This is a genomic window from Psychrobacter halodurans (assembly GCF_017498075.1).
Taxonomy (GTDB): Bacteria; Pseudomonadota; Gammaproteobacteria; order Pseudomonadales; family Moraxellaceae; genus Psychrobacter; species Psychrobacter celer.
Window position 1 is genome coordinate 1 of the sequence record NZ_JAGBKN010000007.1, and the last position, 57,671, is coordinate 57,671.

Genomic DNA, 57,671 nt, shown 5'->3' on the forward strand with positions numbered 1-57,671 from the left:
TAGCCAATTAGCCAATTAGCCAATTAGCCAAGCCCACCCTACCGCGGCTCATTAAGTTTATTCACACTCGCAATAAGCGCCACCATGATCATACCTATCATAATCAAAACGCCTGACATCATATGCGCGGCGTCATAATTGAGCGCTTCGACTTGCTCATATATGGCGATAGACACAACTTTGGTCTCACCAGAGATACTGCCGCCTATCATAAGCACCACGCCAAACTCGCCAATGGTATGAGCAAAGCTGATTAAACTACCCAAAATAATACCAACCTTGGCTTGTGGGAGCGCAACCGTCATCAGACGCCTTAGGCGGCTTGGCTCGAGTAATTGTGCCATCTCCATCACGCTCTTTGGAATACGCAAAAACTGCGCATAAACCGGCTGAATATAAAACGGCAGGGAATAAATAATAGAGCCAATAACTAAGCCCTCAAAGGTAAAAATAAGCGGGCTGATATTGTGCTCATGAAGATAGTGACCGATACCAGCGCTAGGGCTGAGCAAAAGCAGTAAGTAAAACCCAATCACAGTGGGCGGTAAGACCAGCGGCATAGCGATAATGCCCATCAGCACTACCTTTACCCGTGCAATGATACGTCCACGACTGGGCTTGGCTAGCCAATAGGCCACAGGAGTGGCAAAAAACAGTAAACACAAAGTGCTGGCGGTGGCGAGCTTAAGACTGACTAAGAAAGGCGCGAGCATGTCTGACATTAGCGATGAATCTATCATGATGTCATTTCTCATGGCTCATTGTATTCACAAAGGTTTATTGTATCTAAGAGATTGCTATTGCACGGTTAAATACCCTGCTTGTGAGAAGTATCGCTGCCCCTCGGCTGAACGCAAATAGTTCGTAAAATCTATGGTAGCAGGTTTATCACTAATGATAATACCATCTTGCAAAATAGCCGGATAAGACTCAGGCGCTAAGGTAATAAATTGCTCAGGTTTCGCATTGATAGCGATAATTTGTGATTGCGCGACAAAGCCATAATCGACACTGCCTGTATACGCATATTGAAAGGCTTGCCCGATGTTTTCTGCTTGTATTATGCGTTTTTGCTGCACTAAAGGGTCATATAACTTTTGCGCCTGCAAGTAAGACTGTGCCGACGCGCCATAAGGCGCAAGCTCAGGACTGGCGATAGCGATCTTGCTACTGCTGTCGCTTAGCAACATATCACTCAGCGCTTTTGGACTGAATCCATCCAAAGGTTTGTTGACGCTATATAGCGCCAGCTGACCTTGCGTATAGGTAAAAGGTTGATGCGTCGTGCTATCTTTGGGGATCTTATCAGCAAGCTTAGCAGGGAACTCTTGATTGGCTGATAAAAACATATCATAAGGCGCGCCTGCTATTATTTGCGCATACAACTTGCCAGATGAGGCATACGTGACTTCTATATTATCCTTGGACAGCTGATTAGCGATTTGATAGCCATCAATAACCTCAGGCAATACATCCGATAAATTGGCGGCGGCGGCGATACGTAGCGTCTGCAATTGCTTAGATTCATTATCAGTAGAGGTATCTGTAGCACTCTTTGACGTACAAGCACTTAAGGCCAATAGCGCACCACATAAAACGGCTACTTTAACCATTGTTGCTCAGCCATTTAGAGGGCGCATCCTCGTAATACTCTTGCTTCCACACAGGAATATCAGCCTTAATGGCATCGAGTATCCAGCGGCAGGCATCAAACGCGGGATAACGATGGGCAGAGACCACCCCTACCCATACCGCCACATCGCCAATCTCTAATGCGCCGATACGGTGGATGGCAATAGCATGGGTAATCTCAAAACGCTGTTTGGCCGCCTCAATGATAGCGCGGCCTTGGTTTAGCGCCAAATCCTCATAGCCGTAGTAACTCAAGCGCTCAACGCTGGTGGCGTTGTTATGATTGCGCACACGGCCCTCAAAGCAGACAAACGCGCCGCAGCCGTCATTGTCCAACGTGCGTTTCAATCTATCCTCGTCTATGGCGATATCTAACAATGCAAAGCCATCACGCTGTGCAATGGCATAGACCTCATCAACGCTGCGTTTGATGGTCATAGAATGGCTGTGGACGTTGTCTATCATATGTTATCTCTACTCATGGTTTCTACTTACTATCTCTACCCCCTTGCCTAGCCGCCTGCGACTGGGGTGATAAATACCACGCTATCACCATCATTAATCGGATCGGTCCATTTAGCGAAATAATCATTCACCGCCACCCGCAGCTCTTGTTGCGAATGACTAAAGCCATGCTTTTGACTCAAGTGCTCATAGAGCTCGCTTAGTGAAGTTGACGGCTCGACCTTGATGGTTTCTTGTTGACAATTGGCAGCGTCAGCTAGGCTAGCAAAGTAAAGAACTTGTACGCTCATCGCCGCGGCATCGTTGGTTGCTTTAATAGCGCTCATTATATTCTCCGTTCTGTGCAAGCTATTCAGCTTCATTTCACTGCTAATCATTAAAACGAAACTGTATTATCCTAAGCATGACAATACTCTGATTTGCCACCCGTTTTGGTGATTAGGCGCACGTTATCAATGGCGATATCGTGCGATATGGCTTTGGTCATGTCATAAATGGTCAGGCATGCCACGCTTACAGCCGTCAAGGCCTCCATCTCAACGCCCGTCTTGTGCGTGACTTTGACCGTAGCGCTGACAGTTATGCTGTCAAGATTGTCATCATAGTCAAAGCTCAAACCTATCTTATCGAGTGGCAAGGGGTGACATAGCGGTATCAAGTCATGCGTGCGCTTTGCAGCCATAATACCGGCGATATGCGCGGTCTGGGTGATACTGCCCTTTTTGGTCATGCCATCAGCGGCTTTGATCTGCTGATAAACCTCGCTGGGAAATCGCACTTGTCCGGTCGCATGAGCCTCTCGCGTGGTAGCCCGCTTGCCACTGACATCGACCATAGTGATATCACCGTTGCTATCTAGGTGTGATAAGCCGCATTGAGTAGCTCGATTGTCTATTTGGACGTTGTTATTCATTGAGAATTTCTCTGATATTAATAGTCTGACATTGATAGAGTGCTTAGCGAGTGGCAGGCGCGCTCAAAGTCTGTAGGCGTATTAAAGTTGGTCAAATACTGCCAACTGTTTGGAAAGGATACCGCTTGTAAATAAGGTTTGATAAAAGGCATAACTCGCCGCGCGCCATTATCGATATAGGCCTTTAAATCAGGCTCAAGACTTAATGGATAAAGCCCTAACAGCGGATATAAATGACTGTCATCAGTTAAGCAAATCACCTTCTTATCAGCTTCTTGATTTTTGTTTATTTGAGTCGCTACAGACTGCAACTTTTGCCATAACTCTGTAGCAGGTATCAGACTATCACAGCTAATCACCAACAGCCATGATGACTGGTTTTCCGTTAAAGCATCTGATGGCTGAGTCTTTATCACAGTTTGCAGAGCCGACTCGATAGCGACCAATGCACCGCCCGTGTGAATTTGGCTGTTGCTAATCTGACCGTTACTATTTTGGCCAGCGCTATTTTGTCTATCAGCATTCTGGTCATTAATCATATTAGCGCCATAATCAGCAATATGCATAACAGGCGCTTGTGATTCGCTATCCATCAGCTCTGAACCAACATGAAAGCCACGCCCATTATCAGCAACCATAATAGGTATGTCTTTGTTATTACCAGTATGAGCTTGAGCCAAATCCAGCGCATGCCGGACATGATAATCCAGCAGGCACTCCCCTGTTGGTAACATAAGCGCCGCTTTGGCTGTGCCCATTCGTTTGGAAGCACCGCCCGCTAAAATAACAATACCAGCTAAGCTGTCTAAGGGTTTCAAACCATTTATCATAGACGCACTTTACTTATCATCACCTCAGTCATGGCTTGGGTTTTGTGCCATAAAGTGTGGTACAAAGTTGCACGGCCGCGTACGGCTATCAAACTGCTCTTTTAAGATATTCTCCCACCCTGTACGGCAAGCGCCCGAGGAGCCTGGCAAACAAAAAATACCGGTATGATTTGCCATGCCTGCAACGGCGCGCGACTGCATCGTTGACATGCCAATCTCATCTTTTGAAATCAGACGAAACATCTCACCAAAACCATCGATCGATTTATCAAATAAGACTCTCACCGCCTCTGGCATGCTATCTCTGATAAAAAACCCTGTACCGCCCGTGGTAATCACCGCATGCACGTTTGGATCGGCAATCCAGCCGCTAATCACTGCTCGTATCTGATAAATATCATCGCTAATGAGCTTGCGATCTGCTAGATGATGGCCTGCGTCGGTTAAGCTATCTGCTAGGTACTGGCCTGACGTATCTTCTGCCAGCGTCCGACTGTCAGAAACGGTCAATACGGCAATATTAAGTGGGGTAAACTTGGCAGCAGGTTTGCTCATAGGGATTCCTCAAAAGTACAGTTTTTATGATTCAAATATAGCTTTGATGATTAGAGTGCAATAATGCTAACCACCGATAATCGATAAATTATGCATAATGCCGCTATTGGACTCATGCAAATGATGGTGCTCAGGTTTAATCGGCATAAAGCTGTGTAAAGTTTCAACCAAACCTTGCACATCCCCTGTTTGCAGATGCTGACGAATATCGTAGTTGCCTTGATCAAACAGACACAGATGCACCTTACCTTGGCTGCTGACTCTGAGACGGTTACACGTATCACAAAAATGCGCGGCATAAGGGGCAATCATACCGATGCGCCCAACATAGTCTGGATGACTATACTCTACCGCTGGACCATCACTACTACCGCGCACGTGTGGCTGCCAACCATGCTCAGTCAAATAATCGATGATGACATCGGACTGCGCATGCTGAGCAAAAAACAGATCGCTGTTATCACTGGTTTGCATAAATTCAATAAAGCGATAAGTAACGGGTCGGTCTTTGACATAGTCGATGGCGTCCATCAAGTTTTCAAACGCGGTCTCTGCCATCAAAATACTATTTATCTTCAGCTTAATCTCTGTGGTATTTAATAACGTATCCATATCTGACAGCAACTGCGGTAACGTATTAAAGCCTGTCATCTTATGAAAGGTGTCTGCATCAAAGCTGTCCATGCTGATATTCAACTTATTTAATCCAGCCGCTTGCCAATTGGCCAGATGTTTACCCAGCTTATAACCGTTACTGGTCATAGCGACGGTTTCTATGCCTTCGGTTTGTTTAATGGTTTGAATAATCTCGACAACATCGCGGCGAATGGATGGCTCACCGCCGGTGATTCTCACCTTTTTAGTGCCAACTTCGGCAAAACCGCGAATGAGCGTGGCAATCTCAGGCACGCTTAATTCATCATCAGGACGCTTGCCTTGATAGCCATTGGGCAAACAATACTCACAGCGAAAGTTGCAGAAGTCGGTGATAGAGAGGCGCAAATAAGTCAAACGACGCGCAAAGCTGTCCGTTAAAAGCTGATGGCTCTTAGTTAAATGGCTAGCATCAACGTCCGTAGACGCAGCGGTAGGCAAGGCGTGAGTACCATCAGATATCGCAGGCGCGGCTGGCGAATACAGTTGAGCACTGCCGATGCTAAGCTTGTCATCATTCATAATTTACTGCCAATTGCGATTTATACGTCTCATCTATTCGTCTGATGGAGCCAAGGAAAAGGTTGCACAATCACTTCACTACCTGCTGCGACATCACCGCTGTCTTTGTCCAACACGACAAAACAGTTGGCAAGGCTAAGCTGTTTGATTCTATGTGACTGCTGCCTGGCAAAACACTCCACTTCATACTCGCCTGCAGCGTTTTGCCTCAATACGCCGCGCTGAAAATCTTTGCGACCGACTGATTTTTTGATGTCGTTTGCTAGTTTAGCCTTGATATGTATTTGCATCGGCTGCTCAGATACGCGCGCGTCTGATAGTTGCCATAGTGCCGGTAGCACAAACTGTAGCGTACCAACGACTGTCGACAAGGGGTTACCAGGTAAGCCAAAGTACAGTACTGGCTTATCCAAATCTTTAGCAAGCTCCCCAAACACAAAAGGCTTACCAGGCTTCATCGCCACTTTGTAATGGTTAATTTGCCCGAGCTGCTCGATGACGGTAGTCAAAAAATCATAATCACCCACCGACACGCCAGCGGTCGAGATTAGCACATCACAGTCTTGCACGGCTTCATTAATAGCAGCCGTGGTCTTATCCAAATCATCAGGGATAATGCCGTAGTCGCGAATGGTAATCGGCAAACCAGCCAGCAAAGTCTTTAGCGTTGGGGTGTTGGAATTGTATATTTGTGCCAGACTTGTCAGCGCATCACCGACAGCCACCAGCTCATCGCCCGTTGCCAGTAGCCCGACGATAAGCGGCGCAAAGACGCTGACTTGGCTGATACCTAAGCTTGCAAGTAGGCTAATATCAGCAGGGTTTATGCGCTTACCGACTGTCAATACCGCTTCACCTGCCTCTATCTCTTCGCCTTGCCAGCGAATATTGCTATCCACTTTGGCCGCTTGGGTCAGTGTTACCCGATAAGGCTTTGATTTGTCGATTGTGTCTTTTATTTTTGCAAAGTTGGTGTTTTCTTGCATGATGACAGTATCGCAGCTATCAGGCACCACCGCCCCTGTAAAAATCCGTACACCCTGCCCTGTTACAAGCCGATCTGTATAAGCACTGCCCGCTTGTGACTCACCGATGATCTCTATAGTGCTATCTGCCGATAGTTCGCTGCCTTGTGCGATAGCATAACCATCCATCGCCGATAGGTTTTGTCTGGGTATATCAAAAGGCGAGGCAATATCTTGCGCCAGTATCTGATTGCCGCTGTCTTGCAAAGCGCACGTCCTAACAGCTCTTTGCCTTAGAGAAAAATCGTTATTATTGTAATCTTCTACGCGCGCTTTTATCGCTAATTGCAAGGCTTCCATGGTAATCATAAAAGAGTACTCTTCTTTTTTTGACGGCTATTAAATCGCTCAATGAGCAGCTATTTTTCTCGCGTATAAGGTTGACTATAGCTGATATAGCAATCCTAGATTAGCGCAAAAAAAGCACCTAATAAGGTGCTTTTTGTTGTAGTTGTTAAAGGCTTACTATAAAGCCTAGCAAGCAAGTGAGCAAAATGCCTTCTTTAACAGCTTAACATTAATAGCCAACCAGATGACACAGCCAGTTTAACAGCCTAGTTCACCATGAGGCTAGGCTTGCAGCACTGCGCTGAGTAATGAAACCATCTGGCGTCTGGCCATTATCTGCTTGCCAACGCTGAAACGCCCTACGCGTATTGGTGCCTACGATACCGTCAGCACCTTTGGTATCATAACCCATGCTGGTCAGGCGCTGCTGGAGATTGCGTACTTGCACAGTCGATAATGGGCGCTCATAACGCGGCCATGATTTATATAGACCGCCTTGCCCTGCCAGCGCTTTGCCCAACAAGCTGACCCCTAGTGCATAGCTTGATGAGTTGTTATAGACTTTGATCACATCAAAATTGGGACTGAGCAGCAGTGCAGGACCATCTTTGCCAGCCGGTAGCCACAACTCCATCTGGGTATTGGCATCCAAAGACACATCATCGATGGTATCGATACCAAGTGCCGCCCATCTGGCCGCCGACTGTTTGCTGCCAACAACGGCATAATCAAAAGATGCAGGAATCCTCACTTCATAAAAAGGCGCTAAGCCGCGTACCCAACCTGAGTTACTCAGATAATTGGCAGTAGACGCCAATGCATCCCCCGTTGCCCAAGGGTTGCGGTGACCATCACCATCGCCATCTACCCCTTGTTTGAGCCAAGTATCAGGGATGAATTGGGTTTGCCCCATGCCGCCCGCCCAAGAGCCATCCAGCTGTGACCATGACACATCGCCGCGCTGCAACAACGAGGCAAGCGACAACAACTGAGTTTCGGCAAACTCTTGGCGACGACCGTCATAGGCAAGGCTGGCAAGCGAGCTTGGAATGCTACTGTTGCCCGTCACCGCGCCATACGAAGACTCCATCCCCCATATTGCCGCGATGATTTCGGCATTGACGCCATACTGTGACTGTAACTGGGACAAAAACGTCCGCTGCTCTGCAAACTTACGCTTACCTGTGCTGACTCTGCCGTCTGATACTGCCGAATCCACATACTCCCACGGCATTTTAGAAAACTCAGGCTGCCCTGAGTCTAAAGAGATGACTTGCTGATTGAGATACGCCAAATCTAGCAGGCGGCGGATGGTCGGTGCATCATGACCTGACGCCATGGCGCGCATAGAAAAATCCGACTTCCAGTCAGAAAAACTGCCATAGCTTGGTTTTACGACTGGCTGGGGGTTGACAGCAGGCTTGGGGGTCGGCTTGACCTGAATGGTCTGAGTCTGAGTAATCTGCACGTTAGCCTGACGCACAGGTTTGCTAGGGTTTTGCATCGCTTGCTGGCTGGTACAGCCCACCATGACTAGCGCTGGGAAAAGAGCAATATAGTGTTTTTTTAAAATCATAAGAAGTCTCAGGTGTGAATAAGTACTATCGGTAAGCCATACCGTTGCCAAAAATCAGAGTAATAAGCATAGAGTAACTGTATATCGCTCATCAGTCGCTTATCATCTTTTTAGGGCTTGGGATAACTTAACAAATAAAAACCAGCAGCGGTAGAGCAGCAATGCTAGGACGGCTAGGACGTGTTGCACAATCAATCATGGCACTAACAAAGACTAGCGTCCCAATACTGCCCGTGGATCAATAGGGTTGCCATTTAAGCGTACTTGAAACTCTAGACCCACTTGATTGGTTTGGCCACTACTACCCATATTGGCAATACGTTGGCCACGCTGCACCGCGTCCCCTTCTTTAACCAAAAGCTGGCTATTGTGAGCGTAGGCGGTGATATAGTTGTCACTATGACGAATCATGATCAGATTGCCATATTCAGGCAAACCGTTACCTGCATATAGCACTGTCCCTGATTGGCTTGCCAGTACAGGGTCGCCGATATTGCCAGCAAACCACATGCCCATCGTGCCAGCCGCCGCATCAAAGTTACGTGTCACTTGGTTGCGGCTCGGGTACTCATAGCCTGACGTGGCGTTTGCCGTGACTTCATAGACAGGGCTAGTGTTAGTAGGTGTGCTGGTGACAGGCGGGTTGTAAGTAGGCTGTGGCCGTGTCTGAGCAGGCGCGTTATAGCGATTGTTATTGGCAGCATTTGGCTGTCCTTGCCAGAGCTTTAACCATTGGCCGCTATAGATGGTGTATTTACTATCTAAGCCATTGATCGCGCCAATTTGACGATAATTTAGGCGATAACGGGCGGCGATTTGGCTGACGGTATCACCGCGCTGGACCAGATGGTAGTTAGGAACCCCTTGTGCGTTGGTGATAATCTTGGGCGCAGCTTGGTTTGCTGTCTGATAAGTAGGTTTGGTGGCACAGCCTACCATCGTTAGCGCGGCGGCGGCCATGCTACCAATCAACACCGACGTTGCAAGGTGCGATCCTGTGTCAAGCTTTTTCATACAAGGTTCCTATTCTTTCTCTCACTCATCAGTTTTTGTCTTATTGAGTGGTTTGTGTGCCACTCATACGTATTATGCTTTTTGGGTCATCTATCCTATGGTCACAGACCTCAGCTGTCTATGATTTGTGCTATTACTCTTGCCTTTATCGCATCAAGTATTCTCATAAGGCCAAACTCGACAACGTCTCTAACGCAGCTTTTGGCGCATGGTGCAATCGCACAGGCGATAGGCTGATATAGTTTTCGGCCACGGCTTTATCGTCGGTCATCACACCTGCCACCTCACAGGGTTGCTGGTATAAGGGGTTAAGCGCCTGACGATCTGGTAATTGGGTCGTTTCGTCACCTTCCTCATCATGTAGCGCTGATGCGGCGTAGGCATTTTTGCGTTTGCGTAACGACAGCCAATACGCATCTCGCCCGCGCGGATCTACCATGTGATGGACGGGGTGCGCAATCTGAGCATGGCCAAGCGTGGTGATTTTTCGGCCTTTTATCTCAGCACTGCTGTGCACATCAGGAATATTAACGTTTAATACGTGATAGGGCAAACTTTTACACGTCGACAAAATAGCGGTCTCACGAATGAGCTTGGCAATCTCCTCAGCAGCCACCTTATAGTGACTGGCATCCTCTGGCTCTCGTCGTTTGCCTGCCTTTTTTCCTTTGACACCGCCGCCTACCAAAGAAGTGGCAATCGCGGGTATACCAAAAATCTGAGCGGTCAATGCCGCGCCAAAGGTGCCAGAAAACAAGACATCTTGTCCCAAATTGGCGCCTGAATTGATGCCGGTGACGATACAATCAAAGTCCATATTACAGTACAGCTCGTGCAATGCCAGATAAATACAGTCGGCAGGAGAGCCATTGACAGCGACAAACCCCGACGGCAACTGATGAGCATACAGCGGCTTTGAGACACTAAGCGAGCTTGCGCAGCCACTTTGCTCTTCGCTTGGGGCGACGACGACGACCTCACCGATGGCCGATAGTGCCTGAGCCAATGCCAATAGTCCTGGCGCGTGTACGCCATCATCATTGCTAAGTAAAAATCTCATATTTGCTCGTTGTTTTTGTCTTTGACCGTTTGTCTGCTTTTCAGCCTTTTTGTCATAATATTGCTATACTCGGCGCAGCATTGCCTAGATGATAGGCCATCACGAAGATGATAAGCACGTGGTTTCCCTTGGCAAACTGCTTATTTGCTCAGTTTGGCCCCTAATGCTGGGTGCCTTAGCCTACAGAGTAAAGGGCGACAGCGCAAACGGTTGATTGGTAAAATTTATCGCCCAATGACACCTTCTTACTTATACTTATACATCGCGCTAACTCACTACCCATGGTAGACATCATCAGCGCGCCCTGCTGGTATCGTAAGTAAAAGCGCAAAAAAAGCAAAAGGGCAAAAATAAATGGCGATTATACCCCAATCATACACTGACGCACACATAGCAGACCAAACCATAGATGCAATAGATACAAATATGAAGACTCTCAGCCTACAGTACTCAAGGATTTGCCGCTTTAGCAGCATTATCCTGAACTGTTTATGGCAGAGTGTCATACTGCCAGTACAGATTAAATGATAAGCAAAAACTTGCCATTAGGTTACAATAGGCAACAACGCACTACAATACAAACTTATACTTTTAGGCGGACGTAACTTAGCTGACGATGCTGCTGATATGTTGCTGCAAGATGGCTTTGGCTCACAATATATCTACACATAAATCAATATTTTATGTGACTTTTGTTTTTTTACCCATTAACATATGACCATTAAATAAAGATAAGCGAGTGTAATACAGAATGAAAAATCAATCGATATTATCTATAGCTTCTGTGCTAGCGAAGACCGCATCCAAGGTAGGTCTTGCAGGACTGATAACGTCTGTTGCCATGCTGTCTCAAGCCTCCTATGCGGCAAACAATGCTGCGACGACCATTCCTTTAGACATGTCTGGCATCAACATCACCAAGCATGAAATCGCTGTGATGCAAGTACTTTCAGAGATTTGCCCGCCGATGCTAAACGGCAAGCAAAAACAGCGTTTTTATAAGTCTTATAACGTGCAGTTGCACGAGCTGATGCCGTCACTAGAAGACCCCAAAGCGGCGATTCAATACCTATCAACGCAGCAAGACTATCGCCAAATTCTCCAAGGTATCCGTAGCTGGACGATGGGGTTCTCTAAGCAAGACAACCGAGCGCTGTGCGAAGACTTGGCCAATGCTGAATACTAGTACCCCCTCATCACCACTTATGATAAGCATGATAGGACAGACGATTTAAAAAAATAAACAAAAACGTACCACTGTGCTTTTGACGCCAAAATAACATTGATCATCAACGACAATAAAAAACGACACAAGCGGGCGTCCAAAGCGGGACAAAGCGTCAAGATTTTTAATGTTTTTCTGACGAGTGATAGATGACATAAAAGCTTGCTGTATTGCCAGAAGATGGGCCATGCAGCAGGCTTTTTTGCAACCGAAGATCGCGCTGGGTTTGTTTTTTAAGATACCTTATAGATAGGTGAAAATAGCCTGAGTTACGTGATAAACGCGACAAGCGATCATAGACACAAGCAGGGCTTTTTATTTTTGGGGGTGCCTTATTTTTTGCAGTTATCGATTCCCCATCGGTTATCATTTTGCTAAGATAAGGCGTTAATTTTATGTCTGTCGCACCATCGTCACTGCCATCATTAATCCCTTGTTTTTGAATATAATATTTAAGACATACGAAAAAAATGACCGAGGTTTGGGGCGAGTCGCAAGCGGCAGATACATTTGGTTTTATGATGCGGTGTAACGATATATGACAGTAAAGCGTGTAAAAAATCAGCTGGTACAGCTGGTCGTTGGTGTAAGTGTTTCTATGAGTGCGATAATGGCAAATGCCGCCATTCAGCCACCCGAGATGGACAATACCGCCTATGTATTAATGGACTACAACACTGGTGAAATCTTGGCACAAAAAAACGCCAATGAAGCGCTACCGCCAGCATCTTTGACAAAAATGATGACCAGCTACATCATCGAGCAGCGCCTCGCCTCAAGCGACCTAAAAGAAGACGATCAAGTGCTGATGAGCCCAAATGCGTGGTGCCGCGGCAGTAGCAGTCAGTCTTGTATGTATGTACCGGTAAATAAATCTGCGAGCGTTATCGACATGCTACGCGGTATTATTATTCAATCAGGTAATGACGCCTCAAAAGCTATGGCAGAGCATATCGCTGGTAGCGAAGCCTCGTTTGCCATCTTGATGAATGAGCAAGCAGAAAAGCTGGGCATGGAAAACACCCATTTTGTCAACTCGACAGGCATGCCTGACGAAGGCCATAGAGCCTCAGCGCTGGACTTGGCCAAGCTATCGCGCGCCATCATCAAAAACAGCGGCGACTACTATGGCTTGTATGCCGAAAAAGAGTTTACCTACAATGGCATCACACAAGGCAACCGCAATGCCCTACTAGCGACTGACCCCACGGTCGACGGTCTAAAAACAGGCCATACAGACGCTGCAGGCTACTGCTTGGCCGCCTCGAGCAAACGTGAAGGCATGCGTCTGATTTCTGTGATCATGGGCACCGAAAGCCCGCAAGCCCGTGCCGACCAGTCGCGCGAGCTGCTCAATTGGGGTTTTGGGCACTTTACCACCGTCACCAAAGCACCTGCTGGGCAATTTGTCAGTAAGGTACCAGTCTGGTTTGGTGAAACCGACGAAACTGAACTGGTCACAGGTGATAACTTGCAAATACTGACCAGTAAGACGCAAAAAAACAAAATCACCACCGTGGTCGACATCCCCGAAAGCTTAGAAGCTCCCATTAAAAAAGGACAAAACATCGGTAAAATGATGGCGGTCATCGACGGCAAGGCAGTGGCATCTGTGCCTATTATTGCCACCAGTGATATCGAACAATCAGGATTTTTGAGCCGCACTTGGCAGCGTGTGGTTCGCTGGGTACAAAGCTTTTTTTAAGCATTTGGCATAACTTATATACAAAAAAAGACGCTCATCTACCGGAGCGTCTTTTTTTGTTTGCATAAAATCAAGGCTTGTTGTATCAAAGCTTGTGGTAATGGCAAGGTTTATGATATCCAAGCTATCAAGTATGTCTTATCAAAGTCATCTCTCCATATCATGTCCAAACGAGCCAGCGTTTTATCAAATCGCTCAATCCTTTATCACTATACGTCACCATGTGGCAATAGTCGACACCAGCAGCTTTTAACCCATGCTCAAAGCTCTCTAAGCTGCGCACGTGGTGTTTTGGATACCAGTATATCAATAGCGCCCGATGGGTGATATCAGCGTTTTCTATCTGACGAATACGGGTGGCCAATGCCTCAGCCCTCGCAGGATACATGTCTTCTGCAAACATCACTATGTCGATTTTTTTGTGGCATATCTCATCTAGCGCCAGCTGCTCATGCTGATGGCAGATCACCTGCGCGCCTAACCGCTCAAGCTCCTCCACCAAAAATCCCGCTTCGTGATAATAATAGTAAATAATACTTAGCCCTGCCAGCACTTGCTGCTGATGAACTTGCTGCTGGTTGGGTAGTGGAATGGTCAAGACAAACTCTGTACCGACGCCCAGCGCACTATCGACATCGATGCTCGCTCCCATCAGCTGGGCCATTTGTTTGACGACGGGCAAGCCTATCCCTGAGCCTTCGTATTGCCGCGTTTGTGACGAGTCTACCTGAAAAAACGGATTAAAAATATCGTCGATGTGATTGTTATCGATGCCGATGCCCGTGTCTTTGACACTGATCTGCCAGCGATTGCTTTTATCAAAATGCGTGAGCTGCGAGGTAATGGTAACCTGCCCCGCTGAGGTAAACTTAATGGCATTACTTAGCAAAATCGCGAGTATTTGCTGTATCTTTTTTACATCACCTTGTAGGCCATAATCTATATGATGCACTTGGCTAATCAGCTCTAAGCCCTTACGTTTAGCGACAGGCTCAAACTCTGCCAACAGATCAGCGATCAGCTGTAGTGGGTTAAACTCACTAAGATGAATGGTCATCTGACCTTTTTGTATCTGATTCAACTGAATGATATGCTCAAGCGAAGACACCAGCTTGTCACTGCCACTACTGATGATATCGACCGCGTCTTTTTGCTCTCGGCTCAAGGTTTCATAATCTAGCAGTTGTAAGCCGCCGACAATGGCATTTAATGAGGTTTTTAGCTCGTGGGTTATCATGCTCTGAAAATTATGCAGCTGCACATCGAGCGATACATCTTTGCTGTGTAGCTGCTGCTCAAAGGTCGCCACCGCTTCATAGTCTTGTTTGATGTCTTGCAAGCGTTTAAACAGCACAATCAAAGCCTGCTTGATTTGCGCCAGCTCCTGAAAATTAAAATGCTGGGCGATGACGGGCAGTTTTTCAAGCTCAGGCGTCCTAATAATGATGTCGCATACTTCAGTGAGCGCGTCCACATCCCTAACCGGCCAGTTGAGCTTACGTAAGACATACAGCGCCCAGACCACAGCCAGCAAAATCGTAACCAGCCACAATAAAGCATTGCTTTGAAACCAGCTTGCGCGCAGTTTATTGACATCTAAGGTGATATTAATATAACCGACCAGCGTACTATTGGCATTTTTTGTGGTGCTTGAGGACGCCGCTACGCCTGATGACTGGCGCGGTAAACCATCAGCATCAGAGAATGTAGCGGCAATAGTGAGACTGTCTGGTTGCAAGTCATTACTGACGACTGGGTAATTAAAGCTGACCGTATCGGCAAACAGGGCGTTTTTCCAGTCGCCTCTAGATTGATTGGTATCACTGATAGGCTGAGGGGTTGAGTAAAATAAAATACTCTGAATACTTGGCTCATTTTCTAATAAAAAGGCAACTTGCTCCGCTACGATATCTGCCCCTTCTGCTGTCGAGGCGCTGGCGGTCAATACCGCGGCAAGCTGATCTATATGCCGATGCGTTTCTTTGTAATGATAAGTCAGACCATAGACAAAAAACAATATAAACCCTGCCAACACAGCCAGCGTAATGGCCTGTACGACAGAGCGCCAGATAAGCATAGGAATGGTGCGAGAACGAGGGCTGTTCATATCACTCAACGAAGCCAAGACAACTTTTTATTCATACTACAGGTATTTTGCAGAAGTGATAAGACAAACATGCAGATATTTTTGGGCAGGTACCGTCCTACTGGCATCAGAGGTGTCAATTTTATATTGGATTGACTATACACAACGAGGGGAGAATAAAAACAGCGGCGCAGCACTATGCCGCCTTATCATAACAACGATACAGGCGACATCATAAAGTGACTGGTTCGTACCCTCGCCACTGGCAAGTTAGCCATTAGCAAGTTAGCGCGGTTTTTTGTCTTTGGTAGTGAATTTTTTTGCCCGATTGCGCTCACGTTGGCGTAACTGCTGCGCTTTTGCTTTCGTCGGTGTGTCGCTTTTATTGGCATAGGGGTTGTCATTTTGTCGAAAGATGACATTCAGCGGTGTGCCTTCAAGCTTAAAGACTTGACGAAATTGGTTTTCGAGGTAACGCTGATAGCTCTTCGGTAGCGCACTGGTTTGGTTACCGTGAATGACGATGACCGGTGGGTTGTGACCACCGATATGCGCATAACGCAACTTGATACGGCGACCTGCGACGGTCGGTGGTGGGTTGGCTGTCACAGCGTCTTGCAATATCTGCGTCAAGCGATTGGTCGATACCTCAAACATAGATGACTGATAAGCGCGTAAGATCGACGGGTATAAGTTGCCCACGCCGGTACCATGTAGCGCTGAGATCAGGTGCACTTTCACAAAAGGAATAAAGCTAAAGCGGCGATCCATCTCAAGCTTGATATAGTCTTTTTGGTCTTGGCTGAGGCCATCCCATTTGTTTATCGCGACCACCAGCGCCCGACCTGCATCGAGCGCATAGCCTATCATATGCAAGTCTTGATCGACGATGCCTTCTTGCGCATCGATGACAATCACCGTCACATTGGAGTCTTCGATGGCTTGTAGGGTTTTGATAACGGAGAATTTTTCTACTTTTTCATCGATTTTGCCGCGGCGGCGCACGCCTGCGGTGTCGATAAGGACATAATCCTTACCATCCCGTTTATAAGGAATATAAATACTGTCGCGCGTGGTGCCTGGCATATCAAATACCACCACCCTATCTTCGCCAAGCAAACGGTTGACCAAGGTTGATTTGCCGACGTTTGGACGACCGATAATGGCAAGTTTTAAGCCATTTGGTTCGACGACGTTTTCTTGCTCAGGCATGTCAGCGGTCAGCACTTCTAGCAAGTTACCGACACCGCGGCCGTGGCTGGCAGCCATCGGATACGGCTCTCCCAAACCGAGCGCATAAAACTCCGCAGGCGCGGCATCATGGACGCCATCGACTTTGTTGGCGACCACATAGACAGGCTTGCCCAATGTATGCAAAAACTTACCAATCTCAGCATCAGCGCCAATCATTCCAGACCGCGCATCCACTACAAACACGATGATATCTGCCTCATGAATCGCTGTGTGCGATTGCTCAGACATATAGTCATCGATATTGCCACTGCCATCGTCTGCCTCACCGATACCGCCCGTATCGACAACGATAAACGATTTGTTTTCGTAGGTAGCATCACCGTACTGACGGTCACGCGTCAGCCCCGACATATCAGCAACCAATGCCTGCCGACTTTTTGTAAACTGGTTAAATAAGGTGGATTTACCGACGTTTGGACGACCAATTAAGGCGACCACAGGCTTGATACTCATGGGTTACTCTCAGTGAAAGGCACAATGGCAGACCGTACAGCGACTAAAATCATAGTCGCAAATATTGTTGTACGTGACCGCAAATTAATATAAATGATAAAACGACAGCAGATACACTCATCAACCCTATAACATCGACTCTATAGTAAGCAAGCCTACAGTGATGATTATATCTCTCAGACACCATTTTATCGGATCTATCAAATGATGTCGTCTATATGGTAAACCTACCGCATATCGGTCGCATAGAGTACGCGAAAGCCTGCGTTTAAACAAGCAGTTTACAACCAAGCACAAAACGCTGACCTAGCAGCGTGAGTGATAATAGTAGTGATCGTGATGTCAAACCGCAAGTCTAATGGCTGGCTGATAATAATATCACGACTCATCAGCTGCCGCGCGGCACAGCCTATGATACTTAACGCATCAGCTGCCAGATAGCCACTTGACCTGAGGTGCTCTGCGTTAGCAAACGACTTCCTTGTACTTGCAAGTTGGTCAACGCCCCCTTGGTCTGTACACGGCTGATGATTTGACCATTGGCAGGGTTGAACAAATGCACCACTCCTTCTAAATCACCGACCGCGATATAATCACCAATCATCACAGGGTTGGTCAAGTGACGATACGCTAGCTCATCGCTCTCCCAGAGCATCTCGCCATTGCTGCGATCATACGCAACCACTTTACCATCTAGGCTGGTGGCGATGACTTGCTGATTATTGACAGCAAGGGATTTGAGACTGGCAAGCTCATTGACAAATAAAACCTGACGCGAGGCTAAATCAATACCCAATAACTGACCACTATAGCTGATTGCAAACAGCTGGTTTTGATCAACGATAGGCGTGCCATCGACATCGCTCATACGCTCAACTTCGCTACTGCCCGTACCGACACCGACGCGTCTCGACCACTGCGGCAGACCACTATCAACCGTCACCGCATGCAAACGGCCATCCGCGGTCGCCAGCAGCGCAGTCTTGCTGTCTAGTAGGGTTGGCGCGGCGCTACCACGTACACTGATGGCAGGCACTTGAGTGGCAAACTGCCATACGGACTGGCCGGTTTGTAGAGATAAGCCGTGCAAAAACCCATCATTCGCTGACAAAATCACGCGATTATTACTGACCAAAGCCGGCGTCAATACCGACCCTGATAGCTGCTGCTGCCAGCGTTTGGCACCCGTTGTACTATCAAACGCCATCACCTGACCGCCACGTGTGCTAATGATTGCCGTTTGGCTTAAGGCATCTACTGTCACGCCGCCGGTGATTTGATCACCGACATTGACTGACCACAGACGCTCACCTGCATTATCAAACCCTATCAAGTCGCCACCGCGTGAGGCTGTGACCATTTGACCATTGGCATAGCCAACTTGCAGCGCCAAAGGATCTTTTTTGCTGGCTTTTTTATTGCCAACATCTGCGCTAAAGACAGGCTGTAGCACAGTGACCGGCTCTGCAATTTGTACCAAATCGACAGGATCATTGACGACAGGCTTGATACCGCGATTACACCCAATCACTGCAGTGCTCATTACTGCCAGTACGGCCACATGCATGACTGTCTTTTTGATAATATTGGCTGTTGACATGTTGCTCGAGCGAATGGATTGAGTCATCATAGGTTCTCACTACAAAAATTATTATGGATTAGTGGATTGGGCGGTCAGTCTGTGGCTCATCCATCAATGATCTGCTCACAGTGTTGCCTGGTTTTAGTTATCTTGGTGACTGTTATAAAACTTTTAAATAGATAACAGCCACTTATCAACTCTGCTCTCACGATCAGCCCACTGGCCGCCAATCTAGCATATAGAATTCTGTTGGTACTGCCTAGGGTGCTGATAAAACATCAGCGCTATTATTCGTTAATAGCGCCTAATACAATACCACTACTGTGTAACTTCGGCCGGTGCGCCCTCTACCACTGGTGGCGGCTCAGATATCGCAGGCGCTGGTACAGCAGGCTCTTGGATCAGACTGGCTTGCGCCTCGATAGGCTCAGGCATTACCCCCAAGCTCTCCATCTTCAATGCCAATACTGCACGCATTTCTTGACGCTCACGTAACAGCTCCCACGCATTATTGTAAGCGTTGATGGCCAAATCTTTATCGTTTTGTGCCAGATAAATATCGCCTAGCAACTCTTGCTGACTGGCTTCAAATGAGCTTGGCATGTCTTGTTTGGCTTCTGCCAGTGCGCCCTCAGCATCGCCTGCTGCCAGTAGCGTGTTGGCATAACGTAGACGGGTGATGGCGCTTAGGCCAGCGTCGCCCAAGTCAATGGCTAATGCTTGCTTCAGGGTATTTGCTGCGGCGGTAAAGTCATCACTATCCACTTGATGGCGGGCTTTTATCATCAATGCTTGCCACGCATAGACTGACTCGCCGTGGGCGCCAACCAATACGTCGATATCTTTGTCCAGTTGTGTACGGCTTTGTGCCAGCGCTTCTTGCGCCTCAGCTTCCAAATCTGGGTTTTGCGCCGCCAGACTGATTTCTTCATTGAGCCGTTGGATATCCGCGTAGTGATCTGCTGCGACTGTATCGACGCGCGCATGGTTATTTTGCCAGTATGTCCAACCAAAATAAGCGGCCAACGCCAACAAAATTGCAGTGACGATATAGCTGCCATACTGCTTTAACGCGTCCATGGAATTGTCTGGATTTGGCGAATTGGGTGTCAAAGCCATAAAGGGTTACCTAATAAAAGTGTTATAAAAATGCTGAGGCGAAAGCCGATATCACCTGATTAATCTATTAATTGATCGACTAATCAATCGACCCATTCATCACTGGCGCGAAAAATTGTCTGCATTCGATAGCCAGTCTTGCGAGACACTACGCTGCTCGCCTGTCTGCATGTCTTTGATACTCACCAGATTGTCATCGAGCTCTTGCTGAGCAATAATCACCGTGAGCGCAGCCCCTGATTTATCCGCCTTTTTCATTTGCGCTTTTAGGCTGGTGGCACTTGCCATCTTGACTCGGATATCTGGACGCTCATAACGTAGGTTTTGGGCATACTTGATACCTGCGCTATAGACTTCTGGATGAGCGACCACAAAGACATCGCAGGCCGAAACGTCTGCCATCGGCGCGACCGCCTCTAGTAACAATAATAAACGCTCAAGCCCCATGGCAAATCCAACGGCAGGCTCAGATTTGGCAGGTTTACTGCCGTCAGTACCAACAGACTTTAGCTGGCCAACCAAACCATCATAACGCCCACCTGCACAGACGGTAGCTTGGCTACCTAGCTTGTCTGTCACCCATTCAAAGACGGTCTTATTGTAATAATCCAGACCGCGTACCAGATGCGGATTGATCTCAAAATCGATACCAAGCGCGGTCAAGTATGCCTGCACTTGCTCAAAGTGCGCCATGCTCTCCGTACCCAAAAACTCAGCCAGCTTTGGCGCTTCTGCCAATAACGCCTGCGTACTCGCCTCTTTGCTGTCTAAGATACGTAGCGGGTTGGTCGTCAGACGGCGCTTGCTGTCTTCGTCAAGCTGGTCTTGTTTGTCGGTTAGATAAGCGACTAGAGCCTCACGGTAAGCATGGCGCTCGTCGATTTCACCCAAGCTGTTTAGTTGCAAGCGCATCTCGTCTTTGAGACCCAGCGCTTGCCACATCAGATGCGTCATCGCGATCAGCTCAGCATCGGCATCGGGCAGCGCACTACCGAAGCTTTCGACCCCTAATTGATGAAACTGACGATAGCGGCCTTTTTGCGGGCGCTCGTAGCGAAACATGGGGCCGATGTACCATAGTTTAGGCGTATCACCGCGCAGTAGATTGTGCTCGATTACAGCCCTTACCGCGCCTGCGGTGCCCTCTGGGCGCAAGGTCAAAGGAGTGGGCGGCTCAGATTTATCGGCAAAGCTATACATCTCTTTTTCGACGATGTCTGTGGCCCCGCCAATAGCACGGGCAAACAAATCAGTCTGCTCGACGATAGGCAGACGAATATGCTCATAACCGTACCTACCCAGCACATCCGCCAATATCGCTTCTAATTGTAGCCATTTTGCCGATTGGGTAGGCAAAATATCATTAAACCCTTTGATAGCTTTGATCATGGTACGGTCATATCCTTAAATTTATCACAAGTTCTTTTTTATATAATTAACCTAAAAACAGCGACAGCACTACTGGTATCCGTTAGCGCTACTGGTATTTATTTAACGCGAATAATCTCATTTTCGCGCTTTTTTGCCAAGTCTTCAGCATGGGCGCGCACCATACTTTCAATCTCATCGACTAGGTTTTCGGTATTGATCAAATGGCTTTTTTCGCCCATACGGTAGACTAATGACTTTGGCGCAGCACCGACGATACCGATATCGGCTTCTTTGGCCTCCCCTGGGCCATTTACTTTGCAGCCAATCACTGACAGATCCATCGGCTCACGAATATCCTCGAGACGCGACTCTAACGTTGTCATCACTTTGATCACATCAAACTCTTGGCGCGAGCAGCTAGGACAAGCGATAAAATTGACACCGTTTGAGCGGATGTTTAGCGATTTTAAAATATCAAAGCCGATTTTGATTTCTTCTTCAGGCTCTGCCGCTAGGGAGATACGAATAGTATCGCCGATGCCGTCTAGGAGCAGTCCCCCTAATGCAATGGCAGATTTGACCGCGCCGGTGCGATAGACACCAGCTTCGGTCACGCCCAGATGTAGCGGGTTGTCAATTTGGGCTGAGAGCAGACGATACGCCTCTAATGTCAAAAACACATTACTGGCTTTGACTGAGACTTTGTACTGATCAAAATTGAGACGCTCCAAAATATCGATATGGCGCATCGCGGACTCTAGCATCGCCTCGCCCGTCGGCTCTTTATACTTTCGCTGGATGTCTTTTTCTAGCGAGCCTGCGTTGACACCGATACGAATCGGGATATTGTGATGCTTGGCGCAGGCAACCACTTCACGTACTTTAGCATCACTACCGATATTACCTGGGTTGATACGCAAACAATCAGCACCTGCTTCGGCCACTGCCAAAGCAATCTTATGATCAAAATGCACATCGGCGATAAGCGGCACGCTGACCTGTTTACGGATTTCGGCAAAGGCGTTGACCGTATCCATCGTCGGGGTCGAGACGCGCATCAGATCAGCGCCTGCTTCTACGCAGCGCTCGATTTGTGCGACCGTCGCAGCCACATCACAAGTCTCGGTGTTGGTCATGCTTTGCACACTAATCGGTGCATCACCCCCAATCGCGACATCACCGACATATATTTTTTTGGTAAGACGACGGTTAATAGGCGCTGACGTTGACATAGACAAACCCTTTGGTTAAAGCAAAAAAATAAAAATAAACCCTGACAATAATACCTAACGATGCGACGTTATGCTTTTACCCACTTATGGCGCAAGCTCAAAACTGGCTTGCTTATCAGTGGCGTACGCCTCTAATGCCACCGCCTCTTGGTTGAGCATTAAGCTGACATTATCGACATTATCGATCTGTACATTAAATGGCGGCATGCCAGATAACTTATAGCTACCTGTGCTTTGAGCGCCGTTCATCAGATTGCTCCCTGACGCATCAGTAATCACCACCACCGCCTCATCGCTCAACATCACCTCTAGCGTCGCGGTGCTGCTCGCCGCACCTATGTTAAGCGCAGAGCCTGCAGCACCCACGCCTGTCTCGCCATCGATAGCAGCGCCTTGAGCCTGCTCAAGTGCCGAGATGTCTTCGACAGCGTTGGTCGGTGCTTGGGTGTTTTCTTTGCTGGCATTACTGACCATGCGGAATAAAAAAATCGCTAAGATAATAACGCCAATGACCGCGATAATCAGTAACGGATTGAAACGAATACGGTTGTGAGTGTCGCGCTGCAAGGTGCCCATCGGGCGCAGCGGTGTATCAATGTTGTTGACTGAATACGGTTTTAGCTCATTGGGATAGGCGGCATCAAAGCTACTGGCGATTTTTACAGGGTCCAACCCCAAAAACTTGGCATAGTTGATAGCAAAACCACGAGCAAACGCGGCTTGCGGCAAATCTGCAAAATTCTCGTTTTCTAAGGCTTTTAGGTGACGCTTTAAAATAAACAGCTCGGCGGCGGCCTCTTCTAGGCTGACTTGCTTTGTTTTGCGGGCTTGCTGCAACATGGCACCAAATGATCCCTGAGTGTTTGATTGAGTGTTTGATGATGGGGTGGTCATTTCCATGGTGCCTCTGGATTGTTAAGCCAAGTCTTAAGTTGTTTTGCTTCATCACTTAGTGGATAAGCGGATAAAAGCTGCTGTGCCAATTGCTGGCGTGTGGTTATGTTGTTTTGAGCCGCCGCAAGTTTGATGCCTTGTAATAGCAAGCGCGGGCTGATACCTTGCCCTTGTACCAAGATCAATGTCTCGTCATAAAGTTTTTGTGCTTGGGCCACCCGCTGCTGCTCAAGCAACAAATCTACCAATTCGATATGGGCGATGATGCTATTGCGGTTGCCATCTAGCGCGCGCAAAAACGCTTTGGCCGCAGCAGTACGGTCGCCCATCTGTAGGTAGGTACGGCCTAGGTTTTCCAGCGCGCCGATACGACCTTCGTAGCCAAGCGCTGCCCCTGCAATCTCAAACTGCTCAGCCGCCTCTTTATAGCGTTTCATCTGCGACAAATACACGCCATAGTTATTGTGAGCTTGCTCAAAGTCTTTATCAAGCGCGATGGCTTTTTTAAAGTACTGATCGGCTTTTTGCAGATTGATACGGCTGCCCTCTTGCTGCAGCAAAACGCCCATCATATCATAGGCTGGCGCGTAACGGCTATCGGCAGCGAAGGCTTTTTCGAGTTGGCGTTGAGCGGTATCAAGCTCGTTTTTGCGGATATATTGCGCCGCAAGCGAGGTGCGTACGCGCGCAATTTCTTGTTGATCCAAGTTTCGATCATTGCTCGGCCGCGTCGACGTTTGATAAGGGGTATCCCCCAATAAATCATCGGTTGGCGTGCTTTGACACCCCGTCAAAAACAGCCCCACCATCGCCATGCCGAGCAGTAGCCGTTTGGACGTCACTGCCGCCTGTGCCACTACTGGCAACGTGGCTGTCATCCATGGTTTGTCAGTCAAAAAACACACGCTTTGATACTTATTTTGACAAGAATTTTTAGAAGTCATCATAGCCGCCATCATAAAACTGGATTCAATGCGTTCGATAATCGAAGCATCAGTTTAATAGATTTAGCCCCCATAAGTACAATTTAGTTGTGATTAATTGTATGATGAATCACAACTCAGTGTTTTCACGCGCTTTGATGCTTTGCTGCCATGCCGCTGAACGACGAGTACGATCGGCGACCTGCCCGACCAGCTGGCCGCAAGCCGCATCGATATCGTCGCCGCGCGTTTGACGAATGGTACACACAAACCCAGCGTCACTTAAGATATTGCTAAACGCATGGATGCGGTTGTTGCTTGATTTGTCATATGGTGCATGCGGAAACGGATTAAACGGTATCAAATTAATCTTACTTGGCAGGCCATCCAACAACGCCACCAACTGCCGCGCATGCTCATCGCTGTCATTGACGCCATCAAGCATGACATACTCAATGGTGACGTGTTTTTTGTGGCGCGGATTGACATCGTACACGTAGTTTTTTGCCGCGGCGATCAGCTCACTTAACGGGTATTTTTTATTGATAGGCACCAGCTCATCACGCAGCTCATCATTGGGCGCGTGCAAGGATATCGCCAAAGCCACATCAAGATCTTGTGCCAGCTGATACATCTTGGGTACCACGCCTGAGGTCGACAATGTCACGCGGCGTTTTGAGAGGCCATAAGCATGGTCGCTGAGCATAATCTCCATCGAGCCGATCACAGGCTTGTAGTTTAATAAAGGCTCACCCATACCCATCATCACCACGTTGGTTACATGGTTTTCCCAAGCGCTATGATCGACAGCCTCTAAACTGTCATTGTCATCACTCATGTAAGAAGCATTGGCCACCCACAGCTGCCCGATGATCTCAGCCGCCGTCAGATCGCGCTCAAAGCCTTGCTTACCGGTACTACAAAAACTACAGTCGAGCGCGCAGCCGACTTGCGAAGAGATACATAAGGTTTTGCGGCCATTTGATTTATTATCATCCGCCGGAATCAATACCGTCTCCACCAGCGAGCCGCCCGTCACTTCAAACACCCATTTACGCGTACCATCATCACTGTACTGACGATGAATAACCTTAGGCGGAGTCACGCAGGCATTCAGCGACAATTTATCGCGCAGTGACTTGCTCAGATTGGTCATCTGCTCAAAATCTGTCACCCCGTGCTGATATATCCATTTAATCACTTGCGTCGCGCGAAATGGCTTTTCGCCGAGGCTTTTAAAATAGTCAGCCAATTGTGCTTGGGTCATCCCCAAAAGATTGGTCTTGGCCTGCGCTTCATCGACCAGCTTGATGCTGGCTTTGGAGGTGGCAGGGACATGCTGGATCGGAGATTGAACAGTGGACATAATAGGTAACCTTTTTGCATCAGCTAAATTAAGCGTGGCAATTGTTGATATAAGCGATGAGTGTTGCTCTCCATACGCCTTATGGCAAATATGGCCATTAGCAATCCATTATGAGCGCAGCGTCTCTTGTACTTATGCCAATCATACATAGCGACAAGCACAAAAAATGAGTAACTATACTGATAAAGGATTGATAATGCTAGATAAAGACAATAATGAGGCAAATAATAAAAAATTTCAATAACACAAAGACGGCGAAAAAACAGACAAACCAAAATAGCTAAAACGGCTTATACCCATCAGATATAAGCCGTCTTGCGACACAAATTATTCATAACCAACCTCTCGGCTGCTATCAATAACTGGCTGCTCTTAGCGCGTACGTGCACATACTTCATCATCATTAAAGAAGTAGCTGATTTCACGTGCTGCGGACTCAGCTGAATCTGAACCATGAACCGCGTTTTCGTCGATGCTGCTAGCAAAGTCAGCACGGATAGTGCCTTCGGCAGCATCGGCTGGGTTGGTTGCGCCCATGATTTCACGGTGCTTAGCAATGGCGTTTTCGCCTTCTAATACAGAAACGACAACAGGGCCTGAAGTCATGAATGAGACCAAAGCATTATAAAATGGACGCTCGGCATGCTCAGCGTAAAAACCGCCTGCTTTTTTGTCATCAAGATGCAACATTTTTGCAGCAACGATTTTTAAACCCGCTTCTTCAAAACGGCTATAAATAGCGCCGATATTGTTGCCAGCGACGGCATCAGGCTTGATGATAGATAAAGTACGTTCGTTAGCCATAAAAAAACTCCTAATAGGGGGTCAGTTTGGTAAAAGTAAAGGGATAGATGCTTTGTTTTAACGTTGGCCGCCATGTCGACGAAGCGGATAACTCATGATTTATCGATAGCAAAACACGAGCGTCAACATAGGATTGTTGCCTATTATAATGATTGAGGCTATAAATGATAGGGTTAATTTATGACCGCACCTTGCATAAAAGTAAATTTATGATCCGCTAATTATTAATACGGTCATCACATTGACCAAAAAGGACCCCAATGCTCAGCACTGGGGTCCTTTTAATTGATACTACTTGATGAATACTACTTGATTAATACTAAAAGCCAGTTAGTGCTTATAACACCAAGACTTATAGTAAGCACTAAGCATCATACGGATCACGAAGTACGATGGTCTCTTCGCGGTCAGGGCCGGTTGAGATGATATCTACTGGGCAACCAATCAATGCTTCGATACGTTTGATGTATTTTTTGGCGTTTTCTGGTAGGTCGTCATAGTTGGTAATACCAACGGTAGACTCGCTCCAACCTTCCATCGTTTCGTACTTCGGTGTGACAGACTCATAGAACTCTGCGTCGTGCGCGCCAGCACATTCTGTCTCAGGGAGGTTGTAACCCACACCAATTAGCAGTTCTTCAAGACCATCTAAGACGTCAAGCTTGGTCAAGCAGATACCTGACATAGAGTTCAATACCACCGCACGGCGTAATGCCTCGGCATCAAACCAGCCGCAGCGACGCGCGCGGCCAGTGGTCGCGCCAAACTCATGGCCGACTTTGGCTAAGTGGGCACCCACATCATCAAACAACTCTGTTGGGAATGGGCCACTACCAACGCGCGTGGTGTAGGCTTTGGTGATACCAAGTACATAGTCTAGGTACAATGGGCCGATACCCGTACCAGTTGATACGCCGCCTGCTGTGACGCTTGAGCTGGTGACAAAAGGATAGGTACCGTGGTCGATATCAAGTAGCGTACCTTGTGCACCCTCAAACATTAGGTTTTTGCCAGCAAGGCGCAATTGATTGAGGTCTTCGGTCACATCAGTAACCATGCCTTTGATCTCTTCGCGCCACTCTTGGCACAGCTTAAAGGTCTCATCAAAATCGATGGCATCGACTTTATAATACTGTGTCAGTTGGAAGTTGTGATATTCGATTAGGTTACGTAGTTTTTCTTCTAAATCATCGCGGAACAAGTCAGCAAGCTTGATGGCACGGCGCGCCACTTTGTCCTCATATGCAGGACCGATGCCGCGACCTGTGGTACCGATTTTGCCTGTACCGCGTTTAGCTTCGCGTGCTTGGTCAAGTGCCACGTGATATGGCATGATGAGTGGGCAGTTTGGCGAGATACGTAGACGCTCGCGTACTGGTACGTTATTAGCTTCTAGATCTTTTATCTCTTTTAGTAGGGCGTCTGGCGCTAGTACCACACCGTTACCGATGAAGCAGGTGACGCCTTCGCGCAAGATACCCGATGGGATCAAATGTAGGACGGTGGTTTTGCCATCGACAACCAGTGTGTGCCCAGCGTTGTGACCGCCTTGAAAACGAGCGACGGCTGAGGCTTTTTCGGTAAGTAAATCAACGATTTTACCCTTACCTTCATCGCCCCATTGGCTACCCAAAACTACGACATTCTTACCCATGATCAATCCTTACCTTTATGTATTGAGGTGTGTGCAATAACGGTTGCAAAACTAACGTGATGTTAGCAGTGTTTGATGCTTGTGCTCAGCGCGCTTATCATTGCCGCGCCAAACCAAGTATGTTTTATCTTAAAATCTTTATCCAAGCGGCGATGCCACTGTAAATATATCTATAAGTCAGCCAAACTGAATCTAGTTAAGCGAGATGGTTTGTAGTTGCCATTGATTGTCAGCAAAACCTAAACGATGTGTCACGCCATCGGGACGATCGTCCGCGTTTAGTGGCATGGTGACACGGTAGCCCTGCTCGCGTAAGCTGGTGGCCTGCTGGAGCAAGGTTTGTCGCTGCTCAGGGCTTGCTTGAGTGGCGGCTTGATAATCAATCAGCACGATACTCGGCACTTCAAGCTGCGTGTGCGCCAGCAAACGGCTGACATCCATACTAAAGCCTGTGGCTTCGCGTGGCTGGCTGACGGACAGATGGCCACCGCTTTGCATACCATCAAAGCGCCCGCCGCGTACCAGCGGCTGAGTCTCGCTATTGATATAGCCATTAAAGACAATGCCAGTATGATAGTGATAGCCTGATAGCTCAGTCACATCGACACTCACCGGACACTGCCACTGCGTTTTTAGGTGCGTTTTTAGGCGCTGTAGCTCATCGATAGCCGTAGATATCTGTTCATCTTGCTGCGCAGCAGTAGAGAGCTTGGTCAGCAAATTATCGATATCGTGACCAAAACGCGCTAAGGCATAAAAGTCATCGCCCATTGGCAATGCTTGGCAAACGCGTTTGAGCTCTGGTAGGTTTTTATTGGCATACAAATGCATCAATTGCTCAGCGTCGCTGTCAGATAGCGCCGCCATCTCAGCCAAACGCTTAAATATCGCCACATGACCCAAGTCAATATGCAGCGCCGCGCTCATATCTAGTGTATTGACCATCCCAAACAAGACATCAATCAGCTCGATATCGGCTGCCAAATCGGCGCAGCCAAATATCTCAGCGCCTAACTGCAAGGGCGTACGTGAGCCAAACAGTCCTGACGGCAAGGTGTGAATCACATCACCTGCATAGCAGTAACGCGCAATACCGGTACCGCCATGATGCGCATCGATACGCAAAATCTGTGGGGTAATATCGGCACGCAAGCCCATCAAACGACCCGTCAGCTGATCGATGATCTTGAACGTCTGACGTTTCAAGTCTTCTGAAGCGTCACTTAACAGTGATTCAGTAAACTCAATCATCGGCGGGTTGACCAACTGATAGCCATGAGTGATCAGCTGCTGCGTCAATTGGTACCTAAGCACCTCTTGCTTATGCGCGTCTTCAAACAATACATCCACCACGCCATCAGGCAACAGCCAACTGTTGGCCACATCGCTGGCAAAGTGGTTTAGGTAGGGCATGCTATTGGATTTAGCAACGCTATCGGCAGGCTGAGTGGCCGCATTTTTTGTTGCATTTAACTGGGCAGGTTTTGCAGAATCAGAACTGACAGACACAATAAATCCTTGTTTGGCGTATCGCTTACCAAAAAACGCGGTACTGATGCGGTACTAAAAGGTTGTATTTATAAGGGCATTGACATCGTATCGTTGTGTTTTTAACACACAACATCATTGACCCAATTATTTATAAACAAACTAGGTAACCGCAACAGGGTGAGTAATAAGTATAATTTAGGATGATAAGACGAGTATCTTTATGCGCTAATAAACAGAGATAAATAATCAAGGCACTTTATGCTTTAGTTTAGCATAGCAGTCAAGGTTCGCCTAGTGACAATTGGGCACAATTACTATCTAATTATCGTCCATGGCATCATGAGCATCAGCAGATATGGCGACGGCTATCTGCTCGTATTGAACAAATAGCGTCCGTCAAATAGCCGCTATGCGCTTGCATCACTTGATAAAAACGTGCGCGAACTACCCCAGCAAGAACAACGCCATGCAGACAGACTCATGTTACACTAACACATATTTTTATCTCGGAAGCCTTATGTCACCTGATTACCACCCAAACCCAGCCATCAACCAAACCAACGTCTTAGGGACGGCGCTTGCCAGCTGCTGTTTTGACCCGATTACCGGCTATTATCGCAATGGTTTTTGTCATACTGGCAGTCATGATGTCGGCCAGCATACCGTCTGCGCCAAGATGACCAGCGAGTTTTTGAATTTTTCTGCCAGTCGCGGCAACGACTTGATCACGCCCCTGCCTGAGTATGGTTTTGCTGGATTAAAACCTGGCGACTACTGGTGCATCTGTGCGCTGCGCTGGGTCGAGGCCTTGGACTTTGATATCGCCCCGCCGATCAAGCTCGAAGCCTGTCACGAAAGCCTGCTGAGCTTGGTCGATATTGAGACTTTAAAAAGCCACGCGCTTTAATGACGGCGCCGCGTTTTATTTGTGAGATATTTTTTACTTTATCACGGGAGGGGGTATGGACCACAATAACGATCAACTGCTCAAAAAAACCGCACGTATTGAACCTAACTCCGACATCAACCGTCTTTATGCGGATATGAATGATGAGCATTTATATCTCGATAATGATGATAGCTATATCTACGGCGATGCCGATGCCACCAGAGAAGACACCATCGAGACCATGACGGTCTATGACCCTGATTCTGAGCGCTATGAAGATATCGATCTATCCAGTGAAGATGAGGTCGTCAACTGCTACGCCTACTCTCGTAAGACCGGCGAAAACCTCGATAAAGTGGCGCTAAATGATGTCAGTCGGGCGCTGAGTAACAATGGCCAGTTTATCTGGCTGGGTTTGTATGACCCCAGCCTCCAAACCATGGTCAAAGTCAAAGAAGCCTTTGGTCTGCACGAACTTGCTATCGAGGATGCCTTTGCCGACCATCAGCGCGCCAAAGTCGAAAATTACGACAACGACATGGTATTTGTGGTCTTACGTACCGCCAAGCTTGAAGACAACGTCATTCGCTACGGCACCACTGCGATATTTATGGGCAAAAACTACTTAATCACCATTCGCAATGGTCCATCCAACTCCTACGCACCTGTCCGCGAGCACTGCCACCGCCGCCCAGAAAAGCTCAGAATGGGGCCGATATTTGTCTTGCACGCTATTCTCGATTTTATCGTGGATAACTATATGCCGATTACCGATCGTTTGGGACGTTATCTGCGTGAGCAAGAGCGTTACGTGTTTACCTATGAGTTTGATAAGGGCACGCTCAAAAACCTCTACGAGCTCAAGTCACAGCTGGTACACATGCGGGCGATTATCTTACCGGTGCAAGACATCTGTAGTTTTTTTATCAATCACAAAAAAAGCGAGCTGGTCTCTGGGTTTTCGCAAGCGGCCAAGCCCTACTTTCGTGACGTCAATGACCACTTGCTGCACTCGTTAGACGCCATCAACGGCCTCAATGAGATGCTAAGCGTGGTGATGAACACCTATATGGCCATGGTCAATATGGGACAAAACGAGGTGGTACGTAAGCTCGCCGCGTGGGCAGGGATTTTAGCGGTACCAACGGCCATCGCTGGTATCTACGGTATGAACTTTGACTTTATGCCTGAGCTGCACTGGCAGTACTCGTATCTGGTCATCATGGTGATCATCGGCTCACTGTGCGGCTATTTGTATTACAACTTTAAACGCCTCAAATGGCTATAACGGCTATAACGGCTATACGCTAACGTCATTTTTTCGGTCAACAAACACAAAACGCCCCGCACAAAACTCGATACAGATCAGACTTTGGTATTTGGCTCACGCCTACCATGCAGATGAAAAACAGCATCGCTCAAGGTGCTGTTTTTTTATTAATGATTGATAATGATTATTATTTGTAATATTATTCTTAGATATTATTGCCACACTCTTACCCTTATCCTTATTTCGCTACATTATCAGCCAGCACGACAAATACTACGCGCGTAGCATTTGTACGGGGCGGTATTGTCATTTTATATCTATTATTTTGTACCTATTGAGGTTTTTATGCGTTTATCCCGTCTTACCCCGATCGCCGCTTGTACTGCTGCTATCTTGACTTTAACAGCATGCGGCGATGACTCTGATCACACCACGGTCATAGATGGGACGCCGCCACTTATCACCACCGACAGTAACTTTAGCAATGGCTATAGCGCCGTCGCGGCCGTTTTTGTCTCAGGGCAAGTTCAAGACAGCAGCGGCGTCAAATCGCTCACCTACTCTAATAACGGACAACCAGCCCAAGCGCTAACGCTAGATGCCGAAGGTTACTTTGACGATCGTATTTTATTGAGCCTCGGTAGCAACCGCATTGTCCTAGAGGCCACGGATAATGCCGGCAACATCATGCGCAAGGTCAAAACCCTTTATCTAGGCGATACCATCGCGGCCGGTGGCTCGCATACCGCCGCCCTACGTGACGGTCAGCTATATGGCTGGGGCCGCAATAACTATGGTCAAACAGGGCTGGGGCTGACCACAAAACTCACTGACGTGATGGGCCACCCAGTCACGCCGATGCTAATGAGTAGCGCGCCCAAGGATGTGATGTCCATCAGCTTTAATCAAAACCATTCGCTTGCCATCGCACAAAATGGTCAGGTATATAGCTGGGGCGAAGACAAATACGGACAGCTCGGCCGCGGTGATGGTGGTCGTCATGACTGCAGCAAAACAGCAGACTGCCGTTTAGATATCAGCACCATCGAAGGTATCAAAGACGCCGTCATGGTCGCTGCAGGCTATAAGCACAATTTAGTATTGACCAAAGACGGTAGCGTTTGGGCTTTTGGGGCCAATGGCCAAGGTCAACTTGGAGATAATACCAACCGCGATAGCAGTACCCCTGTCAGGGTAGACTTTTCGGCGGCAGAAGCTGGCCATATCGTTCAGGTGGTCGCTAGCGCCAATAGCTCTTATGCATTAGACGATAAAGGTCAAGTCTGGGGTTGGGGCAGCGATGCCTATGCCAACCTTGGCAAGGGAGCCGCCTGTACGCTGGCTAATGACTGCACCAACATAAATGCGACACCCGTACGTATCAACGTACTAGGTAATAGCACGGTGGATAAGACTACGCCAGCCAATGATGACGCCATGCCAAGCACAGAAGCCGCGCTAAGCACAGAAAAAGTCACTCAACTGGCCGCTGGTAGAGATCACATCTTGGCTTTGACCAATAAAGAGGCCGTCTACGGCTGGGGGTTAAATGCCGCAAGCCAACTGGGCTATAACGGTGAAACCTATCAAGGCACCCAAAATGCATGGGCAGATATCATCACTACCCCAACCAAACTGCCTTGGTTCACTGACAAAGACGTGCGCCGTGTCTATGCCAATGGCAATGCCAGCTACGCGCTGATTGACAACGTCGCGACCAATAGCACAGCCACCAACGCTGTAAGTGACAACGCTGCAACGAACAATGGTGTCCTATACGCATGGGGCATGTTTGGCGAAACAAACGGTGCTGGCAAGACCATTTACCATGATTTAGATGAGCCATCCAACAAACTGCCTAGCCTAAAAGATATCGACAATATGGCCATGGGCGCTATGCACCTGATCGCTCATCAAAAACCGCAAACCCAAGACGATGATGCCGTAAATGAGGATGTTGCAAAAGCCGAGCAGTTATTTACATGGGGCTGGAGCTTTGAAGGCTCGCTGGGCAATGCCGACACCGCTCATGTGTGGATGTACAACAACCCGATACCAGTGACACTACCAAGCCAACTATAGTCAATATACTTATAGTCAATATACTTTTAGGTCATACCATGTTTTTATTATCAACACCGGCAGGCAGCACCCGCCCCCTGTCTTTATCCTCTTCGGTCATAAAAAGCACGGCGCTTGGCGTGACGATAGCGCTGCTTAGCGCCTGTGGCGGCTCGGATGACGCAAGCAGCACTCAACCAAACCTTCCAAGTCCGCCGACCACGCCTGATCGTCCCACTGTCGATAGCGACTGGCAGCCAGCAGGTGGCAACGCGACGATCGCCGCCAGTGTCGCACAGCCTTTTTTGCAGATTATGCCAAACCTGCCAAGCAGCGCACTGGGCGGCGTATCGCCTGGGCGTGAGCTGTTTATCACAGAGTGGACACCTGCTGGCGAGGGCCGCGCGCTGTTCGACGGTGTGGGGCCACTGTTTAATGCCAATGCCTGTACCCAGTGCCACAGTGCAGACGGCCGCAAGCCTGTCTATGCCGCCAACGGTCAGCTCACCGATGCGATTTTGTTTCGCTTAGGGGATAAGCAAGGCGCGGCGCACGCTTACTACGGTGAGCAACTGCAGCACCAGAGCATCGACCCCAGTATCGCCACCGAAGGCCGTATGCACTATACCGCCACGGCCAGTCAAAACGGCAAACCTGCTGGTGTGACCTTTGATTTCACTCCCACGGACTCAAACCAGCCGTTAGGACAAACTGCCATCAGTGGCCGCATCTCGCCGCAACTGGTCGGTATGGGCTTGCTGGATCTTATCCCTGAAGCAGATATCATCGCAGCGGCCGACCCTAACGATAGCGACAATGACGGTATCAGCGGCCGCGTCCATTGGGTCGATGACGATCAGCAGCAGCGCGTTGGACGCTTTGGCTGGAAAGCCATCAACATCAGCCTACGCACCCAAAACGCCAATGCCATGTCACAAGATATGGGCTTGACGACCTCGGTGTTTATGGCACCCAACTGCACGGTCAATCAGCCGATTTGCTGGACGGCACCCAATGGCGGTACCCCTGAAGTCTCAGACAGCAGTCTGGATGCGGTGACTGACTTTATGACAGCACTTGCCGTACCTGAGCGGCGAATAGATGACTTGTCGACTTTTAATGCAGGTGCCAAACTGTTTGCCCAAGTGGGCTGTGCCAGCTGTCATACACCCAAACAAAAAACTGGCGACAGTGCGCGCTTCCCGCTTCTATCACAGCAAACCATCTACCCTTATACTGACTTGCTGCTACATGATATGGGCGCGGGGCTAGATGATGGCGTAAAAGAAAAGAACGCAGAGAGCTATGAGTGGCGCACGCCGCCATTATGGGGTATCGGCATCGTGGCCCGCGATCCTCAAGCTCGGTTTTTGCATGATGGGCGTGCCAGCAGCTTGAGCGATGCGATACTATGGCATGGCGGTGAAGCACAAGGCGCAAAAACACGCTTTAGCCAACTCTCTACCACCGAGCAGCAGACGTTGATGGCCTTTTTAAAAGGTATTTAGCCTGCCATAGAGGTCAGACTGTCGGTTATAAAAACCGATATCATGCGACCAACGTATCGATTTTTTTCAAAATATATAACACGCAAAAAAAAGAGGACCACTGCCATAGCCGCCCTCTTTTTTACAAAAGTATCAATAGTCTGTCATCAATACCCAATCATCAACACCACACCCAATCTGTAGATTAAACACGCCATCAATGACAAATCACTTAATCATCGCGGCGCTTAATACTATAGCTTGGCAAATGATGCTCAGGGCTAATGCTTTGATGATCGTCCAGATAGTCCTCAGGGCGACCAAACATTTTGGCCGTCCAAGTCAAGATGACGATCGAAGCGCTAAGCACCATAATGGCAAACGAAATCGTCGCCAATAGCCACAGATGAAAGTTGTCAGAGACGGCCTGTACGTCCACCACTAGATGTCGTGACAAAGCAGTAATGGCGATAAATATCAAAAACTGCACAGGCAGACGATGGGTCTTAAAGTAAATACCAATCATCGCCAGCAGCTCAAGATAAATAAACAACAGTAAGATATCTTTTAGATCTGCTGAGCCCTTTTGAAAAATCACCAAAAACTCTTTACCCGCGGTCCAAACCACCACCACACTGATCAAAAACAAGATAATGTAGTGGCAAATATCGACGAACTCACGGCCGATATACTGCAAGCGCTCATGTATGCCCATCATTGACCCCAGCGAATGTGTATCGTCTGTTTTATGAGTGTGCGATTCGGTTGAGTGTTTTGTATCTTGCTCGCTTAGCGGCTTCATTCGCTGATATCACCACCGCTCAGGCCTGCTGATTTTTCAGCGGCTTCTACTGTCTGGCGAATAAGCGTATTAATCGTCATCGGGCCTACGCCGCCTGGTACGGGCGTATAAGCACTAGCAATGCTCTCAACGCCTGTCAGCTCGATATCGCCAACGCCGCCATTATCTGTTGGGTGGAAACCTGCATCGACCACCACAGCCCCTTTTTTGAGCCACTCAGCTTTAATCAGCTCAGGCACACCCACTGCGCCAACAACGATATCAGCACGCTTGATATGAGCGGCCAAATCTTGTGTTTTTGAGTGACACATCGTCACTGTGCAGTTGGCATTTAATAACATCATCGCCATCGGCTTACCCAAGATAGCACTACGGCCAACGACCACGGCTTCTTTACCTGATAACTCGATATTATGATGCGCCAATAAGTGCATGATACCCTGCGGTGTGCAAGAGCCATACGCAGACTGCTGCATCGCCATACGACCAAAGCCAAGACAAGTCACGCCATCGACGTCTTTTGCCAAGTCAATTTGCTCAAAGCATGCGCGCTCATCGATATGCGCAGGGACGGGGTGCTGTAGCAAAATACCATGGACATCAGGGTCGTTATTGAGCTCATCAATCTTTGCCATCAGCTCTTTGGTAGTCGTAGCACTTGGCATCTCAACGCGTATAGAATCCATACCGACACGCTTACAGGCATTGCCTTTCATACGTACATAGGTCGCAGAGGCAGGGTCATCACCGACCAATATCGTCGCTAGACTTGGGGTGCGTCCCGTCTTAGCTTTGATAGCGTCTACACGCGCACTCAGTTGCTGTTCGATTTGTTTGGCAAGGGCTTTACCATCTAATAAGGTGGCAGACGCTTGGGCAGTAGACATAAGAACTCCAATATAGGGTACGATAAAAAAGTAAAGACAGCGCCCGCAACTACTTGCATGCCTGTCTTATGCTTGGTCAATATAGGATGAATACCGATATTGTACCTGCCTGCGGCAAAAAATCCTAGCGCGATATAAAACTTGCCTACCGACATTGGTAACCGATAAATGTCTCGGCGACTCCCTCTCTCGCATGCACAGATTTAGTCAATCCTTGTTTATCTCACCACAATCCATATCGCCACAGACGCGAGCGCTCACGGCACCAAACACCTGATCGATCGCCTGTACAGTTTGCTTGATTTCGTCTTCTGTCAACGTTGGATGCACAAGAAACATCAGGCTGGTCTCGCCGAGCTGCTTGGCAACTGGCAGTCTCGTCTTAGGACGCAAGCCGGTATTATCAAAGGCTTTTTCACGGTACACTTCCGAGGCAGACCCTGAAAAGCAAGGCACGCCCAGCGCATTTATCTCTGCAATAATCCGATTGCGCGACCAGCCGTCAGGTAGGTTGTCTGACTGCACATAGACATAGAGCTTATAATAGGCGTGGGCCGAATCTGCAAACTGCGCTGATGCTTCTAGTCTTGGCACCGACAGATAGCCTTTTGCTTCCCATTTAGCACAGGCATCTAGTATTGCATGCGCATTAGCGGTACGTTTGGCTGTCCAGTCACTCATACGCTGTAGCTGAATACGCCCAATCACTGCCTGCATCTCAGTCATACGCCAATTGGTACCAAAGCTCTCATGCAGCCAGCGATAGCCAGGCGCATGCTCGGTCTCATAGACCGCAGCATAGCTTTTGCCATGGTCTTTATATGCCCACATTTTTCGCCACAGCTGCTCGTCATTGGTGGTGACCATACCGCCCTCACCGCCTGTGGTCATGATTTTGTCTTGGCAAAAGCTCCACGCACCGATATGCCCGATACTACCCACGCTACGGCCCTTGTAACGCGCACCATGCGCCTGCGCACAGTCCTCTATCACATATAAATTATGCTGATCTGCCAATGCCATGATGCCATCCATATCACAAGGCCAGCCGGCCAAGTGCACACAGACGATGCCTTTGGTCTTATGCGTCAACACTGCCGCGATAGAGTCTGGTGTGATATTTCCAGTCGCCTCATCGACATCAGCAAATACAGGCCTCGCGCCAGCATTGACTACCGATGAGATACTGGCGATAAAAGTACGCGGGGTGACAATCACTTCATCGCCTGCGCCGATATCTAAGGCTTGTAACGCCACGTCCAATGCTAACGTACCATTACCTATCGCAACGGCATACTTACTATCCGCCCACTCAGCAAACTCCGTCTCAAACTGACGACACTCTAGCCCTGTCCAGTAGTTTACCTTGTTGGATAACAGGACTTGACTGACGGCATCGGCCTCGATTTTGGTAAAGCTGGGCCATGGTGAAAACGGAATGTTTAGCATAAGTTCCTCATCAAAGCGTCCCTGTATCGACGCGGTTGCCAGTGAATTTACTCATGGTCGCTTCACCATCAGCACTGATACCATCTTTACGTATGACTTTTTTGATAGTCTTTAATAATATCTTTGTATCCAGCCATAACGACTGATGATCGACATACCAAATATCGAGGGCAAATTTTTCGTCCCAGCCAATGGCATTGCGGCCATTGACCTGCGCGTGACCTGTAATACCTGGGCGCACGTCGTGCCGGCGTGCTTGCTCAGCATTGTATAGCGGTAGATACTCCATCAGTAGCGGCCGCGGGCCGACCAGACTCATATCACCTTTGATAACATTCCACAGCTCAGGCAGCTCATCGAGGCTGCTATTGCGTAACGCCTTGCCAAATGGCGTCAAACGCTCACCATCTTCTAGTGGCTTGCCGTGCAAATCAGCACCATCCTTCATCGACCGAAACTTTATCATCTCAAACGGCTTGCCATGTAGGCCTGGGCGCGTCTGACGGAACAATACTGGCGCTCCCAAGTGTCGCCTGACCTGATAAGCGGTAATGGCATATACCGGAGAGAGCACAATCAGCGCGGTGGTGGCGATGGTAATATCAAACAGTCGTTTTATCATATATTGGCCCGCCTCTGCTGGTCTCTATGATCCACATTGGATAAGTAAAAATCTAGATAGTCATCCCATAGCTGCTGGCGCTCAAAATGTGCTATCGCCCAGCCTCTCGCCTGCGGATAGCGGGTTTTGAAATGTGCGTCATCGGCAGCATAAGCAATGGCCTCGGCGACAGCAGATATGTCTTTGAGCGCAAACTTTCGACCGCTGACCCCATCGTTTACGCTATCTTTGACACCAACGACATCATAAGCAAACGTTGGAATAGCGCAGCTGGCCGCCTCGATAGCGACGTTTCCAAAGCCCTCACGGTGGCTCAAAAACAAGTGTAAATCAGCGCATTGAAACACCTCATGCACATCCATACTGGTGGGCAGATATACGCCTTTATTGTCTTTGACAATAGTCTCAACGACGCTTTCTCCGAGCGTATCCTCAAAGTCGCCTGCAAAGATAAAATGGATGTTTTTTTCTTTTAGTTTCTGAGCGATGGCACCGATATCCGCAAAGCCTTTATCTGTACATACACGCCCGACCACACAGATGACAAAGACATCTATAGGCAGCTGATATTTTTGTCTCAATGCCTTTTTGTGTTCTAGTGAGACGGGCGTCAGGCACTTGACATCTATGCCGCTAAACGAGCCTTGATCGATGACCCGTGCTTTGCTTTTATTGACGAGACCTTCTTTTAGACATACGCTGCGTAAAGACTTTGAGACAAACAGTACCTCGTGTGATAGCGCAAAGCTCAAGACATCAAAACCTTGAAACACGCGTTTTTTTATCCCTGAAAAATTCTCATAAGGACGGCCGACACTAAACGCAATCCTTCTTTTTTGTCGGGTCATCGCGCTTGCTACGCTACCTAGAAGCATCGCTTTTGGGGTAATATAAATAACCACATCAAAACGGTGGGTTAGCATATAAGCACTTAATCGAGCAAGCGCCTTACCATCTTTTAACACACTGGGCTGACGCTGAAAATCCAAATCAACCACCTGACCTATATTGCGTGCGCGCAATGTAGCAAGCTGCTCTGGACTGCCGCCGCAGATCAGCGTGATGTCGATATCTGCCTGATCTCTGAGGTACTCCAGCTGGTCACGGTACAGCAGATTAAATGACACCGCATCGGTCATCACAAAGCATATTTTTGACGTCATTTGTACACCTCAGCATTTGGTTGTTATGGGCATGATGATTGGATAAAACATCCGCTATTAAACCACCATCAATATTTATCAAACTTCATATATCGCAGATACTATCGACCACAGCTTGATGCTGCGCCCTGAGCGCAGTAGACATTGTGAGCTTGTTTCTTTTATTGGCTATTTTTTGTAGCAGCCCCGCTGAATCCAGCAGCTTGACGGTGCTCACTTTGGCAGCCAGCTTGATTGAGCCAGCCAGCTTCGTGGCGCTTAAACGGCGAGGGTTTTTATAGTCACAATATGTCTGAAAGCTGTCTTTGTATGATCTAATGATTTTTGCTAATGACAAGTTCCCCTCTTCTCTATAGTAATAAAGCAAATCCGGCAATACCGCCAATTTTAGGTCTTGACTGGCAATGGCACGGCACCACAAATCATAATCTTCAGATCTGGGATATGCTTCATTGTAGGCATGCCGCTGGTACCAGCTTTTTTTTGCGAGTATGGAGGCATGCACGATGGGATACGCGGCTTCTATTTTTTCAAACCCTGTATATAGGTGCTCCACGTGACGGCAACCATATACCTGATTGTGGTTATCGATAGAGACCACGCCGGTAGACACCAAATCATAATCTGGATTTTTTTCTAAAAAACGCAATTGAATCGCCAGCCTGTCAGGATGCACCAAATCATCAGCATCCATCCGCGCCACGTAGTCATATTGAGCAACAGCGATCAGCTGATTTAGGCGGGCAGGCAGCTTTTTGTTCGCCCCGTCGTAGAGGAATTTTATTCTGTCATCTGACGCAGCAAAGTGCTGAGCAATGGCCAGCGAGCCGTCCGTTGAGCCATCATCTAGCAATATTAGCTCCCACCGCTCATGTGTCTGTGCCAATATGGATTTGATGGCGTCTGCCAAATATGCCTCAGCATTGTAGATGGGGATGCCGATAGAGACGTAAGTTTGGTTTTTCATAACAAAACCTTAAATGTCGGATTAAGAAGATACGGGCTCAAATCACTAAATCGCGAAGTCGTCAATATAAAGTACAGCAAAAACACCACGATGCTCAGCATATAGAGATAAACGTTGTTTATTCGTTTAAAGACCATAGGCACTATCAAAACCAATGCCCACGTAAAATATGCCAATAGCCGCTGTGGCCCTGATGGATTGGTACCCAATATGGCCAAAGGAATGACAAAAACCACGCCTGAAGCATAAAACGTCAACAGCTTTTGAAAAGCCACATCCTTGATTTTGTATATATAGCGCGCCGTTAGAAGCAAAATCATGAGCGCTACATAAAAACCAATAGTCAAAAACCCACCCGCTTCGGTGGAGGCGCTGGCATAACTCTCATACCTATCATTGGTCGAGGAGATATAAGATACCAACAACCCACTGACCAATAACGACCCTATAAACGTGGCAAAGACCTTGTATGTCGGCTTTATTCTTAAATTCACAATAAAATAAAACGGGATAATAAATAACGCAGTGACATGAAACAATGAAGCGATAGCGCACCATAACAAATAAGGTATCAGTCTTTTTTCTAACAAATGAGGAATGGCCAAAGTAAATATCGCCATCGCCATTCCTTGACGTAACCCATTAAAAGAAAATGTATAAACCCCTAAAGTAATAAATAAAAAAACAGAAAACCAGTAGTTCACACTATATTTTTTTATTATCTTGAGATAACAATATACAATGACAAAGCTGGTGATTGTCAGCAGCCAAAAATACTGACTGGTAAAATTCAATATCGCATATTCTAATAGCTGATACCCAATCTCAATATCATCGTTAAACTGAAAATACTCTGCATTTATCTGATGGTTAAAGTTTCTGGTATAGTTTGTCGTGTCTGTGCCGACCTGATCACTACGAAACCCTGCAAATACAGTCAAAACAAATAATGGTAGCCAAAAAGAGGTACGATTTAGAGCGTGCTTCTCCAGCACTATCCAAAACATGACAAAACCAAGCATGAGCAGGTATGGCAGCATTTATTCCTCTTTAGACAATATATATTTCTTTATTATCAATTGGTGTGTATGTATCTTTATACCACGACTATTTTTTATAACCCTAAAACATTGACTATAAATATCTGGTTATAAACCACTTATGAAAAACAAGTCTCATCGATTAGGGTGTTCCATTTTTTCATCACTGCTTTTGCGTCATATTGCCTCACTTCTAAACACCCATTATCGGCAAGCGTTTGCGCCAGATCTGTACGGGTCATCAGTTTTTCTAAAGAGCGTGAAAAGTCACTGATATGATGATTTTCAACTAAAATGCCGGTTTTTTTATTATTGAGGATATTTCGCGGGCCTGTCGGGCAATCAAAGGCCACGATAGCCATTCTAGATTGCATGGCTTCTAACAGCACCATCGGAAAGCACTCTGATAACGAGCTCATGGCATATATACGGCTGTCCAGCATTTTGCTGATGATATCGGGACTAGACGGATAAATTGCGGTGTTTGCCGCTATATCATGATGATCGATCAGCGCCTGCAATGACTGTATATATGTATGCTCGCCATCACCATAAATCTCCAGCCGCCAGTCTGGATACTTACTGGCGATAGTCGACCAGCTAGCAAGCAGGCGCTCAAAGCCTTTGATAGCAACGATACGTCCCGCCGTCATGATGACCTTGCGGCGCTTTGTCAGCTCACAAGGAGAATCATCACTCATAACGACGGGGTTGGGTATGACAACTGAACCATTAAGCGAATGTAGATACGCCTCTTCTTTACTCAAAAAAACATGGGTATCATAAAATTTAGTATAGTATTTTTTTAGCCTGTCTATCGCATTTGTTTTTTGAGAAAAACTAGAGTGATACTCTTTAATACAATGAGTATCAGCCGCGATTAACGGCAAAAAATAATAATCGTAATTGTAGTTTGTCATCACAATCACATCGGGGTTTATATTTTTTATAGCTGCTCTTAATTTAAAAAAATATCGATAGGCCAGCTTTAGGTTCAATGGCGACAGCAAAGAAATCGATTTATCAAACCCACCGGCTAAATCATGCCGCACCAGACGCAAATCGTAGAAGAAATATGGGCTGCGCCCCTCGTTTTCACTGGTAATCAGATGTACTTCATAGCCGTCCTTTATCCAATGATTGATACGATGTGACAGCACCCTTTCGATGCCGCCGCTTTTATATACCTGATCCGCTATAATACAAATCTTTGTCGCATTCATTGGTATCACACCTTGTCATTTGTCATTTGTCATTTGTCATTTGTCATTTGTCATTTGTCATTTGTCATTTGTCATTTGTCATTTGTCATTTGTCATTTGTCATTTGTCATTTTTCTAAACATTATTGGTATTAAAGCGCGTGCTCAGTATTTTTCTTAATACTCTGACGCCGCGACTGCCTATCAGTTTTTTTATTTTGTTTTTTCTGAGGCTGCTCACACTGGCCCACGAGTTACTAAAATGATGAATGGTATAAGTATGGTCGCTGGATTTGTCTTGATGATTGAGATAGTCAAAAGGAGATAAAAAGCGCTGCGGCAAAACCACAATTTCCTCGTCTTGATAATGCAGGACTTGCTCTACGCCATTTTTTGCCAGCCCAATTGCTTCTAATAAGGCGGTCAGCACTTGGACATTGGTGGTGGTATCTAGCTTTCCGTTACTATCGATAAAATGTCTGGCGTGATAGCTGTCTATAAAGTCAGCGATGAAAGTACTGGCTTTGGGCGCAATCATGGTGCTTGTCGCGGCGTAATGGCCTTCTTCAAAACCAAAGGTTAAGACACCCCGCGCCAGCAAGGGATCAAGGTTTTTACAGACCTCAACATCCGTATCTAAATACACCCCGCCATGCTGGTAGAGCGCCAACAACCGCGCATAGTCGCTAACAAACGCGTACTTTTTTGCAGCATAAGCTTCTTTGACATACTGACAGCAGTCGATATCGAAATTATCTTCATTCCATTCGATTATCTGGTAGGTGGGCAGCATCTCTCTCCAGTTGGCAATATAGGCCAACACCGAGTCTGGTTTGGGGGTTTTGCCAAACCAGCAGTAATGAATCACTCTATTGATATGCATCGTCCTAACTCCTTTTAGGCCCGCGTCCGTTATGCCTCAACAAACGCGTAACAGGTGGCTTCCATGGCCGTCTTTAGGGCTTTGTATCGCACTGGGTTGGCAAGGGTGGCGTTTGAGCCTATCTTACCGTTTGCATGGAAGTTGTTGCTGATTTTGCCCGTCGAGCGCTCGACATCCACACGGTTAAACAAATCTGCCAAACCCGCTAATCGGCATGAATCAACAAAACTATCAAAGCCATTGAGATAAATCACCGGCGTACCCAAGGCCAGACAAGGCAACGCACAATGGATACGTGAGGTGATGACCAATTTTGCGCGGGCATATTTGTGCAATAACGTCTCTGCCATGATGAATTTTTGTGCCTCTGAATACGTCTTTGCTGGCAGTTCTTGATGAATGACTTGCGCTTTGGTTAATAGCTCTTTGGTAAATATTTTTTTGAGGTATTGCTGCTTGATGTGCATGTGAAAAACATCACCGCTACGTGTCGATCTGAGCAGGGATTTGACGTCATAAAAAATACGCTGTTTGTTGGGAAACCCATATAATGGATCGACGATATAGATATCCTCACCGCGCTCAGCCTCGCAGGCTTGGTAGCTGTCTAAAGTCAGGGTCAGACATCCTGAAAAGTAAGCCTCGATGCCTTTTTCTTGCAATAAATTCACTGTAAAGTGATCACGGCAGCCGATCGGTTGTTTGCTTTTTAAAAACGCAATACCTTGAGGACTGAGCATATTGCGCGCCGCTGAGTTGTTTACGTGAAAGGAGATAAGTAAAGGGTTTATGTGTGCGGACGGCACCCAGCTGGTGGTATTGTGTGTAAACCAGCCATTCATAATCAGCTTGGCTTCGCTGTCTGTATAGCGAGCCAGCTTTTCTCGATTGATAAAACAGTCTACTTGCGGCAAAAACTGCTTGGCTGCCAGACTTTGGATATAGTCGCCAATATTAAAAGTTCTTTTGTTTTCGGCATACGTCATCAAACCATATTTCATCTCAATAACTCCCTGATTTTTAAATAGCTTTTAAACGTTTTAGGAAAATTGGCAATGATGGCTCTTTTGCCTTTATCCACCTTAGAGTCTGTTTGGGTGATGGTGGCGTCAAGCGCTACTTTGAGGCTATCTTTTAGTCGCTCAGCACTATGTCGTTCGGTATTGTGTTGCTCGGTATTGTGTCGCTCGGTATTATGATTGTGTTCTGCAAACTGATATAAATTATCAGCGCTCAACAGACTCAGCATAGGTACCCAGTCATAACGCACCCCTTCATTAGCAAAACCCTTAGCCCATAGCGCCTCGATATGCGTGTACACACTGCCATCCACCGCAAAACCGAAATGATTGGGGTTGCGACCAAACAACGTCAGCGCAAAAATGGTTCGATAGCACTTTTCGCACTTATTGCAATTTAGGCCGTTGTTTAATTCGGAATAACAAACGCGAAGGTTGACGTTTTTTTCTAACCGCTCGGCGTTTTGGATGATGGACTCCACTTTATCGAGACGGTGCATGTGGTAGCCATCATGTACCACCTGCGTGCCAGCCCACCGCACATTGTTGTCGATATCAGGCATCGAGCCCCAAAACACCTGAAAACCAATGGTATCTGTGGCAGCGATATAAAGTGAGTGATAGCCTTTTTTGTAAGCCAGCGGTGCCACCGCACTAGTCAACGTCAGTCCATGCTGCACCTTACCCCACCAGCCGCCCCCATAGACCAGCTCTTTGACTCGATACGTATAAAAATCTCGGCAATTCATGGCGATATAGTGCTTGTGGTTTTGCTGCAATATCACCTCATTATTGATATTTTGTTTGGCAGTCGCCCATTGCTTGCTATCGTTCAGCGGGATATCAGCCCCTTGTATCAGTATCAGATCCACGTCATCTTGCTGATGATTAAAGTACGAAGCATATGCATCGACGCCGCCACTAAACAATAAAGCGTCTTTTTTACCTGTGTCTCGGTGGTAGGCTGCGGTATTGTCCATTAGCTGATTGACCATAAGGCTAGATGAATGGTTAAGAATCTCTGGAAACTCCTTGATAAAGACGGCCTTGATATCTAAAGCCGCTTGGTAAAACTGACGGTCAAGGGTATTTATCGTAATATCAAACCCTGCCAGCCAAGAGATGGGCAATATATTGGCCAATAATGGAATGATCAAAATGCTCTCTGGCACCTCTGCCACACTACAGTCGTATTCAATAAAAAAAGGCGTTTTAAAATACTTTTTTATGTCGTCTGAGACCTCGTACTCATAGGAGATACGAGTCCCAGCGCCTGTCAGATCGATACTGTTTACGATAAAATTTGACATCATCATATCCTTATAAAAGTAAGCCAAACTTAGGCATGCCTTGCCATTTCTTTAAACTTGAGATTACGAACCACAAGCTCTTGGTACGTGCCGTAATCAATGATTTTTCCTTGCTCCATAAAATAAATCCGATCACACTGCTCTACTGTCTTTAGACGATGGGCAATCATAATGATGGTTTTTTTGCCACTAAACTCATGAATCGCATCCATGACTATTTTTTCTGTGATACCGTCGAGTGCACTGGTGGCTTCGTCAAACACCAACACTGCCGCTTCGTGATAGAGCGCCCGCGCGATACCAATACGCTGACGCTGGCCGCCTGAGAGCTTGACACCGCGCTCGCCCACTTTGGTATCGATGCCCTCTGGCAGCTGCTCGACCAACTCCATAAGATTGGCCAAAATCAGTGCTCTATAGACTTGATCTGTTCTGATATCGGATATGGGAATACCAAACGCCACGTTTTCTGCGATACTGCCTTCACTCAAAAAGATACTTTGTGGCACAAACCCCAATAAATCCTGCCAAGCGCGCTTATTTTTATCGGTGATACGCGTACCATCTATATATAGACAGCCTTGCTGCGGCGTCAGTAGACCAAGCAATATATCGATTAAGGTGGACTTTCCCGAGCCTGAAGAGCCGACCAAACCTATCACGCTATTGACCGGAATGCGCATATTGACACCATTGACTGCTGCGGTGTCTTTGCCGGGATAACTAAACCCAATCTCTGTTAAGGTGATGCTTTTTTTAAGCGATATCGGCGGCGGTACAGGACGTTGGCTGATGGTTTTTTGTTGATAAAAGGCGTGTTCCAAATCCTCTTTTACTGCCTCAAAAGCGGCGATATTGCCTTTGATTTGTGAGATGCTAGAGTAAATTTGCTGCAGTGCTGGCAGTAGCTTAAAGGCGGCCAGCGCATAAATAGCCAAAATCGGTAACACTTCACCTAAGTTGCCAGCATGCAGCTTGATCAGCAGTAGCACCAATGATATCATCGCGCCAAAGGCGATAAGCTCGATAAAATAGCGTGGCACTTGGCTGATGGCGATATTGGTGCCTTGCGCATGTGCAAAGACCTTGCCACTGTCTTGAAAGCTTTTGATAAAATCATGACTACGATCAAGCAATAAGACATCTTTGATACCACCAAAACCCTCATTCATCAGCCGAAAACGCTCAGTCGAAATCCTCGAGAGCCGTTGCCCATTCGCCATCAGTCTTTCGCGCACCAAGCGGTACAACAGCAAATATGCCAGCGAAAAAATAACCAGCCCAAGTATCGCGATTAGCGGGTCATAGATGACGATACTAATAGAGATAAAGACGGCCAACACAATCTTGGCGTTCATCTGCACCAGCGGCTGCATGATACCGATACTGATACGCGCCGCCTCAGTCGATACCTGCTTGGTCAGCTGCGCGCTACTACTGCTAGCATGGAACTGCCAGCTTTGCTGCATATAATAGGTATAGAGCAGATCAGCGATTTCGGTACCGATGCGCGCCCCAAAGATAGACAGCTTCCATATCGTAAACATCGACACCAACGTCGAAAACGTCAACATGACCAGCACCAGCACACCGCTATAAAACAAAAAATCCATAGGGCTATCTAGACCCGACATCTGATACAGCTCAGCAAACACCGCGTTTTTTTCTAGAATGCTTATATCACCGACCAGCGCCATGAACGGCGCTATAGAGGCAATCCCTAACAGCTCTGTGAAAGCCATTATGACCACCAGCACTTGTAAGATATAAAATTGCTTTTTCTGCTTGTCTGTCAGCAGAGAAAACAGCTGTTTAATGACGTTAAACATGATGTACTCAACTACAGGCCATTGTAAAAACGCTCTGATAAAAAATGTTATGTTTGTAAAAATGCCAAAGTAAAAATGCTACGGTAAAAAACACTGCCAACACTAACCAGGCCTAAGACTACCCAGTTATCAGCCAACCTCGTTTAGCAAGGCATTCTCCTCGGTGGGCATCGCCGTACCGCAGCCTTCTTGGTAACCTTCGACAAAACACCTAAACTGGGTCTTGAGCCACGCCACGTCCTGCTGGGTGGCGCGGTCTATACATTCAGACAAGATATTTTCGATATCTGCCAACGGAAAGCTATGCTCCATGGCTTGCATAATCAGAGGATGAAATGTCGGCTCGATATTATCCTCACCGATGATCAGCTCCTCATAGAGCTTCTCTCCTGGCCGCAAACCTGTAAACACAATCTCAATATCGCCCTTGGGGTTGCTGTCATCTTTGAGCTCGCAACCTGTCAGACGAATCATGCGTTTGGCAAGATCAACGATTTTGACCGGTGCACCCATGTCCAGCACAAACACCTCGCCTCCAAACGCCATCGCCCCCGCTTGAATGACCAAGCTGGCCGCCTCTGGAATCGTCATAAAATAGCGTGTGATGTCTGGATGGGTGATGGTAATGGGGCCACCTTGCTCTATTTGTTTGGTAAATAGCGGCACGACAGAGCCTGACGATCCCAAAACATTGCCAAAACGCACCATACTAAAGCAGGTATGGCTGCTACTTTGACTTAGCCCTTGGCAAACCAGCTCCGCCAAGCGTTTGGATGCGCCCATGATGTTGGTCGGTCTTACCGCTTTGTCGGTCGAGATCAGGACAAATGTATCGACGCCCGCTTGTATCGCAGCACGGGCACAGTGGTAGGTGCCTTTGGTATTATTAATCATGCCTTCAAACGGATTGGACTCCACGATAGGCACATGCTTGTAAGCGGCAGCGTGATAAATGGTATTTATATGGTTATTTTTGAATATATCGGTTAATTTTTTTTCGTTACTGACGCTTCCGATCACACTTACAATCGTAATCTGCGCCGTCTCAGCCCCGACTATCTCTAAAGCTCTAAGCTCTTGATCGATGGTATATAGCGCATATTCAGATTGCTCATATAGCACCAAGCAGTTGGGTTTGCTTTTGATGATTTGACGGCATAACTCACTGCCAATCGAACCACCCGCTCCAGTGACTAGGACGTTTTTGCCAGAGATGTTTTTTTGTAGCAGCTCTGCGACCGGCTCGACCGTTTCTCGCTCCAGCACGTCCAATATATCTACAGGCCGTATATGACTGACCGTCACGACTTCATCAGCCAGCTCGCGCAGACTAGGCAAATCTTTGATTTTGACAGAGATACCTGAGAGGCTGTCCATGATTTGTTTTTTTCGTGTACGGCTCGTAGACGGCATGGCCAAAATCACCTGCGCTACCTTCAGGGTCTCAATCAGCCATGGCAGCGCATGCGCCGCGTAGATTTGTTTGCCATGTAGGTACGCCCCTATCAGCTGAGGATCGTCATCGATATATGCCACCACATTGTATTGACGGGAGTCTCTTAGGCTGGCTAATAGCTCGCGGCCTGCCTCTCCTGCCCCATAGATGATTACATTGTCACAACAGCCGTCTGGATGTCGGATTTTCTTGGTACTTTGTACACGCTTTAGTAAGGTACGTATCAGCAGCCTACTATTCCATAACCAAATAAACATCAAAAATAAAAAGATGATAGGCACAGAGCGTGGTATCGCCACTGCTGGGCTAAGATAAATAATGAGCTGATAGACGATAATTAATAATAAAAACAGCTGTAATACGCGGCTCATGAGCGCATCAAAAAACCCTCTAGACGCCCCTCTATAAAAACCAATAAGATACAAACTAGCGACAGGGATAAAGGCATAAAAGAGCTGAGCGGCAATACCGATATGCAAATCTATATATCCATAACGTAACGATAACGCGAGCAGCAAGCAAACATTGGACACCGCAAAGTCGATACCAAATAACAGACTACATTTGGCTGGGCGCGGTAGCGACAACAAATACAGAGCCGCACGTTTTGATCGTCGATCAAAACCATTAGACGCTTGATAAGCATTGTTAGACTCTGTCTTTATAAACATAAGATCCACCTACTTCCGCTGTATTATGTGTCCATGTTATGTGCCTAGCATGATGATAAAACATCGTTATTATCATGATCGTCGTAAAGAGTACGTCAGCGATTATCTCTATCTCCATAGGCATAATGGTAATGATAGCTATATTTATCCATCAAACCTTGCTGCACATCGTTTAATACAATACCGTCTACTTTTACATTGGCTTTGTTCATCTGCTTGATGGCATAGACCAACTGCCCCTCGACCGACTGGTTGAACTTTGTGACGATCAGTACCTTATCTGCCTGCTGCGCTAGTACCATGGCGTCTGAGGCGGCGAGTATCGGCGGCGAATCAATGACAATATAGTCGTACCGCGTCTTTAGCGCCGCCAGTAGCTGGCGAAACGACTCGCCTATCAGCAGTGAGGTAGGATTGGCTGATTGTCGTCCACGCGGTATAAAGTCGATCTGTGCCATACCAGTGGGATGAATGATGCTCTCAATGGTCAAAACAGACGCCGCCTTGTCTATTTGCACGCTTGTCGGCTGCTCATCATTTACAAATACGGTCTCTTTATCTTGTAATAAATAATCAGCAAGCCCATCCTCTGCACTTTTATTAAACATCTTATGCAGCTCCCCTAAGCGCATGTCGCCATCGATGATTAAGACTTTTTTGTCCAGCTGTGCAAATACTTCAGATAAGTTCGCTGTAATAAACGACTTACCAACACCTGGGCTCTCGCCTGTGATCAGTATGACCTGTGCTGGCTGTTCGGTGATGGCGCCTGTCGGCATTCCAAAGATCAAATTGGTCCTTAAGCTTTTGATTGCCTCATAGCTCAAGCTACTGTGATCGACATGGGCGAGCATACGAGCGTGCGCTTTTTTCTTTTTGCTCAATCTGGATAACAAAGGCGAGCGTGGAATGGTTGCAATGACAGGGATGCCCGTGCTGGCTTCTAGGTGCTCTGGGTCTTTGACCACGTTCCTCATCAGGTTTTTGAGTAGCACCATGATGACCCCAAGCATCGTGCCGACCAAGGCGGCAAGCATCATGATCTGTAGTTTGTTTGGAGCAATAGCCTTAAAGGTGCTGGTCGGTGAGTCGATGATACGGGCATAGCCGATTTGACCGGCTTTGACGATTTTGAGCTGCTCATAGTTTTTGAGTAGGGTCAGATAGATTTCTCGGTTGATGGCCGTGTCTTCTGATAGCTTCAAAAACTCTCGCTGTATCTCAGGCAATCCTGCAACGGTATTGCCTATCTCTCGCGTTCGATTGTTGAGCACCTTGAGCTGTTGATTGATTTGGACGACCAAGGGGTGCTGCTCGGTATAATAAGTGGTCAGATCTGCTTTTTTGAGATTAAGCTCATTGAGCTGCTCATCGATGCGGGATTTTTCGTTTAATAATAGCTCCGCTTCTTTGCCCACATCGATGGTGCCATATTTTTTACGAAAATCATTAAATCGCGCCTCGGCAGCCTCTAGCTTTTCTTTTAGTAGCGGTATTTGCGTTTCCATAAATGCTAAGGTTTTTGTGGTCTCTTCAGAGCCGCGAGATTGGTTTTGTGCCACATAAGATTGGACAATTTGATTGAGTATGGTGGTGACCTGCTCTTGGTTACCGCCCACCATCGACAGCTGGAGGATGCCTGTCTTTTGGCCTTTTTCTTCGACCGACAGCGCGCTATTGATGGCATCTGTTGTCGTCTTTAGCGTTTGCTTACGAATCTGAACTGGGTAAGCTGTGGCAGGCAAATCTGTGACCAAAATAGCTATCAGCCCCTCTACACCTTGGAACTGATGCGCCTGACCGATCTGACCCTGAAACTTATCCACGCCATTACTTAGCACAAACCCCGTCTCCGATCGTGTCAAGGTAAAGGCTTGGTTCAGATAGGCAGGCGCTACCTGAAACTGACTGACTTTGACGGCGCCGCTTTCGGTATTGAGCGACACCTCATCAGGAGTATTTACCTGAGTGGCGATACCGTCGCTTTTTAGTTTGTCGAGATGGCCGATATTTGGGTCCGTAAGCCTTATGCGCAAATGCAAAAGTTCAACCACTGGCTCCAATATCATCCGCGAGCGAATCAGCTCCGCCTCGGTTTCCGCCTTACTGACTTCCGTCCCGACGAGCTCTGAGATACTCTCGCCCAGCGCCTCAACTCCTTGGGTATTTTCTTCGATTTGTATCAGCGCATCTGATTTAAAAGTCGGATTGACATAGCGGCTATATAACAGACCAAGTAAAAGCCCAAGCACTGCCATCACCGCAATGATTCGCCAGCCGCGCAGCAATACCAAAGCCAGCGCCATTAAGTCGATGTCGTCGTTGTCTTTTTTGCCCGTAGGCATCGATAGGTCTTTTGAATCTATATTATTCATAACCATTTACTCATCGCTTAATGTTAGTTGGCTCGCGTGTTCTTATTTAAAATATGATAATCAAAATAAGGACACACCCTAATAGCACTCGCTCATCCTTAACGCTTTGATCGCTGTTACTTCCTGCATTTTCTTGTGCCACTGTTTGAGCCCATCGGCGATATCTTGCCGGCTTTTCTCAAACGCTCTATCGTCCTGCTGATAAGGGTCAATGATGTCTTTATCCAGCCAATGACCGACCCGAAAGGTCTTACCGCGGCAATGCGGCCAGCGACTCTCGAGCCACTTGGTTTGGCCAGTCGACATGGTAAAAATCAAATCCGCTTGACTGACCAGCGCAGTGTTGATCTGTTTGGCAACATGAGCGCCGATGTCTATCTGATACGTCGCCATCAATGACACCGCTTTTGGGTCTGCGCCTTGATCGACCAACGCTGATAGCCCAGCAGAGTCGATATACTTTTTAGGGTAGTATTCTGTCAAGATGGCAGCGGCCATCGGACTACGGCAGATATTGCCCACACAAACCACCAGCAAGTTGTCAAACGCTTCCATGACCGACTCCTATATCCCTGAGATTACATTGATGGCCGATGTCGATGGCAAGATGGCACTGATGACACGATTCCAGCGTGCTAGCCCCGTTGGGTCGACATATAAAATATCGTTGGCTTGCATCTCAAAACGACTTGCTAGTGCAAAGCTTGTGATGCTCTGCATATCGACATAATAGATGTTGGTAAATTTACTTTGTGGATTGTCACGTACGATATAGACCTTCGCGGCATTGGCTGTGTTTGGGTTTAGGCCATTTGACTCCCCCAATACATGCGCCAAGCTCAACCCTTGCTCTGGAATGGCGACGGGCTCGAGTTTGCCAAACTCTCCTAACACATAAACCTTGTTGCGGCTTTGGCTGTTGACATGAATCGCGTCACCATCTTTTAGATAGATCTGATTGGCAGATAGCCCCATCTGGTTTAAGGTGCGCATCCCTAGCGGATAGCTTTTACCTTGCCGATGTAAAATGATGTGATTTGCATCGCCCGTCTCGGACACACCGCCTGCCATAGAGATGCCGCCATATAATGAGATGGGCACATCAGCAATCGCAAATTCACCAGATTGCTTGACCGCGCCATCGACAAAAAACTTACTGCCTCGGTAATTGATGATTTTGACCTGCGGATCTGAGTATTTTAGATAACGCTGTAGCTGGCGCTGTAGCGTCGCGGTAAACTGCGGCACACTCAGCCCCGCCGCTTTGATCCTTCCGATTAGTGGAAACTGGATAAACCCTTGTTGATCGACCGTAAGGCTTTCGGTAGAGGCATTAATATCTGGGTAATTGGTGAGTATGATGCTCAGGATATCGCCTTTGGCGATGCCATAGCTGGTAGCACCAGACGTTTTTAATAAATGATACAAATCTGCGCTGGGCGCGAGGGGCTGTTTTGCAGGTAAATTGGCCAGACTCAGTGGTTGAATATAAAATGGTAAACCGTTTTCTGCGACAAATGCGCCAGACTCAGGCAGTTTTCCAGACTGAAGTCCTGAATTTATCGTACAACCAGCAAACGATGCCATTAGTAATAAACCAGCCATGCTGCGTGTTATCACGCGCCTATGTACATAAGAGAAATATTTATAAACCATAACAGTTACTCATATTTATATTGGTGAATCAAACCATCGCATGCTGCCATTACTAATATATTCATAAAAAAGAATGTATTTATTAAATATACACTTAAAATATACGTAACGCAATATTTAAAAACACTCATATAAAAGTATTTATTAGCCCTTATTTATGTCATTAAACCCTTATATTTAAAGGCTTAAAGCAGTTTTTACCCTTATCGCATTCTGACTATAAAGAATTAAAAATATATTTTTCTTTATAGCACCACCATTCTTCGTTTGTTATATATACTTCTATAGACATGGCAAATTCATATTTAGTTTAATAAAACCAAAGGTCCAATATGAATTTTTTAATTTTACTTATGGTAAAATGTAACTATTTGTTAATTCATGATGATCTAATTCATTGACTCGGTGTCCCTAATACCCACCGGTTATTAAGTCAACCAAGCAAACTTTTATTTATTAAACTAGGACATCTGCTCAGATCAATCGAGAACTATCTGGACGAGCTAAAGGCCACTTGATAGAACTTTTCCCTAGAGCATTTATGCCAGTTTGCGTGCTAAATGTTTGAAATTCGCGTAGAATAGGCACTTCATTTTTTACATTGAGAAATGTAAACCCACCGACTCAAGGACATGATTATGAAAGATGAGAAATTACAAAAAGCCCTCGCCCGTATGGGGCTAGGTTCACGCCGTCAGATGGAAGAAGTCATCAGATCAGGCCGCGTGTCTGTTAATAATGCGCCTGCGACCATTGGTGATCGCGTGCAGCAAGGCGATGAGATACGGGTAGATGGTCGTCAGATCAAATACAACGCCGAAAACGAAAAGCGCCGCCGCGTCTTGGCATACTACAAGCCTGAAGGGGAAGTGTGCTCGGCAAAAGACCCTGAAGGTCGCCCGACTGTGTTTGAGCGCCTACCAAAGCTGACCCACGATCGCTGGGTGATGGTTGGCCGTTTGGACATCAACTCAACCGGACTGTTATTGTTTACCAACGATGGCGAGATGGCCCATCGCTTGATGCACCCCTCAAGTGAAGTCACGCGTGAATATGCGGTACGTGTCTTGGGTGAGGTCACCCCTGATATCGCTCGCAACTTGACCGCTGGTGTTATGCTAGAGGACGGCATGGCACAGTTTGAAGACATTAAAGAAGGCGGCGGTGAAGGCGTCAACAAGTGGTATCACGTCAAACTAAAAGAAGGCCGCAACCGCGAAGTGCGCCGTTTGTTTGAGTCGCAAGGCCTCAAGGTCAGCCGTCTATTGCGCACCCGCTATGGTACGATCTCACTGCCCAAAGAGCTGCGTACAGGCCGCTTCTTGGAGCTGGACAAAAAAGAGATCAACACCCTAACCGACTTAGTCAGTTTGCGCCCGCGTTATGGTACAGGTCTGCACGGCGCGGCCAAAGAAAAACAAGAACGTATCAAAAGCAAACCGCTCAAAGCGCGCCGTGCCGATAGTCGTAGCGATAAGTCGCACAGTAGCAAACCGAAAAGCAGCGGCAGCCCTGCCAGTCGCGGCAATCGGCATACTCGTGGTCGCGGCGATAAGCGTTAGTTTTACTGAGGCTTCATACACCTAGATCATAAAAAAAGCTGCCTGTGAGAGATATCACAGGCAGCTTTTTTTGCGCCATTTGCTGTCGTTTTACCCTATCCTTTAACGATCATGGCTCTCGACATAGTTTTTCATCACGCGTAACGCTTGTAGATGCTGCGTCTGCGCTTGGTCCAATAACGCATCTAGACGCTGCTCGATATGGTCTAATACCTGCTGCAACAGCTCACCGGCTTCTGCTTTTTTTTCTGTCTGTGATAGATCGGCGCTATCGATACTGACCAGATAATCATAACTGGCTAGTGTGTCAGGCAAGCGCGTGTACAGCAGCTTTTGTAACACAAACTGCGACTCAGTCACCGTCGGCGTCTTATCATCAGCCTGTTGTGTTTTTTGATAAGACTGATAGCGACTCACCTTATCGTCGATACGCTGCAGCTGGCGCAGCTGATCGTTTGGTAAACGCTGTAGATGTTTTTTGTGTAAACGCAGATGCCGCCATGTGACTGCAGACAATGACAAAGGCGCTTGATAATCTTGATATGTAAGCACGCCTGGGGTGATGCCGACGGCTTTATGCAGTGCTTGCCAGCCTTTTTTACCCAAATAAATGGTCGTAATGGTCGTCACGATACCGACACCAATGAGCACACTCATATATCTTACTCTTTTACCGTTATTGCGCTTAGCTTTTAATCTTTACAGTTTGATATCGTCAGCGCGCGCCTTTTTGGTCGCAGCGCCAGCTGGGGTTTCAAGCGTTTGGGTACCTGCCTCATCGTCAGCACTGTCATCGAGGTTTTGTCCTTCGTGACTGACAGCAGGCGTTTTAAAGCGTTTTTGTAGATAGCGATTGGTCGCGAGTAGCTTTTGCCCATCTTGGTGATAGGAGGCATTGAGCAAATCATCAAACTGCGCGTCAATGGTGGTGAGTACCTCAAGCAGCGCCTCTTTGCCTGTGACGTTGGAGTGCTTGATTTTGGTCGTATCAGCGCGCGCACCATCGCCCACATCTAAGTCATGCAAGCGCCGATAGTCCACCACCGCCAGCGGCACATGTCTGTCCATGAGATTTTGAATCATGATATAGGTCTCATTGACAGTGTCTTTGTCATCAATCTTACCATCATTATTGGTATCACCATAAATGACGCGCAGCTTTTCGCCTTTTTCGTTGATCTGCGCCAGCATCACCTTGATATCAGCCGGTAGGCTTTTTTCGGGGATATAACCCAGCTGCGGCATCGCCTTATACTCCAGCATTTTGGGCGCGGTCATTTTTTTGATACCACGATATCCCAAGTACAACCCAGCCGCTGGTAGCACACCATACAATACAAACATGATAAACATCGCAGTCATTTGGGTCATTGGCTGAT

49 protein-coding genes are annotated in these 57,671 nt (G+C 47.3%); 7 read left to right on the forward strand and 42 right to left on the reverse strand.

Annotated elements, in window-relative coordinates; genetic code table 11:
• Positions 1-38 precede the first annotated feature (38 nt).
• The 12 genes from modB to surE form a co-directional block, all read right to left on the reverse strand.
• On the reverse strand, positions 39-740 hold the full coding sequence (modB, locus tag J3491_RS04650; protein WP_100749355.1) for a molybdate ABC transporter permease subunit: 702 nt from the start codon (positions 738-740) through the stop codon (positions 39-41).
• Between the two features lie 57 nt (positions 741-797).
• On the reverse strand, positions 798-1,613 hold the full coding sequence (modA, locus tag J3491_RS04655; protein ID WP_207969347.1) for a molybdate ABC transporter substrate-binding protein: 816 nt from the start codon (positions 1,611-1,613) through the stop codon (positions 798-800).
• Positions 1,606-2,070, reverse strand: coding sequence for a molybdenum cofactor biosynthesis protein MoaE (locus J3491_RS04660; protein WP_424108347.1), 465 nt, complete (start codon positions 2,068-2,070; stop codon positions 1,606-1,608). The genes modA and J3491_RS04660 overlap by 8 nt, the downstream gene beginning before the upstream one ends.
• Positions 2,071-2,144: 74 nt before the next feature.
• Positions 2,145-2,423, reverse strand: a complete 279-nt coding sequence (locus J3491_RS04665) for a MoaD/ThiS family protein (RefSeq protein WP_172953058.1) — start codon at positions 2,421-2,423, stop codon at positions 2,145-2,147.
• A gap of 71 nt (positions 2,424-2,494) precedes the next feature.
• The gene (gene moaC / locus J3491_RS04670) at positions 2,495-3,010 is read right to left on the reverse strand and encodes a cyclic pyranopterin monophosphate synthase MoaC (RefSeq protein ID WP_100749143.1); all 516 of its coding nucleotides are present in this window, start codon (positions 3,008-3,010) and stop codon (positions 2,495-2,497) included.
• Positions 3,011-3,027: 17 nt separating this feature from the next.
• Positions 3,028-3,840, reverse strand: a complete 813-nt coding sequence (gene mobA, locus J3491_RS04675; protein ID WP_100749142.1) for a molybdenum cofactor guanylyltransferase — start codon at positions 3,838-3,840, stop codon at positions 3,028-3,030.
• A gap of 24 nt (positions 3,841-3,864) precedes the next feature.
• The gene (gene moaB / locus J3491_RS04680; protein ID WP_100749141.1) at positions 3,865-4,395 is read right to left on the reverse strand and encodes a molybdenum cofactor biosynthesis protein B; all 531 of its coding nucleotides are present in this window, start codon (positions 4,393-4,395) and stop codon (positions 3,865-3,867) included.
• Between the two features lie 66 nt (positions 4,396-4,461).
• On the reverse strand, positions 4,462-5,571 hold the full coding sequence (gene moaA, locus J3491_RS04685; protein ID WP_100749140.1) for a GTP 3',8-cyclase MoaA: 1,110 nt from the start codon (positions 5,569-5,571) through the stop codon (positions 4,462-4,464).
• Positions 5,572-5,600: 29 nt separating this feature from the next.
• Positions 5,601-6,905, reverse strand: coding sequence for a molybdopterin molybdotransferase MoeA (locus tag J3491_RS04690; protein WP_207969348.1), 1,305 nt, complete (start codon positions 6,903-6,905; stop codon positions 5,601-5,603).
• Between the two features lie 250 nt (positions 6,906-7,155).
• Complete coding sequence (locus J3491_RS04695; protein ID WP_207969349.1) at positions 7,156-8,460, reverse strand: lytic murein transglycosylase; 1,305 nt, start codon at positions 8,458-8,460, stop codon at positions 7,156-7,158.
• Positions 8,461-8,673: 213 nt separating this feature from the next.
• Positions 8,674-9,474 (reverse strand): peptidoglycan DD-metalloendopeptidase family protein, encoded by an 801-nt coding sequence (locus tag J3491_RS04700; RefSeq protein ID WP_207969350.1) that lies wholly within the window; start codon positions 9,472-9,474, stop codon positions 8,674-8,676.
• A 163-nt stretch (positions 9,475-9,637) separates the two neighbouring features.
• The gene (surE, locus tag J3491_RS04705; protein WP_207969351.1) at positions 9,638-10,534 is read right to left on the reverse strand and encodes a 5'/3'-nucleotidase SurE; all 897 of its coding nucleotides are present in this window, start codon (positions 10,532-10,534) and stop codon (positions 9,638-9,640) included.
• Positions 10,535-11,285: 751 nt separating this feature from the next.
• Here surE and J3491_RS04710 point away from each other — a divergent pair.
• A complete protein-coding gene (locus tag J3491_RS04710) occupies positions 11,286-11,720 on the forward strand; it encodes an MCR_0457 family protein (RefSeq protein ID WP_075101516.1) in 435 nt (144 codons plus the stop codon).
• 577 nt (positions 11,721-12,297) lie between these two features.
• Positions 12,298-13,464 carry a D-alanyl-D-alanine carboxypeptidase family protein gene (locus J3491_RS04715; RefSeq protein ID WP_207969352.1) on the forward strand — a complete coding sequence of 389 codons (1,167 nt, stop codon included), beginning with the start codon at positions 12,298-12,300 and terminating at the stop codon, positions 13,462-13,464.
• 160 nt (positions 13,465-13,624) lie between these two features.
• Here the strand turns inward: J3491_RS04715 and J3491_RS04720 are convergent, their stop codons facing one another.
• The 12 genes from J3491_RS04720 to J3491_RS04775 all read right to left on the reverse strand — a co-directional run bounded on the left by J3491_RS04720 (position 13,625) and on the right by J3491_RS04775 (position 29,711).
• Positions 13,625-15,571, reverse strand: coding sequence for a sensor histidine kinase (locus J3491_RS04720; protein WP_207969353.1), 1,947 nt, complete (start codon positions 15,569-15,571; stop codon positions 13,625-13,627).
• 264 nt (positions 15,572-15,835) lie between these two features.
• On the reverse strand, positions 15,836-17,257 hold the full coding sequence (gene der / locus J3491_RS04725) for a ribosome biogenesis GTPase Der (protein ID WP_075101512.1): 1,422 nt from the start codon (positions 17,255-17,257) through the stop codon (positions 15,836-15,838).
• Positions 17,258-17,675: 418 nt separating this feature from the next.
• Positions 17,676-18,887, reverse strand: coding sequence for an outer membrane protein assembly factor BamB (gene bamB / locus J3491_RS04730; protein ID WP_243456129.1), 1,212 nt, complete (start codon positions 18,885-18,887; stop codon positions 17,676-17,678).
• A 270-nt stretch (positions 18,888-19,157) separates the two neighbouring features.
• Positions 19,158-19,958, reverse strand: a complete 801-nt coding sequence (locus J3491_RS04735) for a YfgM family protein (RefSeq protein WP_207969354.1) — start codon at positions 19,956-19,958, stop codon at positions 19,158-19,160.
• A gap of 99 nt (positions 19,959-20,057) precedes the next feature.
• On the reverse strand, positions 20,058-21,347 hold the full coding sequence (gene hisS, locus J3491_RS04740) for a histidine--tRNA ligase (RefSeq protein ID WP_075101510.1): 1,290 nt from the start codon (positions 21,345-21,347) through the stop codon (positions 20,058-20,060).
• Positions 21,348-21,445: 98 nt separating this feature from the next.
• Complete coding sequence (gene ispG, locus J3491_RS04745) at positions 21,446-22,561, reverse strand: flavodoxin-dependent (E)-4-hydroxy-3-methylbut-2-enyl-diphosphate synthase (protein WP_100749131.1); 1,116 nt, start codon at positions 22,559-22,561, stop codon at positions 21,446-21,448.
• An 84-nt stretch (positions 22,562-22,645) separates the two neighbouring features.
• Positions 22,646-23,461 carry a helix-turn-helix domain-containing protein gene (locus tag J3491_RS04750; RefSeq protein ID WP_243456131.1) on the reverse strand — a complete coding sequence of 272 codons (816 nt, stop codon included), beginning with the start codon at positions 23,459-23,461 and terminating at the stop codon, positions 22,646-22,648.
• Entirely contained in the window at positions 23,452-24,402 is a 951-nt protein-coding gene (gene pilW, locus J3491_RS04755) for a type IV pilus biogenesis/stability protein PilW (RefSeq protein ID WP_243456133.1), read from the reverse strand. The genes J3491_RS04750 and pilW overlap by 10 nt, the downstream gene beginning before the upstream one ends.
• A 106-nt stretch (positions 24,403-24,508) precedes the next feature.
• The gene (gene rlmN / locus J3491_RS04760) at positions 24,509-25,744 is read right to left on the reverse strand and encodes a dual-specificity RNA methyltransferase RlmN (RefSeq protein ID WP_207969356.1); all 1,236 of its coding nucleotides are present in this window, start codon (positions 25,742-25,744) and stop codon (positions 24,509-24,511) included.
• A gap of 372 nt (positions 25,745-26,116) precedes the next feature.
• A complete protein-coding gene (gene ndk, locus J3491_RS04765; RefSeq protein ID WP_100749128.1) occupies positions 26,117-26,548 on the reverse strand; it encodes a nucleoside-diphosphate kinase in 432 nt (143 codons plus the stop codon).
• 364 nt (positions 26,549-26,912) lie between these two features.
• Positions 26,913-28,202, reverse strand: coding sequence for an adenylosuccinate synthase (locus J3491_RS04770; RefSeq protein WP_100749127.1), 1,290 nt, complete (start codon positions 28,200-28,202; stop codon positions 26,913-26,915).
• A gap of 192 nt (positions 28,203-28,394) precedes the next feature.
• Positions 28,395-29,711 carry an ATP phosphoribosyltransferase regulatory subunit gene (locus J3491_RS04775; RefSeq protein WP_100749126.1) on the reverse strand — a complete coding sequence of 439 codons (1,317 nt, stop codon included), beginning with the start codon at positions 29,709-29,711 and terminating at the stop codon, positions 28,395-28,397.
• A gap of 499 nt (positions 29,712-30,210) precedes the next feature.
• On the opposite strand from J3491_RS04775, the gene J3491_RS04780 reads away from it, so the two are divergent.
• The 4 genes from J3491_RS04780 (at position 30,211) to J3491_RS04795 (ending at position 35,421) form a co-directional block, all read left to right on the forward strand.
• The gene (locus J3491_RS04780) at positions 30,211-30,600 is read left to right on the forward strand and encodes a DUF2237 family protein (protein WP_100749125.1); all 390 of its coding nucleotides are present in this window, start codon (positions 30,211-30,213) and stop codon (positions 30,598-30,600) included.
• Between the two features lie 55 nt (positions 30,601-30,655).
• Entirely contained in the window at positions 30,656-31,870 is a 1,215-nt protein-coding gene (corA, locus tag J3491_RS04785) for a magnesium/cobalt transporter CorA (protein WP_075101502.1), read from the forward strand.
• 327 nt (positions 31,871-32,197) lie between these two features.
• The gene (locus tag J3491_RS04790; protein WP_100749124.1) at positions 32,198-33,934 is read left to right on the forward strand and encodes an RCC1 domain-containing protein; all 1,737 of its coding nucleotides are present in this window, start codon (positions 32,198-32,200) and stop codon (positions 33,932-33,934) included.
• A 38-nt stretch (positions 33,935-33,972) separates the two neighbouring features.
• The gene (locus tag J3491_RS04795) at positions 33,973-35,421 is read left to right on the forward strand and encodes a di-heme oxidoredictase family protein (RefSeq protein WP_207969357.1); all 1,449 of its coding nucleotides are present in this window, start codon (positions 33,973-33,975) and stop codon (positions 35,419-35,421) included.
• A gap of 211 nt (positions 35,422-35,632) precedes the next feature.
• Here the strand turns inward: J3491_RS04795 and J3491_RS04800 are convergent, their stop codons facing one another.
• The 16 genes from J3491_RS04800 to J3491_RS04875 form a co-directional block, all read right to left on the reverse strand.
• Positions 35,633-36,118: a phosphate-starvation-inducible protein PsiE gene (locus tag J3491_RS04800; RefSeq protein WP_075101568.1), complete on the reverse strand. Its 486-nt coding sequence runs from the start codon at positions 36,116-36,118 to the stop codon at positions 35,633-35,635.
• An 80-nt stretch (positions 36,119-36,198) separates the two neighbouring features.
• On the reverse strand, positions 36,199-37,089 hold the full coding sequence (gene folD / locus J3491_RS04805) for a bifunctional methylenetetrahydrofolate dehydrogenase/methenyltetrahydrofolate cyclohydrolase FolD (protein WP_075101500.1): 891 nt from the start codon (positions 37,087-37,089) through the stop codon (positions 36,199-36,201).
• Positions 37,090-37,296: 207 nt separating this feature from the next.
• Positions 37,297-38,538 carry a DegT/DnrJ/EryC1/StrS family aminotransferase gene (locus J3491_RS04810; RefSeq protein WP_075101499.1) on the reverse strand — a complete coding sequence of 414 codons (1,242 nt, stop codon included), beginning with the start codon at positions 38,536-38,538 and terminating at the stop codon, positions 37,297-37,299.
• 10 nt (positions 38,539-38,548) lie between these two features.
• The gene (locus J3491_RS04815; protein WP_207969358.1) at positions 38,549-39,160 is read right to left on the reverse strand and encodes a sugar transferase; all 612 of its coding nucleotides are present in this window, start codon (positions 39,158-39,160) and stop codon (positions 38,549-38,551) included.
• Positions 39,157-40,323, reverse strand: a complete 1,167-nt coding sequence (locus J3491_RS04820) for a glycosyltransferase (protein ID WP_207969359.1) — start codon at positions 40,321-40,323, stop codon at positions 39,157-39,159. Before J3491_RS04820 ends, J3491_RS04815 begins: the two co-directional genes overlap by 4 nt.
• Before the next feature lie 85 nt (positions 40,324-40,408).
• The gene (locus tag J3491_RS04825) at positions 40,409-41,290 is read right to left on the reverse strand and encodes a glycosyltransferase family 2 protein (protein WP_207969360.1); all 882 of its coding nucleotides are present in this window, start codon (positions 41,288-41,290) and stop codon (positions 40,409-40,411) included.
• Positions 41,287-42,330: an EpsG family protein gene (locus tag J3491_RS04830; RefSeq protein WP_207969361.1), complete on the reverse strand. Its 1,044-nt coding sequence runs from the start codon at positions 42,328-42,330 to the stop codon at positions 41,287-41,289. Before J3491_RS04830 ends, J3491_RS04825 begins: the two co-directional genes overlap by 4 nt.
• A 119-nt stretch (positions 42,331-42,449) precedes the next feature.
• Positions 42,450-43,553: a glycosyltransferase gene (locus tag J3491_RS04835; protein ID WP_207969362.1), complete on the reverse strand. Its 1,104-nt coding sequence runs from the start codon at positions 43,551-43,553 to the stop codon at positions 42,450-42,452.
• Between the two features lie 114 nt (positions 43,554-43,667).
• Positions 43,668-44,414 carry a glycosyltransferase family 32 protein gene (locus J3491_RS04840; protein ID WP_207969363.1) on the reverse strand — a complete coding sequence of 249 codons (747 nt, stop codon included), beginning with the start codon at positions 44,412-44,414 and terminating at the stop codon, positions 43,668-43,670.
• Between the two features lie 29 nt (positions 44,415-44,443).
• Positions 44,444-45,415 carry a polysaccharide pyruvyl transferase family protein gene (locus tag J3491_RS04845; protein ID WP_207969364.1) on the reverse strand — a complete coding sequence of 324 codons (972 nt, stop codon included), beginning with the start codon at positions 45,413-45,415 and terminating at the stop codon, positions 44,444-44,446.
• Positions 45,412-46,743 carry a hypothetical protein gene (locus J3491_RS04850; RefSeq protein ID WP_207969365.1) on the reverse strand — a complete coding sequence of 444 codons (1,332 nt, stop codon included), beginning with the start codon at positions 46,741-46,743 and terminating at the stop codon, positions 45,412-45,414. Before J3491_RS04850 ends, J3491_RS04845 begins: the two co-directional genes overlap by 4 nt.
• Before the next feature lie 29 nt (positions 46,744-46,772).
• Entirely contained in the window at positions 46,773-48,572 is a 1,800-nt protein-coding gene (locus J3491_RS04855; RefSeq protein ID WP_207969366.1) for an ABC transporter ATP-binding protein, read from the reverse strand.
• 129 nt (positions 48,573-48,701) lie between these two features.
• Positions 48,702-50,699, reverse strand: coding sequence for a nucleoside-diphosphate sugar epimerase/dehydratase (locus tag J3491_RS04860; protein WP_207969367.1), 1,998 nt, complete (start codon positions 50,697-50,699; stop codon positions 48,702-48,704).
• 95 nt (positions 50,700-50,794) lie between these two features.
• Positions 50,795-53,074: a polysaccharide biosynthesis tyrosine autokinase gene (locus tag J3491_RS04865; protein ID WP_207969368.1), complete on the reverse strand. Its 2,280-nt coding sequence runs from the start codon at positions 53,072-53,074 to the stop codon at positions 50,795-50,797.
• A gap of 78 nt (positions 53,075-53,152) precedes the next feature.
• Positions 53,153-53,629: a low molecular weight protein-tyrosine-phosphatase gene (locus J3491_RS04870; protein ID WP_075101488.1), complete on the reverse strand. Its 477-nt coding sequence runs from the start codon at positions 53,627-53,629 to the stop codon at positions 53,153-53,155.
• Between the two features lie 9 nt (positions 53,630-53,638).
• Positions 53,639-54,679, reverse strand: a complete 1,041-nt coding sequence (locus J3491_RS04875) for a polysaccharide biosynthesis/export family protein (protein ID WP_243456135.1) — start codon at positions 54,677-54,679, stop codon at positions 53,639-53,641.
• 689 nt (positions 54,680-55,368) lie between these two features.
• On the opposite strand from J3491_RS04875, the gene rluB reads away from it, so the two are divergent.
• Complete coding sequence (gene rluB, locus J3491_RS04880; RefSeq protein WP_207969370.1) at positions 55,369-56,292, forward strand: 23S rRNA pseudouridine(2605) synthase RluB; 924 nt, start codon at positions 55,369-55,371, stop codon at positions 56,290-56,292.
• Between the two features lie 102 nt (positions 56,293-56,394).
• Here the strand turns inward: rluB and J3491_RS04885 are convergent, their stop codons facing one another.
• Together J3491_RS04885 and J3491_RS04890 are read right to left on the reverse strand one after the other, a co-directional pair.
• The gene (locus J3491_RS04885) at positions 56,395-56,949 is read right to left on the reverse strand and encodes a hypothetical protein (protein WP_207969371.1); all 555 of its coding nucleotides are present in this window, start codon (positions 56,947-56,949) and stop codon (positions 56,395-56,397) included.
• 42 nt (positions 56,950-56,991) lie between these two features.
• Positions 56,992-57,663: a hypothetical protein gene (locus J3491_RS04890; RefSeq protein ID WP_243456137.1), complete on the reverse strand. Its 672-nt coding sequence runs from the start codon at positions 57,661-57,663 to the stop codon at positions 56,992-56,994.
• Positions 57,664-57,671 lie beyond the last annotated feature (8 nt).

Bases quoted from the DNA above. Each gene is read 5' to 3' on its own strand.
- modB (WP_100749355.1), bottom strand. From the start codon at position 740: ATGATAGATTCATCGCTAATGTCAGACATGCTCGCGCCTTTCTTAGTC.
- modA (WP_207969347.1), bottom strand. From the start codon at position 1,613: ATGGTTAAAGTAGCCGTTTTATGTGGTGCGCTATTGGCCTTAAGTGCT.
- J3491_RS04660 (WP_424108347.1), bottom strand. From the start codon at position 2,070: ATGACCATCAAACGCAGCGTTGATGAGGTCTATGCCATTGCACAGCGT.
- J3491_RS04665 (WP_172953058.1), bottom strand. From the start codon at position 2,423: ATGAGCGCTATTAAAGCAACCAACGATGCCGCGGCGATGAGCGTACAA.
- moaC (WP_100749143.1), bottom strand. From the start codon at position 3,010: ATGAATAACAACGTCCAAATAGACAATCGAGCTACTCAATGCGGCTTA.
- mobA (WP_100749142.1), bottom strand. From the start codon at position 3,840: ATGATAAATGGTTTGAAACCCTTAGACAGCTTAGCTGGTATTGTTATT.
- moaB (WP_100749141.1), bottom strand. From the start codon at position 4,395: ATGAGCAAACCTGCTGCCAAGTTTACCCCACTTAATATTGCCGTATTG.
- moaA (WP_100749140.1), bottom strand. From the start codon at position 5,571: ATGAATGATGACAAGCTTAGCATCGGCAGTGCTCAACTGTATTCGCCA.
- J3491_RS04690 (WP_207969348.1), bottom strand. From the start codon at position 6,905: ATGATTACCATGGAAGCCTTGCAATTAGCGATAAAAGCGCGCGTAGAA.
- J3491_RS04695 (WP_207969349.1), bottom strand. From the start codon at position 8,460: ATGATTTTAAAAAAACACTATATTGCTCTTTTCCCAGCGCTAGTCATG.
- J3491_RS04700 (WP_207969350.1), bottom strand. From the start codon at position 9,474: ATGAAAAAGCTTGACACAGGATCGCACCTTGCAACGTCGGTGTTGATT.
- surE (WP_207969351.1), bottom strand. From the start codon at position 10,534: ATGAGATTTTTACTTAGCAATGATGATGGCGTACACGCGCCAGGACTA.
- J3491_RS04710 (WP_075101516.1), top strand. From the start codon at position 11,286: ATGAAAAATCAATCGATATTATCTATAGCTTCTGTGCTAGCGAAGACC.
- J3491_RS04715 (WP_207969352.1), top strand. From the start codon at position 12,298: ATGACAGTAAAGCGTGTAAAAAATCAGCTGGTACAGCTGGTCGTTGGT.
- J3491_RS04720 (WP_207969353.1), bottom strand. From the start codon at position 15,571: ATGAACAGCCCTCGTTCTCGCACCATTCCTATGCTTATCTGGCGCTCT.
- der (WP_075101512.1), bottom strand. From the start codon at position 17,257: ATGAGTATCAAGCCTGTGGTCGCCTTAATTGGTCGTCCAAACGTCGGT.
- bamB (WP_243456129.1), bottom strand. From the start codon at position 18,887: ATGATGACTCAATCCATTCGCTCGAGCAACATGTCAACAGCCAATATT.
- J3491_RS04735 (WP_207969354.1), bottom strand. From the start codon at position 19,958: ATGGCTTTGACACCCAATTCGCCAAATCCAGACAATTCCATGGACGCG.
- hisS (WP_075101510.1), bottom strand. From the start codon at position 21,347: ATGATCAAAGCTATCAAAGGGTTTAATGATATTTTGCCTACCCAATCG.
- ispG (WP_100749131.1), bottom strand. From the start codon at position 22,561: ATGTCAACGTCAGCGCCTATTAACCGTCGTCTTACCAAAAAAATATAT.
- J3491_RS04750 (WP_243456131.1), bottom strand. From the start codon at position 23,461: ATGGAAATGACCACCCCATCATCAAACACTCAATCAAACACTCAGGGA.
- pilW (WP_243456133.1), bottom strand. From the start codon at position 24,402: ATGATGACTTCTAAAAATTCTTGTCAAAATAAGTATCAAAGCGTGTGT.
- rlmN (WP_207969356.1), bottom strand. From the start codon at position 25,744: ATGTCCACTGTTCAATCTCCGATCCAGCATGTCCCTGCCACCTCCAAA.
- ndk (WP_100749128.1), bottom strand. From the start codon at position 26,548: ATGGCTAACGAACGTACTTTATCTATCATCAAGCCTGATGCCGTCGCT.
- J3491_RS04770 (WP_100749127.1), bottom strand. From the start codon at position 28,202: ATGGGTAAGAATGTCGTAGTTTTGGGTAGCCAATGGGGCGATGAAGGT.
- J3491_RS04780 (WP_100749125.1), top strand. From the start codon at position 30,211: ATGTCACCTGATTACCACCCAAACCCAGCCATCAACCAAACCAACGTC.
- corA (WP_075101502.1), top strand. From the start codon at position 30,656: ATGGACCACAATAACGATCAACTGCTCAAAAAAACCGCACGTATTGAA.
- J3491_RS04790 (WP_100749124.1), top strand. From the start codon at position 32,198: ATGCGTTTATCCCGTCTTACCCCGATCGCCGCTTGTACTGCTGCTATC.
- J3491_RS04795 (WP_207969357.1), top strand. From the start codon at position 33,973: ATGTTTTTATTATCAACACCGGCAGGCAGCACCCGCCCCCTGTCTTTA.
- J3491_RS04800 (WP_075101568.1), bottom strand. From the start codon at position 36,118: ATGATGGGCATACATGAGCGCTTGCAGTATATCGGCCGTGAGTTCGTC.
- folD (WP_075101500.1), bottom strand. From the start codon at position 37,089: ATGTCTACTGCCCAAGCGTCTGCCACCTTATTAGATGGTAAAGCCCTT.
- J3491_RS04810 (WP_075101499.1), bottom strand. From the start codon at position 38,538: ATGCTAAACATTCCGTTTTCACCATGGCCCAGCTTTACCAAAATCGAG.
- J3491_RS04815 (WP_207969358.1), bottom strand. From the start codon at position 39,160: ATGATAAAACGACTGTTTGATATTACCATCGCCACCACCGCGCTGATT.
- J3491_RS04820 (WP_207969359.1), bottom strand. From the start codon at position 40,323: ATGACGTCAAAAATATGCTTTGTGATGACCGATGCGGTGTCATTTAAT.
- J3491_RS04825 (WP_207969360.1), bottom strand. From the start codon at position 41,290: ATGAAAAACCAAACTTACGTCTCTATCGGCATCCCCATCTACAATGCT.
- J3491_RS04830 (WP_207969361.1), bottom strand. From the start codon at position 42,330: ATGCTGCCATACCTGCTCATGCTTGGTTTTGTCATGTTTTGGATAGTG.
- J3491_RS04835 (WP_207969362.1), bottom strand. From the start codon at position 43,553: ATGAATGCGACAAAGATTTGTATTATAGCGGATCAGGTATATAAAAGC.
- J3491_RS04840 (WP_207969363.1), bottom strand. From the start codon at position 44,414: ATGCATATCAATAGAGTGATTCATTACTGCTGGTTTGGCAAAACCCCC.
- J3491_RS04845 (WP_207969364.1), bottom strand. From the start codon at position 45,415: ATGAAATATGGTTTGATGACGTATGCCGAAAACAAAAGAACTTTTAAT.
- J3491_RS04850 (WP_207969365.1), bottom strand. From the start codon at position 46,743: ATGTCAAATTTTATCGTAAACAGTATCGATCTGACAGGCGCTGGGACT.
- J3491_RS04855 (WP_207969366.1), bottom strand. From the start codon at position 48,572: ATGTTTAACGTCATTAAACAGCTGTTTTCTCTGCTGACAGACAAGCAG.
- J3491_RS04860 (WP_207969367.1), bottom strand. From the start codon at position 50,699: ATGTTTATAAAGACAGAGTCTAACAATGCTTATCAAGCGTCTAATGGT.
- J3491_RS04865 (WP_207969368.1), bottom strand. From the start codon at position 53,074: ATGAATAATATAGATTCAAAAGACCTATCGATGCCTACGGGCAAAAAA.
- J3491_RS04870 (WP_075101488.1), bottom strand. From the start codon at position 53,629: ATGGAAGCGTTTGACAACTTGCTGGTGGTTTGTGTGGGCAATATCTGC.
- J3491_RS04875 (WP_243456135.1), bottom strand. From the start codon at position 54,679: ATGGCTGGTTTATTACTAATGGCATCGTTTGCTGGTTGTACGATAAAT.
- rluB (WP_207969370.1), top strand. From the start codon at position 55,369: ATGAAAGATGAGAAATTACAAAAAGCCCTCGCCCGTATGGGGCTAGGT.
- J3491_RS04885 (WP_207969371.1), bottom strand. From the start codon at position 56,949: ATGAGTGTGCTCATTGGTGTCGGTATCGTGACGACCATTACGACCATT.
- J3491_RS04890 (WP_243456137.1), bottom strand. From the start codon at position 57,663: ATGACCCAAATGACTGCGATGTTTATCATGTTTGTATTGTATGGTGTG.